Genomic DNA, 44,712 nt, shown 5'->3' on the forward strand with positions numbered 1-44,712 from the left:
CGTCATCAAACCTTTTTATCAGCAGCGCGTTGAGCAGACTATCACCGTCATTCGCCGCTATTTATCGACCGATCGCTGCCTGATACACAAACCGGAAGGGGCGATTTTCCTCTGGCTATGGTTCCCGGATCTGCCGATCACCACGGAAATGCTCTACCAGCGCTTAAAGGCGCGCGGCGTGCTGATGGTGCCCGGCCACTTCTTCTTTCCGGGCCTGGAACATGACTGGCCGCACACCCATCAATGCATGCGCATGAACTATGTGCCGGAAGCGGAAAAAATTGAGCGTGGTATCCAGATTCTGGCCGAGGAACTGGATAAAGCCTTTAGCGGCGAATAAGCACGGACAGCAGGCATTTAACGTCGGCTGCCACTTCTGGCGCCGATTGTCTGTAACACAGCGCGTTTCCCAACCTGCTGCCTCTCAGCGGGTTTTTCGTGTCGTTGGCTGGCGCAGGAGCTTAGTAAAGCGATCGGCGTGAGCATCCGTTAACCCGGATGATCGTCACTACCGCGCTCGCCCTGAATACGCGCCGCTGGCGTTTTACCGGGATTCATCGATAAAAGAATGCGGCTGGCCATCGTCCGGCGTTACGTGACGGCTTGCCATGTTGATCGTCTGTATCAGGGAGGTTTATGTCAGTCAGAGATATGCTGTTAGCGCTATGCGTGGTGGTCGCCTGGGGCGTGAACTTTGTGGTGATCAAGCTCGGTTTACAGGGCATGCCGCCTTTTTTACTCGCCGGTCTGCGCTTCACGCTGGTTGCCTTTCCCGCCATTTTCTTTGTGCGCCGACCACAGGTGCCGCTGCGCTGGTTGATGCTGTATGGCCTGACCATCAGTTTTGGTCAGTTCGCTCTGCTGTTTCTGGCCATCAAGCTCGGTATGCCGGCAGGTCTGGCGTCGCTGGTGTTGCAGGCGCAGGCGTTCTTCACCATTGGCCTGGGCGCGTTGCTGTTGGCCGAAAAGCTGCGCTGGAATCATGTGGCGGGCATGCTGATCGCGACGCTGGGCATCTTTCTGCTGGCAACCTCGGGCATGCAGGGACAAACCACCGCGGGCGTGACGCTGACCACCATGATGATGACGCTGGCGGCGGCGCTGTCATGGGGATTCGGCAATATCACCAATAAGATCATCATGCGTAATCGCTCGGTGCCGGTGCTGTCGCTGGTGACCTGGAGTGCGCTGGTGCCGATAGCGCCCTTTTTTCTCTGCTCATGGCTGTTTGAAGGCCGCGAGGCGATCACCACCAGCCTGCTGCATATCTCGCTGACCACGGTGCTGGCGCTGATCTACCTGGCGTTTGTTGCCACCATTCTTGGCTATGGCATCTGGGGAAATCTGCTCAGCCGTTATGAAACCTGGCGCGTGGCGCCGCTGTCGTTGCTGGTGCCGGTGGTAGGCATTATCAGCGCCGCAGTGGTATTGGGTGAGCGGCTGTCGTTACAGCAGATGGCAGGCGCAGCGGTAGTGATTGCAGGCCTGCTGGTGAATATTTTTGGCGGACTGCTGTTAACCGCGCGCCTAAGCCGGTCGCCATAACCCGGTGAAGAGACGATAAAAAAACGCCGCTTTTCAGCGGCGTTTTTCTTAGTTGAGGATTTCAATGCGGCGCGGTTTGCGCTCTTCCGGCACCAGACGCTCAAGGTCGATGTACAGCAGACCGTTTTCGAGGCGGGCGTCACGCACAACAACGTGCTCAGCCAGCTGGAATTTGCGCTCGAAGTTACGCTCTGCAATGCCCTGATAGAGGTATTTACGCTCGGTTTGCTCTTCAGCATGGGCACCACGCACAATCAGCAGATTGTCATGAGCGGTGATATCCAGTTCGCTCTGGGCGAAGCCAGCAACGGCGATGGTGATGCGATATTTATTCTCATCGACCAGCTCGACGTTGTAAGGAGGATAGCCACCGTTGCTCTGGTTTTGGCCAGATTCGATCAGGTTAATCAGGCGATCGAAACCAATAGCGGAGCGGTACAGTGGGGAAAGGTCAAAGTTACGCATGGAAATACTCCTGAATTCAGCAAGTGTTAGGTGTTCGCCCTCCTTTAAGGACAGGCGTGACATCCGGTCGGCGACCCTTTCGGCGTTCGCTTTTGTGACCGTAACAAGAAAATGGGGATTTCACTGCGGCTTTCAAGGGGAAAAACAGCAATTTTTTTAACCAAAAACCAGTGATTGTCATACACTCAGAGGACAATTCGCCATACAACGGCTGCAGTCACCACAGAGTGATCGGATGGTTTCCGACCCGCAGGCGATAACACTCGGGCCGTTAGCAACGGACTGTAGGGATGATGAAAATGAACATGATGAAAAAATACCGTATGGCCGGTTTACTGGCCTGCTGCACGCTGGCCAGCACCGGCTGTTCCAGCGTGATGTCGCATACCGGTGCCAGCCAGGGTTACTATCCCGGCACGCGTGCCAGTGCGGATTTGATTGCCGATGATGGCACCAGTTGGGCCATTAAGCCGCTGGCTATCGTCGATCTGCCTTTCTCTGCGGTGATGGATACGCTGCTGTTGCCGTGGGATTACTTCCGTTCGGACGACGATAAAAGCCTCGACTCACCGCGTGCTCGCGTGCTGCAAAGCGAAAAGCTGGCGCATACCCAGGAAAATCTTGCCCAGGCCGCGCCCATGCCGGTTAGTCAGTCGTCACTGTAAAAATTTGCCGATAGCCTGCCACGTCACGCATGTAGGCAATCTGGCTACCATCGGGTGAAAACACCACCGCATCGCCGCATGGCGCCGTTGTCGTCCGCGGCGTCAAACGATCAATTTTCCCGTTCGCTCTTTGCCACAGCATCACGCTGTTATCGGCAATAAACGCCACCGCCGTGCCATCGGGCCGCCAGCTAAATGCCGACTGAATGCCGCCGCTGAGCTGTGTGCGCTGATGTGGCTCGCCGCCGTTGGGCGACACCGTCCACAGCTGCGGCTGCTGCCGTTCATCGGCCAGCAAAAAGGCGATACGACTGCCGTCCGGCGTGGCACGCAACCAGTGCCTTGGCTGCTGCGCCAGCCCGTGAGTAAACGTTAATCGCCGCTGCTGTATGTCTCGCGGCGGCGCAGGCAATCTCTCTGCCGTCCCTTCCAGTGGCGCTTCGCCGGGCTGTTTACAGGCTTCTGGGTCATCGGGCAAATCGACAATAAACACCTCCGGGACTTTTTCGCCACTGGCGGAAACCGTATCGCCAATGAAGGCGATCGCCCAACGCTGCCAGCTGCCATCCGGCTTTTTATAGCCGTTATCGCCTACCCAACACTCTTCATACGCGCGATTGATCTCATCGCTACCTGGCCGTGGCGCGACCTGCGTTTGGCTGATCAGCACGCAGAAATGGCTGCCATCATGCTCACGCGGATGCGCTTTCAGCGGGCAAACCGGGCCGATGGGCAGCGCGACGCCAACGTTGCGCAGATCGTCACGCCGATCGCGCTCGTGCATCACATGATCGTTATAAGTAAAGCTCAGCCGCGATCCATCCGGGCTGAAAACGTGGACGTGCGAGCCGCCACGCAGCGCGCCCGGCGTAAACGGCGGCGTGATATCGCAGGCATCAAGGTTGGTTGCCTGGCCATTCTCCACAATCACGCCACGCCGGTGATGCAGGTCATATTGCCACTGCGCGTCAGGGTGTTCCGGCCCATGAATAAACGCATAGCGCGGCGGCAGATCGGGGCTGACGGTGACCACGCCAACGTGCGCGCCATCCTGCGCCTGATAGATTACCGCCGTCTCACCGCTGCGAACGTTGACCTGCTCAATCGTCAGGCCGGTAAAAGAGGCGCCGGAAGGCCGCACGTCAAAGGCCAGCCATTCGCTGTCGGCGGTCCAGACGTTGATGTTGGTAAGCTGATGATTACGTGCAGCAAAAGTGATTTGTTTTTCAGTCATCTGGCAACCTTAATTGAAAGCGTTGCCAGTCAACTTACGCGAAAGCGCTGAGGGGTGCCAGCGCAGGCCGCGTTATGGCGCAAGGCGCTATTTATGCCAGCACGAATTTCTCAATCGCGTGGGCGACGCCATCTTCCATATTGGTTTTGGTAACAAACTGCGCGATCGCCTTAACCGAGTCGATAGCATTACCCATCGCCACGCCCGTACCGGCATATTCCAGCATCGCCAGATCGTTCTCCTGATCGCCAATCGCCATCACTTCATCCCGCGACAGGTTGAGCTGCTCAGCCAGCACGCGCACGCCTTCGCCTTTATTAACCCGTTTGTTCAGGATTTCAAGGTAGTACGGCGCGCTTTTCAGGATGGTGTAATTGGCGGTGGCCTGCTGCGGCAGACGTTTAATCGCTGCATCCAGTACCGCAGGCGAATCGATCATCATTACCTTGGGAAAGGTTAAGCCGCGGTCCATCTCTTCCACGCTGCGGTAGCGCAGCGGGATGCCGGTCAGGCTCGCTTCATGAATGGTGTATTCACTGATGTCTTTGTTAGCGGTATACAGCGAGGCTTTATCCAGCACCTGGAAATGCACACCCAGCTCACGCGCCAGCTGCTCAAAATAGAGATAGTCATCAAAGGTGAGCGTGACTTCAGCGATGCATTCACCATCGGTGGCACGGTGCACCAGCGCGCCGTTATTGCTGATGCAGTACTGGCCTTCACGTTGCAGATCCAGCTCCATCAGATAGCGCTGAATCCCCACCAGCGGGCGGCCGGTGGTGAGGACGATGTGCACGCCCTGCTCAATCGCGCGGGCAATCGCCTCTTTTACCGCAGGAGTAATAAGATGCTGCGGATTGAGCAGCGTGCCGTCCATATCAATTGCAATAAGCTTGATCGCCATAACATCCTCGTTAACGTCGGTATTTGTCTCAATGCTAGCGCGATTCAGCTCACATTGCCTGGAGAGTTTGGGCATGCCCCTGGATTCAGACAATGCGCAAGGTGCGCGCCGCCCATAAAAAAGGCGACCACAATGGGTCGCCTTTTTACTGCATCAAGCCAATCAGATATCGATGTTAGCGGCTTTCAGTGCGTTCTCTTCGATGAAGGCACGGCGCGGTTCAACCGCATCGCCCATCAGCGTGGTAAACAGCTGATCGGCCGCGATGGCGTCTTTCACCGTGACGCGCAGCATGCGACGGCTGTCCGGATCCATCGTGGTTTCCCACAGCTGCTCAGGGTTCATCTCGCCCAGCCCTTTATAGCGCTGTACCGACAGACCGCGACGCGACTCTTTCACCAGCCACTCCAGCGCCTGCTCAAAGCTGGTCACCGGCTGACGGCGCTCACCACGCTCAATGAAGGCATCTTCTTCGATCAGGCCGCGCAGTTTCACGCCAAGGGCGCAAATCTTGCGGTATTCGCCGCCGAGGATGAATTCATTGTCCAGCACATAATCGGTATCAACACCGTGGGTGCGAACGCGCAGAACCGGCTCAAAGGTATTGTGCTCACGGTTTTCACGCATCTGCGCCATATAGGTGCTGCCGTGCGACTCTTTCTCGTTCAGGTAGTTCACCAGCGCGGTATTCCATTCGGTGACTTCCTGTTCGTTCTCCAGACTGGCCAGCGTCGGATGGTAGATCAGCGCGTTCAGCAACGCCACCGGGAAACGGCGCTCCATGCGTTTGATCATTTTCTTCGTGCTGTTGAAATCTGCAACCAGCGTTTCCAGCTGCTCGCCGTTCAATGCCGGTGCGCTGGCGTTGGTGTGCAGCGTGGCGCCGTCCATCGCGATGGCGATTTGATACTGATCCATCGCCTCATCATCTTTGATGTACTGCTCCTGCTTGCCTTTTTTCACCTTGTAGAGCGGTGGCTGCGCGATATAAACATGGCCGCGCTCAATGATTTCCGGCATCTGACGATAGAAGAAGGTCAACAGCAGCGTACGGATGTGCGAACCGTCGACGTCGGCATCGGTCATGATGATGATGCTGTGATAACGCAGCTTGTCCGGGTTGTACTCATCGCGGCCAATGCCGCAGCCCAGCGCGGTGATCAGCGTGGCAACTTCCTGCGAAGCGAGCATCTTATCGAAGCGCGCTTTCTCGACGTTGAGGATTTTACCCTTCAGCGGCAGAATCGCCTGATTCTTACGGTTACGGCCTTGCTTCGCTGAACCGCCTGCGGAGTCACCCTCCACCAGGTAGATTTCAGACATTGCCGGATCGCGCTCCTGACAGTCCGCCAGCTTGCCCGGCAGGCCAGCCAGATCCAGCGCGCCTTTACGACGGGTCATTTCACGGGCACGACGTGCTGCTTCACGCGCACGCGCCGCATCAATGATTTTACCCACTACGATTTTCGCATCGCCTGGGTTTTCCAGCAGGTATTCGGCCAGCAGTTCGTTCATCTGCTGCTCAACCGCGGATTTCACCTCGGAGGAGACCAGCTTATCTTTGGTCTGCGAGGAGAATTTTGGATCCGGCACTTTCACCGATACCACGGCAATCAAGCCTTCACGCGCATCGTCACCGGTAGCGCTGACCTTGGCTTTCTTGCTGTAGCCTTCTTTGTCCATGTAGGCGTTCAGCGTACGGGTCATCGCCGCACGGAAACCGGCCAGGTGCGTACCGCCGTCGCGCTGTGGAATGTTGTTGGTGAAGCAGTAAATATTTTCCTGAAAACCGTCGTTCCACTGCAGCGCCACTTCCACGCCAATGCCATCTTTCTCGGTAGAGAAATAGAAGGCGTTCGGGTGAATTGGGGTTTTGTTTTTGTTCAGGTATTCCACAAAGGCTTTGATACCGCCTTCGTAATGGAAATGGTCGCTCTTGCCGTCGCGCTTATCTTCCAGGCGAATAGACACGCCGGAGTTCAGGAACGACAGCTCGCGCAGGCGCTTGGCCAGAATGTCATATTCAAAATCAAGCACGTTGGTAAAGGTGTTGTGGCTGGCCCAGAAACGCACGCGCGTACCGGTGGTATCAGTTTCACCGGTGACCGCCAGCGGTGCCTGTGGCACGCCATGCACGTAAACCTGGTGATGAACCTTGCCATCACGACGAATGGTTAATTCCAGCTTCTCAGACAGGGCATTTACCACCGATACGCCCACGCCATGCAGACCACCGGAAACTTTGTAGGAGTTGTCATCAAACTTGCCGCCGGCATGCAGCACGGTCATGATCACTTCCGCCGCAGAAACACCCTCTTCTTCGTGAATACCGGTTGGAATTCCGCGACCATCATCCTGTACCGATACGGAATTATCAGCATGAATGGTGACCTGAATTTCACTACAGTGTCCGGCGAGTGCTTCGTCGATGGCGTTATCCACAACCTCGAATACCATATGGTGCAGACCGGTGCCGTCATCGGTATCACCGATGTACATGCCCGGGCGTTTGCGTACCGCATCAAGCCCTTTCAGGACTTTGATACTGGAGGAGTCATAAGAATTCGACATCAACGTTTCTCGCTCATTTCATCTTCAGGTTGAACCGCTATTTTACCCTGTTCTACGCGGAACATCTTGCCCTTTTCGTCAGTCATATCGATGACGTGTTCAGCGCCAATGGCACTGACAAAAACTTGGGCTTGAGTGGCTTTCAGACGGTCCGCTAACAGGCGGCGACGGCTGTCGTCCAGTTCCGAGGCAAAATCATCGATCAGATAGAGACAGCGCCTGCCATTCTGGCGGGTGAGAAACTCACCCTGAGCCAGACGAAGGGCGCACATCAGGAGTTTTAGCTGGCCGCGTGACAGCAGATCTTCCACCGGCGTGCCGTCGGCACGGATGCGAAAGTCCGCTTTATGCGGGCCGCTGGCGGTATAGGTCAGCGCACGATCGCGCTCAAAGTTACGCTCCAGCAGTTCGGCGTAATCGCTCTCTTTGTCCCAGCCGCGCTGGAACGAAAAGGTCAGCTGGAATTCGGGTAAAAACTGGGCGCAGGTCGCGGTGATATCGGCGGCGATAGCGTCGCTGTATTCCGCGCGCCAGCGGCTGATTTCCATCGCCAGCGGCACCAGTTCCTGATCCCACGCGCGAATCTGCTGATAGCGACTCACCTGACGCAGCGCGGCGTTGCGCTGTTTCATCAGGCGGCGCAGATTGCTCCAGGCAAGAAAGAAGCCCGGCGCATTGTGAAAACAGCCCCAGTCGATATAGGCGCGGCGATATTTTGGCCCACCATTCAGCAGGGTGAAACCTTCCGGCGTGATCAGCTGCATCGGCAGCATTTGCGCCAGCTCGGCGACTTTATGCCCGTCGCTGCCGTCGATACGCACCTTGCTGTCACCAGCACGGTTTTTCGACAGGCCCACCGACATTTCCCGCTCGTTGCCTTCAATACGGCCATGCAACACGAACGCATCCTGCTCGTGGCGAATCACCCGGCCCGCCTGCAGGCTGCGAAACGCGCGGCCATGGCCCAGCGTATAGATCGCTTCGAGCACGCTGGTTTTGCCGCTGCCATTTGCGCCAATCAGGAAGTTAAATCCCGGCGCCAGCGCCAGATCGGCATTTTCAATGTTGCGGAAGTCTTTAATAAGCAGGCGGGTTAAAGCCATGAATTAATCCAAAAAAAGCGGGACAGGAGAACTGCTTCGCCTGATAAGAATATGGGGTCGCAAGCCGCACTAAACAAGGATAAAACGCGACTTTTTCAATCGTTTCGCGCGGCGTTTATCGCCAGAAAACCGGAGCAGCAACGGCACGACAAAAAACAGTATCTGTTCCAAAATTACTCGCCGTTAACCACCTAAATCCAGGACGTTAACGGCGCAGCCAGTTTGACGACGGCCAGTGCACAGCAAGCGGCACTAAATAAAACAACGCGCCTTTCCGACAAACTATTCGCCATTAACCACCTAAATCCAGGGCGTTAGCGGCGCAGTCAGTTTGGCGACGGCCAGCGCACAGCAAGCGGAGCGTACTGAAGTACGTGAGCATTGCGCGCACTGCCCGGCGTCAAACTGGCCAGTAAGTTAGCCCGCTGTGATCACCTCAAAGTCGCATTGGCATAACGACATATGCCGCCGACTGACTCGCTGCATCTTCAATCTGCACGCTGGACACTGAATCGGTGAGCAGCAGACGCACGTTTTCGCACTTCAGCGTATTCAGCACGTCGAGCACGTAGCTGACGTTGAAGCCAATCTCCAGCTCACTGCCGCCGTAAGTCACGTCGAGAATCTCTTCCGCTTCTTCCTGCTCCGGGTTGTTTGCCGTAATACGCAGCTGATTTTCGCTGATGTAGAGGCGAACGCCGCGGAACTTCTCATTCGACAGAATCGCAGCGCGGGCAAAAGCCTGTTTCAGCAAATCGCAACCGGCATCCAGCGTTTTATCCGGATTTTTCGGCAATACGCGGCGATAATCAGGGAAGCGGCCATCAACCAGCTTGGACGTGAAGATAAAATCGCCGACGTGCGCACGAATGTTGCTGCTGCCAATCTGAACCTGCAGCGGCGTGTCGCCACCGTCAAGCAGGCGCAACAGCTCAATCACCCCTTTGCGCGGCACGATCACTGAGTGGTTCGGCAATGCCTGACCCACCGGCATTGAGCAGACCGCCAGACGATGGCCATCAGTAGCTACCGTCCGCAACTCTTCACCTTCGGTTTCAAACAGCATACCGTTGAGATAATAACGAACATCCTGATGCGCCATTGAGAACTGGGTCGCTTCGATTAACCGTTTCATCGTCGCCTGCGGCAAGGTAAATTCCACCTCGCTCTGCCAGTCGTCAAGATTCGGGAAATCGCTGGCCGGCAGCGTGGAGAGCGAGAAGCGGCTGCGGCCAGAGCGCACCAGCATCCGTTCGCCTTCCAGCACGACGCTGATCTCCGCGCCTTCCGGCAGCCCGCGACAGATGTCGAGGAACTTACGTGCGGGCACGGTGGTGGCGCCTGGCTCATGAGGCTGGCTTAACGCCACGCGCGCCACCATCTCCATTTCCAAATCGGTGCCGGTCAGCAACAGCGTGCCTTCATTAACCTGCAGCAGCAGGTTACCGAGAATAGGCAGCGTAGGACGACCGCCTAACGGGCCGCTAACTTGTTGCAATGGTTTGAGTAATTGCTCACGTTCTACAGTAAATTTCATAGCGTCAGGAAGATAGGGTTCTGATTAAATTGGAAAAATCTTCTTTGATATCGTGACTTTCTTCACGTAACTGCTCGATCTTCCGGCAGGCGTGCAGCACGGTCGTATGATCGCGGCCACCAAACGCATCGCCAATTTCTGGCAGGCTGTGGTTGGTTAACTCTTTGGCCATGGCCATGGCCATTTGACGCGGCCGCGCTACCGAGCGCGAACGGCGCTTGGACAGCAAATCGGCCACTTTAATTTTGTAATATTCCGCCACCGTCTTTTGAATGTTATCGATGGTGACCAGCTTTTCCTGCAGCGCCAGTAGATCGCGCAGCGCTTCGCGCACGAAATCGATGGTAATGGCGCGGCCGGTAAAGTTAGCGTTGGCGATCACGCGGTTCAACGCCCCTTCCAGCTCACGGACGTTGGAACGCAGGCGCTTGGCAATAAAGAACGCCACTTCGCCAGGCAGACGAATATCGTTCTCATCCGCCTTTTTCATCAGGATCGCCACGCGGGTTTCCAGCTCTGGCGGCTCAATCGCCACGGTCAGTCCCCAGCCAAAACGCGATTTCAGGCGATCTTCCACGCCGTTAATCTCTTTTGGATAGCGATCTGACGTTAGGATGATCTGCTGATTGCCTTCGAGCAGCGCATTAAAGGTGTGAAAAAACTCCTCCTGCGAGCGCTCTTTATTAGCAAAGAACTGAATATCATCGATCAGCAACGCATCAACCGAACGGTAGTAGCGTTTGAATTCTTCAATCGCGTTGTTCTGCAGCGCCTTTACCATATCCTGCACAAAACGCTCGGAGTGCATGTAAACCACTTTAGCATTTGGCTTACGCGCCATGATGCCGTTGCCTACCGCATGCAGCAGGTGGGTTTTACCGAGACCGGTGCCGCCATAAAGGAAAAGCGGGTTATAAGCGCCGCCGGGATTATCTGCCACCTGACGTGCCGCCGCGCGCGCCAGTTGGTTAGATTTACCCTCAACGAAGTTATCAAAGTTGTGTCGCGTATTAACGTTAGAGCGGTAAGAAGGCTCCGCAGGTGCCGGCACGTTGTCCCAGCTTGGACGCGCAATGGGCGACGGACGATTCGGTGCCAGCGTCGGTGCCGAGATGGTCGCGTTGGCGCTGGCCAGCGTTGGCTGAGTGAGCGTCTGCGTTACCGGCTTGCTGCCTACTTCAAAACGCAATAAAGGTGTATCCGAGCCGCAAAAGTCATTCAGCAGCCCGTTGATATTATTTAGGTATTTATCCCGAACCCAGTCGAGTACAAACCGATTTGGTGCGTACAGGGCCAGCGTATTGCCGTTGAGCTCAGCCTGCAGAGGTCTTATCCACATACTGAATTCGGTGGCAGGTAGCTCATCCTGCAAACGGGCAAGACACTGTTGCCAAAGCGTAAGTGACACGGCGGACTCCACTCGAACAAAATCGATAAGAAAAAAGGCGCTGAAACGAATTCATCATTGTTGACGCAGAGGCGAAGACACGCATGCGACCGCTATCTGCGGTGGTTCCTTTGACAATCGCTTTCAGGATCGTCAGCGGAAGCGGCGGATCATAACGCAAAGTGCCGCAGAGATCTTCACTTTCTACACAGATTTGATCCATTTTATCCACAGGCGTTCAACCGGGCTAAGTTTACGCCAGCTTGTACAAAACGCACCCAGGCGGGCACCGAAAACCGTGATTTTTTTCCCAGGATATCCACTGCTCTGACCACAGGCATAAATGAAATGATCGCCAGAAGATCCGGTACGATCCTTGCGCTTTTATGCGCAGCCCGTATAATTCTCCCCCCAGCGTAATCGCTACTCGCCCGATTGGGCCGATTCGGGACCGAGCGGTGCCGTTTTATGCGAAGTAAATTGACTCCGGACTGTACAATTATTACAATCCCGCCTCTTTATTATTGAGGCGTCGGTCGGTTTTCTGACCTGAAACGCGTCACCAAGTGAAATTTTTCAAGTTTAGGTAGAAATCGCCATGAAACGCACTTTTCAACCGTCCGTACTGAAGCGTAACCGTTCACACGGTTTCCGTGCTCGTATGGCAACCAAAAATGGTCGTCAGGTTCTGGCACGTCGTCGTGCTAAAGGCCGCTCTCGTCTGACCGTTTCTAAGTAATAAAGCTAACCCTCGTGGTTAAGCTCGCATTTCCCAGGGAGTTACGTTTGTTAACTCCCACTCATTTCACTTTCGTCTTCCAGCAGCCACAACGGGCTGGCACGCCGCAAATTACTATACTCGGCCGCCTTAATTCGCTGGGGCATCCCCGCATCGGTCTCACAGTCGCCAAAAAGCATGTCAAACGCGCGCATGAGCGTAACCGGATCAAGCGATTGACCCGCGAAAGCTTTCGCCTGCGTCAACACGAGCTTCCGGCAATGGACTTTGTGATCGTGGCGAAGAAGGGAATTGCCGACCTCGATAATAGTGCGCTAGTGGAAGCGTTGGAGAAACTATGGCGTCGTCACTGTCGCCTGGCTCGCGGCTCCTGATCGCACTGATTCGCGTCTATCAACGCGTTATCAGTCCGCTGCTTGGACCCCACTGTCGGTTCAATCCCACCTGTTCACAGTATGGGATTGAGGCATTACGCAGGTTTGGGGTTATAAAAGGCAGTTGGTTGACAATGAAACGCGTATTAAAATGCCACCCCTTAAACCCGGGTGGCGACGATCCTGTGCCGCCAAAAACCTTTGATACCAGAGAACATTAACGATGGATTCGCAACGCAATCTTTTTCTCATCGCTTTTCTGTTCGTGTCTTTCATGATCTGGCAAGCCTGGCAGACGGACCACGCTCCGCAGCCGCAGCAAACCCAGACCACGCAAAACACAACAGTAGCCGGTGATGCCGCAAGCCAGGGTGTTCCTGCCAGCGGCCAGGGCAAAACGATCACCGTTAAGACCGATGTCCTGTCCCTGCACATTAATACTCGCGGTGGCGATGTTGAGCAGGCTCAGTTGCTGACCTATCCGGATAAGCTCGGTTCAACGCAGCCATTCCAGCTGCTGGAAACCAAGCCGGGCTTCATTTATCAGGCGCAAAGTGGCCTGACCGGTCGTAACGGTCCAGACAATCCAAACAACGGTGCGCGTCCGCTGTACACCACCACGCAGGATAATTTCGAGCTGGCTGATGGCCAGAGCGAACTGCGTATTCCAATGGTGTTTACAGCAGAGAACGGCGCGGTGTTCACAAAAACCTTCGTAGTGAAACGTGGCGAATATGCCGTTAACGTTGACTACCAGGTGAATAACACCACGCAGCAGCCGCTGGAAGTCTCAATGTTCGGCCAGTTGAAGCAGACCATGACGCTGCCAAAACATCGCGACACGGGCAGCAACAACTTTGCGCTGCACACGTTCCGCGGTGCGGCTTTCTCAACCAGCGAAGAGAAGTACGAGAAATATAAGTTCGACACCATCGCTGATAACGAGAACCTGAGCACCACCACCAGCAACGGCTGGGTCGCTATGCTGCAGCAATATTTTGCTACCGCATGGGTCCCGCGCACCGCTGGCATGAACTCGCTCTATACCACCAATCTCGGCAATGATATTGCTGCGGTAGGTTATAAGTCTGCGCCGGTCACCATCGCCGCGGGCAGTCAGCAATCGCTGGCCGCCACGCTGTGGGTTGGCCCGGAAATTCAGGATCGTATGGCTGCCGTTGCGCCGCATCTCGATCTGACGGTGGATTACGGTTGGTTGTGGTTTATCTCGCAGCCGCTGTTCAAACTGCTGAAGTTCCTGCACAGCTTTATCGGTAACTGGGGCTTCTCGATTATCGTTATCACCTTTATCGTTCGTGGCATCATGTACCCGCTGACCAAAGCGCAGTACACCTCCATGGCGAAAATGCGCATGCTGCAGCCGAAGATTCAGGCGATGCGTGAGCGCATGGGTGATGATAAGCAGCGTATGAGCCAGGAAATGATGGCGATGTACAAGGCGGAGAAGGTTAACCCGCTGGGTGGCTGTCTGCCGCTGGTTATTCAGATGCCAATCTTCCTTGCCCTTTACTACATGCTGATGGGCTCGGTCGAGCTGCGCCATGCGCCGTTCGCCCTGTGGATCCATGACCTTTCTGCGCAGGACCCGTACTACATCCTGCCGATCCTGATGGGCGTGACGATGTTCTTCATTCAGAAGATGTCGCCAACCACCGTCACCGATCCTATGCAGCAGAAGATCATGACCTTTATGCCGGTGATCTTTACCGTGTTCTTCCTGTGGTTCCCGTCAGGTCTGGTGCTGTACTACATCGTCAGTAACCTGGTGACCATCATCCAGCAGCAGCTGATCTATCGCGGCCTGGAAAAACGTGGCTTACACAGCCGCGACAAGAAGAAAGCATAACGCCGTTATTCACTGAGCCGCTGCGATGGCGATAACGCCGCAGCGGCGCAAAACGGACAGGCAGGGCGGGATAATATCTCGCCCTTTTTTCATTTTGCGGGTGCCGCTATGCGCGCCCCTATCAGGAGAGTTGCCATGAGCCACAGCGATACCATTGTTGCCCAGGCCACACCGCCAGGGCGCGGCGGCGTGGGCATCCTGCGCGTATCGGGTACGAAAGCAGCCGAGGTCGCTCAGCAGCTGCTCGGCAAGCTACCGAAGCCGCGTTACGCTGATTATCTGCCCTTCCGTGATGCCGACGGCACGCCGCTCGATCAGGGCATTGCCCTCTGGTTTCCCGGTCCCCACTCTTTCACCGGTGAAGATGTGCTGGAGCTGCAGGGCCACGGCGGCCCGGTTATTCTCGATCTGCTGCTGAAACGCATCGTCGCGCTGCCCGGCATCCGCATTGCGCAACCGGGTGAGTTTTCTGAACGCGCCTTTTTGAATGACAAACTCGATCTGGCGCAGGCAGAAGCGATTGCCGATCTGATTGATGCCAGTTCAGAGCAGGCTGCGCGCTCAGCGCTTAACTCGTTACAGGGCGCTTTTTCGGCGCGCGTGAATCATCTGGTCGAAGCCCTGACCCACCTGCGCATTTTCGTTGAGGCCGCTATCGACTTTCCGGACGAAGAGATCGACTTTCTCTCCGACGGCAAAATTGAGGCGCAGCTACAGCAGGTCATCGTCGATCTGGATAACGTCCGCAGCGAAGCGCGTCAGGGCAGCCTGCTGCGTGAAGGCATGAAGGTAGTAATTGCCGGTCGTCCGAATGCCGGTAAATCGAGCCTGCTTAATGCGCTGGCCGGTCGCGAAGCGGCAATCGTCACCGACATTGCCGGTACCACGCGCGATGTACTGCGTGAGCATATTCATATCGATGGCATGCCGCTGCATATCATCGATACCGCGGGATTACGCGACGCCAGCGATGAAGTAGAGCGCATTGGTATTGAGCGTGCCTGGCAGGAGATTGAACAGGCTGACCGCGTGTTGTTTATGGTTGACGGAACGACCACCGACGCCACCGAAGCGGCGCAAATCTGGCCTGACTTTATTGCGCGTCTGCCCGACACGCTGCCGATTACCGTGGTACGCAATAAAGCGGATATGACCGGCGAAACGCTGGGCCTGACGGAGGCCAATGGCAGCGCGCTGATTCGGCTCTCTGCTCGCACCGGCGAAGGCATCGATCTGCTGCGCGATCACCTGAAACAGAGCATGGGTTTTGCTGGCAACATGGAGGGCGGCTTCCTGGCGCGCCGACGCCATTTACAAGCGCTGGAGCTGGCGGCTACCCATCTGCAACAGGGCAAAGCGCAGCTGCTCGGCGCGTGGGCCGGAGAACTGCTGGCTGAAGAGCTACGCCTGGCGCAGCAGTGTCTGAGCGAGATCACCGGCGAATTCAGTTCTGACGATCTGCTGGGACGGATTTTCTCCAGCTTTTGCATCGGCAAATAAACCCTCTTGCCTCATTGCCAAAGGCAGCCGGTGGCTGCCTTTTTTATTGCGGTAAATCAGCCAGCCGCCGCTGTCCTTAATCTGAAACTGGCCCAGTTTCGCCCTAATCTAATAGAAAATAGTCAGAAAATTCTTACAATGGATCTGATGATTATTCGACCATTATCACGGAGTGAAAGATGGCCAGTCATTTTGTGCGTGCCACACTACCGTTATCCCTGCCCTGCGCCTTACCCACGTCGCAGGCAGTGCTCGATCACGCCAGCCGTCTGCCCGCGCGCCGGCGGGAACGCTTTCTTGCCGCAAGGGCGCTGCTGGCCGAACTGATGCTTAAGGTTTATGGCCTGACGCCGCTGCCAGAATTAACTACCTGCAAGTATGGTCGCCCTTTATTCGCTAATCGTGATCTGCCCGATTTCAGCATTGCCTATGCCGGAAACGTTATCGGCGTTTTGCTGGCGGAGGAAGGCGGCCGCGTTGGGCTGGATATGGAAATGGTGCGCGCACACAGCCGTCAAACCATTGAATATCATCAGCGGTTTATCTCCTCCAGCGAACGCACCTGGATCAACGCGCAGCCGGATCCGCTGGAAGCTTCAACGCAAATCTGGACGCTGCGACAGAGCGTGGTCAAGCTGGCGGGCGAAGGGGAGCGCGAAATGGCGGCCATCTGTTTACAGCCTGGCGCCGGACGGTTACGCGCTACCCGCTTTCCTGATGTACAGGTCATTTCCGATGTCGAACCGTCGCTGGTCTGGTCATGCGCGCTGCTCACCAACACCGATCGCCTCTGCCTGTGGGATCGCGAAGCCGATGGCAGCTGGCGAGCCCTGCGGACACTCGAGCTCAATAAGCCCAGTATCGGCTCGCATACGTTGCGTCTTACCAGCCTGCCGCAGGATCGGCCGTTACAGGCATAAAAAAACCGGAGGCACGCCCCCGGTTTCTGATTGTCATCACTCGCTTACGCTTAGTGATGATCGATAAACGCAATCTTCAGCACGAACAGCAGCGAGACAATCGGCACGCACGGTCCGATTTCACGCCAGCGGCCGGTTCCCGCCTTCATGATGCAATAGGCAATAAAGCCCAGCGCAATGCCCTCGGTAATTGAGAAGCTAAACGGCATCATCACCGCGGTGACAAACGCCGGTACCGCTTCGGTTAAATCGTCCCAGCGAACGCGCGCCAGGCTTCCGGTCATCAATACGCCAACGTAAATCAGTGCGCCTGCCGCTGCGTAAGCGGGCACCATGGAAGCCAGCGGCGACAGGAAAATGACCAGCAGAAACAGTACGCCGGTGACCACCGCCATCAAGCCGGTGCGTCCGCCAATGGCCACGCCCGATGAGCTTTCGATATAGGCGGTGACGGAAGAGGTGCCGATAAACGCGCCGCTCACCGAGCTGATGCTGTCGACATACAGCGCCTGCTGCATACGGGGAAAGGTGCCCTTTTCATCGGTCAGGCCAGCTTTGTCCGTTACGCCAATCAGCGTGCCGGAGGAGTCAAACAGGTTAACCAGCATGAACGAGAAGATCACCCCGGCCATGCTGATGTTCAGCGCACCTTTCAGATCCGCCTGGCCAATCACCGAACTCACCGGCGGCGGCGCAGAGAACACGCCGTTAAAAGTGACATCGCCCAATAGCAGGCCAATCGCGGTGGTGATCACAATCGACACCAGCACCGCCGCATGCAGATTCCGTGAAGCCAGAATAGCGATGATAAAGAAGCCGAGTGCGCCAAGCAGCACGCTGTGCGACGTCAGATTACCGATGGTCAGCAGCGTATCGGGATTGGCAACGATGATGCCAGCATTTTTCAGCCCCATCATGGCGATAAACAAGCCGATGCCCGCGGTGATGCCAACGCGCAGGCTAAGCGGAATATTGGCAATCATCCAGTAGCGCACGCGTAACAGCGTCAGGATCAGCAGGCCCACCGCGCCCCAGAAGATTGCGCCCATACCAACCTGCCATGAGTAGCCCATAGCGCCAACCACCACAAAAGCGAAAAAGGCGTTCAGCCCCATTGCCGGGGCTAGCGCGACCGGCAGATTGGCCACCAGCCCCATCATGATGCTGCCAAAGGCGGCAATCAGGCAGGTGGTGACAAACACCGCCTGGGTATCCATTCCGGCGGCACCGAGAATCTGCGGGTTAACGAAGACGATATAAACCATCGTCAGGAAAGTGGTGAAACCGGCGATCACTTCCGTACGCACGGTGGTGCCGTGCTCCTGCAGCTTGAAAACCCGCTGCAACAAACCCTGTTTACTCATGTGCAATACCCAGATGAGGAATGATTTTCGACGCGTATCCTAACGGCTTTGCCGCTGTGACACACTGATTTTTAGTCCTGGCGGGTTTGCGGGTCGCATTCTCTTGCCACCAGGTTACAGTGTTTACCCTGACTGAAAAAAGAGGCGATGTGATGACGGTAGAATGTTTGCTTTTCGATTGCGATGGCACGCTGGTGGACAGCGAGATGCTCTGCACCCAGGGTTACGTGAATACCTTTGCACAGTTTGGCATCCAGCTCTCTTTGCAGGAGATGTTTGAGAAATACAAAGGCGTGAAGCTCTATGACATCATTGCCGACGTAACCGCGCAGCATCCGATTGAGGCCTCCACCGAAACGCTGGAAAGCACCTATCGGGCTGAAGTGGCGCGCCTGTTTGATCTGCATCTGCAACCGATCAGCGGCGCAGCGGATCTGCTGGCTGCCATTCGCCTGCCGATGGGCGTGGTGTCCAACGGCACAGTAAAGAAAATGGAGCATTCGCTGGGACTTACCGGCTTGCGCCACTATTTTGGCCCCCATCTCTATAGCGGTTACGACATCGCCCGCTGGAAGCCCGATCCGGCCATCATGCACCATGCCGCACAGCAGATGCAGGTGCCGATTGAGAACTGCATTCTGATCGATGATTCTGAAGCGGGAGCCAAAGCGGGCATCGCCGCCGGCATTCCGGTGTTTTATTACTGCGCCGATGCCCACAACCCGCCGCTGGATCATCCGCTGGTGACGCGCTTTGATGATATGGCGCAGCTGCCAGGATTGTGGCAAGCCCGAGGCTGGGAGATCGTATAAGCGAGGCCGCTTATTGGTTGTGCCTTGCAGGCTGGCGTTTAGGGTCAGCGTCTTTAAGGTCAGCGTCTTTAAGGTCAGCGTCTTTAAGGTCAACGTCTTTAAGGTCAAGGGCCATTTCGTTCTGCCTGAAGGCAGCCCGCTTAAAGGCCATTTCAACGGCCAGGTCAACGGCCATTTCGTTCTGCCCTTCGGGCCGCCCGAGCAGGGGCGGCATGCGCCCCGCCCCTGCACCCCGGCTATCCGGCAAACACAACCGCCCGCCGCAGGCGGGTACCTTCGTCGGTTCACATTTCTTCACGGACCACTCGCGATTCGGAGTATTCGCCTCATCCTGAGGCTCACCCCTTCGGGGCAGCGCAAGCGCTGTTCAAAAACGCTCCCGGCGTTTTTGTCTGCTCAGCGCTCCCTTGTCCCGCCATCCATGGCGGGCCATCCTAAAATGTTTACCTCCTCAGCGGTGGTGATGCCTCCTCAAGGTCAAAACCCAAGTCAAAACCCAGGTCAAAACCCAGGTCAAAACCCAGGTCAAAACCCAGGTCAAAACCCAGGTCAAAACCCAAAAGACTAAGACAGGAATTCAAAATAAAAACCCAACCCAACCCAACCCAAAATCTAAAGCCAATGCTCAATGCTCAATGCTCAATGCTCAATGATCAGTGCCTGAAGCTTAAAAGGTCGGAACAAAGGGAGGGATTAAGTTTAGGTTTAGGTTTAGGTTTAGGTTTGGGTTTTGGGTTTTGGGTTTTGGGTTTTGGGTTTTGGGTTTTGGGTTTTGGGTTTTGGGTTTTGGGTTTTGGGTTTTGATTCTATTGGTGTCTTTATCTTTTCGCTTTTGACCTGGGTTTTGACCTTTAAGAGGCATCACAAACGCCGAGGGAAAAGTGTTTTCCAGGGTGAGCCGCAGGGATGCGGCGAAAGGGCGCGCTGAGCGGGGAGCGAATCGCGTCCGGTCCGTCAGGAAAACGCTTTTGCTGAGGGCACCCACGAAGTGGGCGGTTGTGTTTGCCGGATAGCGCGGGTGCAGGGCCGGGGCGACTGCCGGCCCTGCTCGGCCGCCTGTAAGGCGGAAGAAATGGCTTTTGACCTTGCCCTGCCCGGGCTGCCTTCAGGCAGAACGAAAGGGTCTTTGACCTTAAGACATTGACCTTAAGACATTGACCTTAAGTCATTGACTTTGAAGACCTTGACCTAAAGCCGCCTGCAAGGCAAAAAGCCGCCCGCAGCCGGTCTGCTGCTCAATCTACCCAATGGCACCCAACGCATCTTCCTGTCCCTGCTTCCTGGGCAGCAAAAATAGCGTTGCGGCGATATCAAGCAGGTAAATCAATGCCAACAACGTAATGGCGGCGGTGAAGGAGAAATGCCCGGCCAGCAGGCCAATCACCAGCGGGCCAAAACCACCAACGCCGCGGCCCAGATTAAACAACACGTTTTGCGCCGTGGCGCGGGCCTTCACCGGATAGGTGTCAGAGATGAGCGCGCCGTAGCCGCCAATCATACCGTTAACGAACATGCCCATGATCGCGCCGGTAAACAGCATCACCGTGGGATCGCGCAGCTGGGCATAGATAATCACCATTGCCACCGCGCCGAACTGGTAAATCAGGAAAATCTTCCAGCGTGCAAAACGATCGGCCAGCAGGCCAAACAGCCAGATGCCAAAGGTCATGCCCACCACCGTCACCGCGGTCCATAAACCCGATTTAGTCAGAGAAAAGCCGAAATTGCTGGAGAGATAACTTGGCATCCAGATCATGAGTCCGTAATAACCAAAGTTTTGTACCGAACAGAGAATCAGGATGCCGATGCTCGCTTTGGTCGTGGCGCGATCCTTAAACAGCAATTTCAGGCGGGCACCGAACGATAACCCCTGGCCCGGTTCCACATGGCGGCTGAATGCTTCCGGCTCGCCCATGCTGCGCCGTATAAAGAAGGAGAGAATCGCCGGGGCCAGCCCGACCAGAAACATCCCGCGCCAGCCGATAATGCCAAGCAGCGCCGGCGTGATAAACGCCGCCAGCAGCACGCCCAGTTGCCAGCCCATGCCAACCCAGGCTGAGGCACGGTTACGCTTTTCAGCAGGCCAGGCTTCAGCGATCAGCGCCATGCCGATGCCGAACTCGCCACCCAGGCCAACGCCCGCCAGTGTGCGATACGCCAGCAGATCCCAGTAACCCTGCGCCAGCGCGCACAGTCCGGTAAACACGGAAAAAATCAGGATGGTGACGGTGAGAATACGAATACGGCCATAGCGATCGCTAAGATGGCCAAAAATAATGCCGCCGATGACAGCGCCTATCAGCGTCCAGGTGACCAGCGATCCTGCCTGCGAAGGATCGAGCAGCAGTGAGGCGCTGATCGCTGGCAGCATAAAGCCGAGGATCAGCAGATCAAAGCCATCCATGGCGTAGCCACTGACGGCAGCCAGCATCGCCTTGCCTGGCGTGGCCTGTTTTTTCGGTGAGGAAGCGCGCATTGTTTTGCCCGGAAAGAGAAGAGGCCGCCAGTATAAGTTTGGCGGCCTCGACATGCCAGGCGGAATCATGCGCGGTGCAACAGGGCGTTCCCCTGCCCGCTTAGCGCTTAGGCAGGATTGCTACCGCTCTCGTCGCCAGCCAGCAGTTTATCCAGCTGGTCGCCGCCAACATGGCGGAAGTCCTGGCCTTTCACAAAATAGAAAATAATTTCGCAGATGTTCTGACAGCGATCGCCGATGCGCTCAATGGCGCGCGCGCAAAACAGCGCGGTCAGCACGCTGGGAATAGTGCGCGGATCTTCCATCATGTAGGTCATCAGCTGACGCACGATGCCTTCATATTCCTGGTCGACCTTTTTGTCTTCGCGATAGATATCGATGGCCGCGCTTAAATCCATGCGCGCAAAGGCGTCCAGCACGTCATGCAGCATCTGCACGGTGTGATATCCCAACGATTCAAGGCTAACCAGCAACGACTGATGCTGCTGGCCAAATTTCTCCAGCGCGGTGCGGCTAATTTTCTCCGCCACGTCACCAATGCGTTCCAGCTCGGAAATGGTTTTGATGATCGCCATCACCAGACGTAAATCGCTGGCGGTAGGCTGGCGCTTGGCAATAATGCGCACGCACGCCTCGTCGATCTCCACTTCCATCATGTTGACCTTCTGGTCGCCATCAATGACCCGCTGCGCCAGCTCACCATCCTGATTGTGCATGGCGGTAATCGCGTCAGTGAGCTGCTGCTCCACCATACCGCCCATGATCAAAACCTGGGTGCGGATGTGCTCCAGCTCGGCGTTGAACTGGCCGGAGATATGTTTGTTCAGATTTAAGCTATCCATTTACGTCTCCGTGGATCAGCCGTAGCGGCCAGTGATGTAATCTTCAGTCTGTTTTTGATGCGGCTTGGTAAACAGGGTGTCGGTGTCGCTGAACTCAATCAGCTCGCCCAGATACATAAAGGCGGTGTGGTCAGAGCAACGCGCCGCCTGCTGCATATTATGGGTGACGATAACCACGGTGTAATCCTGCTTCAGCTCGGTGATCAGCTCTTCGATACGGCCGGTTGAGATAGGATCCAGCGCGGAGCAGGGTTCGTCGAGCAGCAGCACTTCCGGACGAATAGCGATGCCGCGTGCAATACAGAGACGCTGCTGCTGGCCGCCGGAGAGACTGTAGCCGCTCTGATGCAGCTTGTCTTTGGTTTCATTCCACAGCGCCGCCTTGGTCAGCGCCCACTGTACGCGCTCTTCCATCTCCGCGCGTGACAACTTCTCGAACAGGCGCACGCCAAAAGCGATATTGTCAAAAATCGACATCGGGAACGGCGTCGGCTTCTGAAACACCATGCCGACGCGCGCGCGCAGCAGGGCGATGTCCTGGCTGAGGGTAAGAATATTTTCGCCATCCAGCAAAATCTCGCCTTCTGCACGCTGATCGGGATAGAGCGAAAACATCTTATTAAAGGTGCGCAGCAGCGTGGATTTGCCACAGCCGGACGGACCGATAAACGCCGTTACCTGGTTTTTGGCGATATCCAGATTGATGTTTTTCAGGGCATGGAATTTCCCGTAATAGAAGTTCAAATCGCGAACCTGAATCTTATCGGGGGTCTGATTTACCATACTCATAGCTGTTCTCTCATTACTGGCGCCGCTTTCGCCGCGCGAAAAAATTAGTGTTTACCTTTGGCGAAAACCACACGCGCCAGGATGTTCAGCAGCAGGACGCACAGCGTGATAATCAACACGCCCGCCCAGGCCAGGCTTTGCCATTCGGCAAACGGGCTCATGGCGAACTTAAAGATGGTGACCGGCAGGTTAGCCAGCGGCTGCATCATGTCGGTGCTCCAGAACTGATTCGACAGCGACGTAAACAGCAGCGGAGCGGTTTCCCCGGCGATACGCGCGATAGCCAGCAGCACGCCGGTAATGATGCCCGAGACAGAAGCTTTCAGCGTGATAGCAGAAATCATCTTCCACTTCGGCGTGCCGAGCGCGTAAGCCGCTTCACGCAGGCTGTCAGGTACCAGCTTGAGCATGTTTTCGGTGGTACGAATCACGATAGGAATCTGCAGCAGCGCCAGCGCAATCACGCCCGCCCAGCCGGAGAAGTGCTGCATGCGTGCCACCACCAGCGTGTAAACAAACAGGCCGACAACGATCGACGGCGCCGAAAGCAGGATATCGTTGATAAAACGAATCACCTCCGCCAGCCAGGATTTACGACCGTATTCCGCCAGATAGATACCCGCCATAATGCCAAGCGGCGTACCAATTACCGTTGACCAGAGGATCAACAGGCCACTGCCCGCCAGTGCGTTTGCCAGACCACCGCCCGCGGTATTCGGCGGCGGCGTGCTTTCGGTAAACAGCGCCAGCGAGAAGCCATCCACGCCTTTGGTCACCGTGGTCCACAGGATCCACACCAGCCAGAACAGACCAAACGCCATGGTCAGCATCGACAGCACCAGCGCAATTTTGTTCTTGGTGCTGCGCCAGGCCTGCATTTTACGGCGTGATGCCTGTAGCTCAGCACGACTCTGTAATTCCAGGGCGGTCATGAGCGCGCTCCTTCATTTTTAGCCAGACGCATCACCATCAGTTTGGAGATCGCCAGCACGATAAAGGTAATAACAAACAGAATCAGTCCCAGTTCCATCAGTGCGGCAACATGCACGCCCGATTCCGCTTCGGCGAATTCGTTGGCCAGCGCCGAGGTAATGCTGTTGCCGGGCATGAACAGCGACGGACTGTCGAGCTGGTAGGTGTTACCGATGATAAAGGTCACCGCCATGGTTTCGCCCAGTGCGCGACCTAAGCCAAGCATGATGCCGCCGATCACGCCGTTTTTGGTAAACGGCAGCACGATGCGCCAGATCACTTCCCAGGTGGTACAGCCAATGCCGTACGCGGACTCTTTCATCATCACCGGCGTCTGTTCAAACACATCGCGCATCACCGAGGCGATGTAAGGAATGATCATAATGGCGAGGATCACCCCGGCGGCGAGAATACCGATGCCAAATGCCGGGCCGGAAAACAGCGCGCCGATAAACGGAATGCCGGAAAGTACGTCGCCCACCGGCGTCTGAAAGTATTCGGCAAACAGCGGGGCGAAGATAAACAGCCCCCACATGCCGTAAACAATACTTGGAATGGCAGCCAGCAGCTCAATCGCCGTGCCCAGCGGACGGCGCAGCCAGCCGGGAGCCAGTTCCGTCAGGAACAGCGCAATGCCGAAACTCACCGGCACAGCAATAATGAGTGCAATCAACGAGGTGACCACCGTGCCATAAATCGGCACCAGCGCGCCAAACTGCTCGTTGGGTGCATCCCAGGTTTTATTCCACAGGAAAGAGAAGCCAAACTTCTGAATGCTCGGCCAGGAGGAGATGATCAGGGAGACGATAATGCCGCCCAACAGCAATAGCACAACCAGCGCAGCCAGTTTTACCAGCGCGCCGAACAGGATATCGCCTTGCTTGCCAGGCGCTTTGAACGTCGGCTTAGTTGCAGCCATAGAAGTCTCAATAGTCAGGATGTCATGAAGCGGCACTGCGGGCGCCGGGGGGAGGGGCCGGCGAACCGGCCCTGCCAATGCTTACTGATATAACGCCTTGCCTGAGCTGTCTTTGATATTGCTTTTCCATGCAGCGCGAATTTGCTCGGTCACAGAATCGGGCAGCGTGGCGTAATCCAGGCTGGTGGCGGTTTTATCGCCGTTTTTGTACGCCCAGTCGAAGAACTTCAGCACTTCTCCGCCCTTCTCCGCATTGGCCTGATCTTTGTAAACCAAAATGAAGGTGGTTGAGGTGATTGGCCAGGCATCCGCGCCTTTCTGGAAGGTCAAGTCCTGAGCAAAGGTTTTGCTCCAGTCTGCGCCTTTCGCGGCGTTGCTGAAGCTGCTTTCGGTAGGTGCCACCGCTTTACCGTCAGCATCCATCAGTTTGGTGTAAGTCAGGTTGTTCTGCTTGGCGTAAGCGTATTCCACATAGCCAATAGAACCCGGCAGACGCTGAACAAAGGCGGCGACGCCGTCATTGCCTTTGCCGCCCAAGCCGGTTGGCCAGTTTACGGTGTTACCTTTGCCAATTTTGCTGTTCCACTCTTCGTTCACTTTTGCCAGATAGCTGGTGAACACGAAAGAGGTGCCGGAGCCGTCAGCGCGACGCACAACGTTGATGTTGGTCGACGGCAGCTTCAGGCCAGGGTTCAGCTTTTTAATCGCTTCGTCGTCCCAATTTTTGATTTTGCCCAGATAGATATCGCCGGTGGTTTTACCGTCCAGCACGATCTCACCTGATTTGATGCCCGGCAGGTTTACCGCCAGCACCACGCCGCCAATCACGGTCGGGAACTGGAACAGGCCATTTTTCTGCAGGTCTTCTTCTTTCATCGGCGCGTCGGAGGCACCAAAATCAACGGTTTTCGCGATGATCTGTTTTACGCCGCCAGAGGAACCGATGCCCTGATAGTTAACCTTGCTACCGGTTGCCTGCTGGTACTCCGCTGCCCACTTGGCATACACCGGCGCCGGAAACGTGCCGCCAGCGCCTGTAAGATCGGTGGCGGCAAACGCCGTTACCGCGCTCAGTGAAAGGGTCGCTGCGACGATTTGGGCTACGGTGCTACGCATCAGTGTCATATTCCCTCCAGGGGAGCAATGTCAGATAAATTGTCGTTTTATAAGATTGTTGATTGCTGCTGGAGGGAAAATAGGACAGTTTGGTGACAGTAAAATGTACGAAATATGACAGTTTTATGACGGGGAATTCAGCACGATCGCCCGGCGTTCAGATCGTGCTGCTGAGGGCAGAAGATTGCGGGAAAAACAGCGCCGCTGGGTTTAGCGCCCTTTCTTACGTCGGCCCGACTGGGTAAAGCGTTTACGTGAGGCGGCATTGCCGTCCGCTTTTTCACTGCTTTTCGGCGCGCTCACTGTGGGCTTTTTTACTTTCGGTTTCGCTGGCGCCTTCTTGCCAGGCTTCTCTTCCGAGGTCGAGTTTTCAATTAGCTTAAACAGTTCGATCAGCTCATCGTCGGTTAAGTCACGCCATTCACCCAGCGGCAGGCCTTTGAGATTAACATTCATGATGCGCGTGCGTTCCAGCCGCGTCACCTCAAAGCCAAAGTGCTTACACATACGGCGGATTTGTCGGTTAAGCCCCTGCACCAGCGTAATGCGGAACACCATCGGCGCTTCTTTTACCACTTTGCATTTTTTGGTCACCGTGCCGAGCATCGGTACACCCGCGCCCATGCCCTGAATAAACTCGTCGGTGATCGGTTTATTGACGGTCACCACGTACTCTTTTTCGTGGTTATTACCGGCACGGAGGATCTTATTCACCAGGTCGCCGTGATTGGTAAGAAAAATCAGTCCCTGCGAATCTTTATCCAGTCGTCCGATCGGGAAAACACGCTTGCTGTGGTTGACGAAATCGCTGATGTTGTCGCGTTCGCCCTCTTCCATGGTGGTGATAATGCCCACCGGCTTATTCAGCGCAATCAGGACCAGGTCTTCTTCATCACGCGGCTCAATCAGCTGACCATTCACTTTTACCACGTCTCCGGCAAACACCTGCGCGCCCACGGCGGCCCGTTTGCCGTTAATGAAAACGTTGCCCTGTTCGATATAGCGATCGGCGTCGCGACGCGAACAGATGCCGCTTTCGCTGATGTATTTATTGAGACGAGTGGATGAGTTAGTCAGCATGGTTCCTCCGCAAAGAAGCGGACTATACCTTACCCGCATCAGCTTGCGAAGCCTTGCGCCCTGACTGCCGTAGCGCGGTTGCCGCTGGACGATACGGCGTGGCGTCGTGACTGATTGCAACACAACAGAATCCTGCTGATAAACCAGGCAATTGTTGCCATTTTTTTGGCACAGCCCGGCATTTTAGTTACAACTATATATAATAAAGACCATTAAGAAGCACCAGGACAATTCGTTCATCCGCAGGAGGCTTCTGGCGATACCTTACAAAGACATCATCACCAGCCCACCGTGCGTAACGCTTTAATTATTCGTCATTTCTGCAGAAAATCTGCCGCCTTTGCGATCTGCATATTTCACTTCGCGCTACGTCAGATGTCTGCGCGCAATAAACCGCACGTGCTTATTGATTACGACCATAATCAAAATAAGTTGACTCTTTAGATGATGATCGTAATTATTAAGCCGGTGAGTTGACTACCGCCGCCTGTTTAAGGCGCCCCTTTTGATAACAGAGAGAACATCATATGACTACGCCTTCTGCTGTGCTGATTACTGGTGCCTCTTCCGGCATCGGTGCAACTTATGCCGAACGCTTCGCTCGTCGCGGCCACGACCTTGTGCTAGTGGCGCGAGATAAAGCGCGGCTGGATACGCTGGCGCTGCGCTTATGCCAGGAATATGGCGTTGGCGTTGATGTTATGCAGGCCGATCTGACCCGGGCCGACGACCTGCTCGCGGTAGAAGCGCGGCTGCGTGACGATACGCGCATCGACACGCTGATTAACAATGCCGGTATCGGTCAGTCCGGCGAATTTACGACGCAGACGCCAGCGACCATCGACGCGCTGATTGCGCTCAACGTCACCGCGCTGACGCGTTTGGCCAGTGCTGTCGCGCCGCGATTTGCTCAGGCAGGCAGTGGATCGATTGTGAATATCGGCTCGGTGGTCGGTCTGGCACCTGAATTTGGCATGACGGTGTATGGCGCCACCAAAGCCTTTGTGCTGTTTCTGACGCAGGGGATGCGCCATGAATTAACGGCGAAAGGCGTGTATGTGCAGGCGGTGCTGCCAGCTGGCACCTATACCGAAATCTGGGATCGCGCCGGAATTGATATCACGACGGCGGCGCAGATGATGGAAGTGGGCGAGCTGGTCGATGCGGCACTTCATGGCTTCGACCGTCGTGAAGGCATCACTATTCCGCCGCTGCATAACGCTGAACGCTGGGAAACGCTGGATATCGCCCGTCAGAGCCTGTTTATCGATCTCAAACAGCATGAAGCCGCCGAACGTTATAAAACGGTGCGCTAACTCCCTGCGCTGCTGCCGGTGATGGCCACTTCCGGCAGCGTCACCCAAGACTTAATAAAGGATATTGCGTCATGACACACACCCCAGTTGCTCTGGTCACCGGCGCCTCATCAGGCATCGGTGAAGCCTGTGCAAGGCAACTTGCCGCCGCAGGCTATCGCGTTTACGGCACCAGCCGACGTGCAGACAGTCAATCATCCGGGACCTTTACCCTGCTGTCGCTGGACGTTACCGATGAACAGTCGGTCGACGCGGTGATCAAAGAGGTCATTGCTCGTGAAGGGCGCATCGATTTGCTGATCAACAATGCCGGCTTTGGTATTGCGCCTGCCGCTGCCGAAGAGAGTTCCATCCAACAGGCATGGGCGCTTTTTGACACCAATTTCATGGGCATTGTGCGCATGACCTGCGCTGTGGTACCGCATATGCGTCGTCAGGGATCGGGGCGAATTATCAATATTGGTTCCATTCTCGGCGTGATTGCTATGCCTTATGTGGCACTGTATGCCGCCAGTAAACATGCAGTTGAAGGCTATTCAGAAGCGCTGGACCATGAGCTGCGTACGCAGGGCATCAGAGTATCGGTGATCGAGCCTGCCTATACGAAAACCGCATTTGATACCCATACCATCGCGCCCGATCGGCCACTGGCGGAATACAGCACGGTGCGTGCCAGCGTGACACAAACCATTCGCCAGGCAATGAATATTGCTGATACGCCCGATGATGTTGCGCAGGTTGTGGTGCGTGTGGCACAGACCGGGCGGCCAAAAATACGCTATACGGCAGGCAAGGCCGCTGCTCAGCTGGCCTTTTTACGCCGCTTTGCGCCATCACGCGTGCTGGATAAAGGCGTGCGCAAGAATTTGCAGCTTGATCAGGTACGGAAAAGTTGATGAGCTAATGCCCTGGTCGTTATGCAGGAGCGGAAGATGGATCGGCAACAGTTTATTGCCCATATGCAAAATCGATACGGCACGGCGCCCGACTATCCCTGGGCTAAACTGCCCGACTACGCGGTGTTTCGGCATGGTGACAGCGGAAAATGGTATGCCCTGCTGATAAAAATTGCCGCCAGCAAGCTGGGCGCAGAGAGTGATGCGCTGGTCGAGGCGATCAATATCAAGGTAGCGCCAGGCGTTGCCGGATCGCTGAGACAGCAGCCGGGCGTCTATCCGGCATGGCATATGAACAAAGAGCATTGGGTCACGTTATTGCTTGAGGGCCCAATGGATGACGACGAGCTGCTGGGCTGGGTGGATGACAGCTATCGACTGACGTGGCCGGGCAAAAAGCGGACGATGACGCTGTAGAACTATTCGCCTGCTTGCTGTTGAGCGGCAATCACGTCCATACCGATCTGCTGACCGTAAGAGAGTTCCAGCGTGTTGCCATCCGGATCGGCGAAGAAGGCCCAATAACCTACCGGTGCAGCAGATTGCTGTGCCGCCCGCCGCAGTACGCCCTCCTGCTCAGCCAGACGCACTTTTGCATCAATTTCATCGCGGCTGGCGCAGGCCACGCCAATATGTCCAAAAGGCCCCAGCGGCGTATCAACCGTGCTTTGTGATTGCACCAACACCAGCGCAAACGGGCGGGTAAGATCGGACAGCCAGGCCACTTTTTGCGCCTCGGCAATGCCTGGCTCGCGCTGATGAATCACCTGCATGCCGGCATAGCGCTGATAAAAGGCCACGCTCTTTTCCAGATCCCTTACCTGCAACGCTATATGGCTCAATCCACAATCGTTCACTGACATACATCGTCTCCTGTTCCCTGTTGAGCGTTCATCTTGCCATCCGCCTGAGGCGACATTTGATCGTCAGTGCCTGTTCCGCAAAGAGTACGCAAAAAAAATCACCGGTCCTGTAACGATACCGGTGATGATTTATAAAGCCTGTTACGGCGGACTTAGCGTAAAACGGGCCTGAGCAGGCCCGCTTGCTTACTCAACGGTAACGGATTTGGCAAGGTTACGCGGCTGATCGACGTCGGTGCCTTTGATCAGCGCGACGTGGTAGGAGAGCAGCTGTAGCGGCACGGTGTAGAAAATCGGTGCAATCACCTCTTCCACATGCGGCAGCGAAATGATCTTCATTCCTTCGCTGTCGCTGAAGCCCGCATCCTGATCGGCAAACACATAAAGCAGACCGCCACGAGCGCGTACTTCTTCAATGTTCGACTTCAGCTTTTCCAGCAGTTCGTTGTTGGGTGCCACGACGATGACCGGCATATCGGCATCAATCAGCGCCAGCGGACCATGTTTTAGCTCGCCAGCGGCATAGGCTTCCGCGTGAATGTAGGAGATCTCTTTCAGCTTCAGCGCACCTTCCATAGCGATCGGATATTGATCGCCGCGGCCAAGGAACAGCGCATGATGCTTGTCAGAGAAGCCCTCAGCCAGACTTTCGATCAGCTTATCCTGTGCCAGCATCTGTTCGATGCGGCTCGGCAGTGCCTGCAGCGCATGAACGATTTCATGCTCTTTTTCCAGACTCATGCCGTGCAGACGGCCCACTTTTGCCACCAGCATCAGCAGTACGGTCAGCTGCGTGGTAAAGGCTTTGGTCGACGCTACGCCAATCTCGGTACCCGCTTTGGTCATCAGCGCCAGATCGGATTCGCGTACCAGCGATGAGCCCGCCACGTTGCAGATTGCCAGCGAACCCAAATAGCCCAGCTCTTTTGACAAACGCAGCGCGGCCAGCGTATCGGCGGTTTCACCAGACTGCGACAGTGTGATCAGCAGACTGTTTTTCCGCACGGCAGATTTGCGATAACGAAACTCAGAGGCGATCTCGACGTCGCAGGTGACGTTGGCCAATGCTTCGAACCAGTAACGCGCCACCATACCTGAGTTATACGAGGTGCCACAGGCGATGATCTGTACATGCTCAATCTGGCCAAGCAGCGTCGCCGCTTCCGGGCCCAGCTCACTGAGATCGATTTCGCCATGGCTAAAACGCCCGTGCAGGGTGTTTTTGATCGCCATCGGCTGCTCGTAAATCTCTTTCTGCATGTAATGACGATAAAGACCTTTATCACCGGCATCATACTGCACGTTAGACTCAATTTCGGCACGCTGTACGCTTTCGCCACGCACGTTGACGATAGCCACTTCACGGCGAGTAATTTCCGCGATATCGCCTTCTTCCAGATAGATAAAGCGACGGGTTACCGGCAGCAGCGCCAGCTGATCGGAGGCGATGAAGTTTTCACCCACGCCACGGCCAATCACCAGCGGGCTGCCAGAACGGGCGGCCACCAGCACAGCGGGATCACGGCTGTCCATGATTACCATGCCGTAAGCGCCGCGCAGTTGAGGAATCGCACGCTGCACCACTTCGCGCAGCGAGCCGCCTTGTTTTTGCTCCCAGTTGACCAGATGCGCCACCACTTCGGTGTCGGTTTCAGAGACAAACTGATAGCCGCGTTCAGTCAGCAGCGCACGCAGCGGTTCATGATTCTCAATGATGCCGTTATGCACCACGGTGATCGCCCCGGAAACATGGGGATGCGCATTCACTTCTGACGGCTCGCCGTGCGTGGCCCAGCGCGTATGCGCAATGCCGGTTCCGCCAATTAACGGATGTTGCTCGGCTGCTTCAGCCAGCTTTTGAACCTTACCCAGGCGACGCAGACGCGTCATATGCCCTTGCCTGTCGACTACGGCCAGCCCGGCCGAATCGTAACCGCGATATTCCAGACGACGCAGACCTTCTAACAAAATCTCTGCGATATCACGTTGTGCTACAGCGCCAACAATTCCACACATAGTTAATTTCCTGACTCATGGCGTTTCGCGCCATTTGCATTGTCTTATGATCTGATATGCCGGTTGACCGGCGCCCCGAGCCTTGTAGAGAGTGGGGCTTATTATGCTTATCCATCTTCTGCGGATAAGTAGGATAACGCGCCTGTAGAGGCCGCTATCGATTTCGCGCCGGCATCGCTGGCCGGCGCAAGTAAATCATCACTTTTTCTTCGCTGGCCGCTGCCAGCCCGATTTTTGCAGCTGTTCTTTTCGGTTATAAACCAGATCGGCCGCGGTAACATCGTGCATCACCGTGGTTCCTGCGGCGATAGTCGCCCCTGCGGCCACGTTGACCGGCGCCACCAGCTGAGTATCAGAACCAACAAACACATCATCACCGATGGTGGTCACTGATTTATTGACGCCATCGTAGTTACAGGTGATGGTGCCAGCGCCAATGTTAACGTTAGCGCCAATGTCAGCATCGCCCAGATAGCTCAAATGCCCGGCCTTGGAGCCTTTGCCAAGGCGCGCTTTTTTCATCTCGACAAAGTTACCGACGTGCGCACCTTCTGCCAGTTCAGCGCCCGGACGCAGACGCGCAAATGGACCTACGGTACAGTCGGTCGACAGCGTGGCGTTTTCGATCACGGAATAAAGGCTGATTTCACAACCGTCGCCGATAACACTGTTTTTAATGACGCAACCGGCGCCAATCTTGACGTTATCGCCCAGCGTAACGTTGCCTTCGATCACCACATTGATATCAATCTCAACGTCGCGACCATGCTTCAGCTCGCCACGCAGATCGAATCGCTGCGGATCGCGTAGCATTACGCCAGCCAGCAGCAGTTTTTCCGCCTGTTCGCGTTGATAAACACGTTCCAGCGTTGCCAGTTGCAGACGATTGTTAACGCCGTCGGTTTCGCTGGCGCGATCCGGATGAACAGCGGTGATGGTGCGGCCTTCCTGATGCGCCAGGGCAATGATGTCAGTGATGTAGTATTCGCCCTGGGCATTGTTGTTGGTCAGCTTACTGAGCCAGCGCGTTAAATCAGCGCCGTTGGCAATCAGAATGCCAGTGTTGATCTCATTGATCAGCTGCTGCTGCGGTGAACTGTCTTTTTGCTCAACGATGCCAACAATCTCACCATGCTCGCGCACAATGCGCCCATAACCCGAAGGATCGTCCAATACCACGGTCAGCAGGCCAATGCCGCCCGCAGGTTTGGCATCGCGCAGGCGGCTCAGCGTCTGCGGCGAGATCAACGGCACGTCGCCGTAAAGCATCAGGATATCTTCGTCATCAGCAAAATGGGGCGCGGCCTGCTGCATTGCATGGCCGGTGCCGAGCTGCTCTGCCTGCATCACCCAGTTTAACGAATCATCGCCTAATGTGGATTGCAGTAGCTCTCCGCCATGACCATAAACCAGATGAATATGGCGTGCGCCAATACTTTTCGCAGCATCGATAACGTGCTGCACCATAGGTTTGCCGGCCAGCTTGTGCAGAACTTTAGGCAACGCCGAATACATGCGCGTTCCTTTGCCAGCCGCAAGGATGACCACGCTCAAAGTGCTGTTTGACATAACTATCCTGTTGGTTTTTTTCAGAGGAAAGTAAAACGGTTTCCCGGTGAGATTACTACATTTTTCTCAGTACGAAATTAGCCAGGCGACAGTGGCTAAAAATAGCTAAAAAAAATGCCAGCCCGAGGGCTGGCACTGTTTATATACCGTAAACCTGTTACATCGCTTTGTTGCGGGTCAACTCGATCACACGCAGCTTGGCAATGGCTTTCGCCAGTTCAGCCGAAGCCTGAGCATAGTCCACGTCGCCGTGGGAACTATTCATGTGCTCTTCTGCCTTGCGTTTCGCTTCAAGCGCACGCGCTTCATCAAGGTCAGAACCGCGAATAGCGGTATCAGCCAGCACCGTTGCCGATCCAGGCTGAACTTCCAGAATGCCGCCAGAGAGGTAAATATACTCCTCTTCACCGCGTTCTTTAACGATGCGAATCATACCAGGTTTGATGGCGGTCAGCAGCGGGGCGTGGCCAGGAAAAATTCCCAGTTCACCTTCGCTACCTGACACCTGGATCTTTTGCACCAGCCCGGTGAACATCTGCTGTTCCGCGCTGACGACATCCAGATGATAAGTCAAAGCCATAACTAACCTCCCGGGAAACCGTGATTACAGTTTCTTCGCTCTTTCCACAGCTTCTTCGATGGCGCCAACCATGTAGAAAGCCTGCTCTGGCAGATGGTCGAATTCGCCTTCCATGATGCCTTTAAAGCCACGGATGGTGTCTTTCAACGATACGTATTTGCCCGGAGAACCGGTAAATACTTCTGCTACGAAGAACGGCTGAGACAGGAAGCGCTGAATCTTACGCGCACGAGCCACCAGCAGTTTGTCATCTTCAGACAGTTCGTCCATACCGAGGATGGCGATGATGTCTTTCAGTTCCTGGTAACGTTGCAGAATAGACTGCACACCACGCGCGGTGTCGTAGTGTTCCTGACCAACAACCAGCGGATCGAGCTGACGGCTGGTGGAGTCCAGCGGATCAACGGCCGGGTAGATACCCAGAGACGCGATCTGACGGCTCAGCGTAACGGTTGAGTCAAGGTGGGCGAAGGTGGTCGCCGGAGAGGGGTCAGTCAAGTCATCCGCAGGAACGTAAACGGCCTGTACGGAAGTGATTGAACCCGTCTTGGTGGAGGTAATACGCTCCTGCAGCACACCCATCTCTTCTGCCAGCGTAGGCTGATAACCTACCGCAGAAGGCATACGACCCAGCAGTGCTGATACTTCAGTACCGGCCAGAGTGTAACGATAGATGTTATCGATGAACAGCAGAACGTCACGACCTTCATCACGGAATTTCTCCGCCATAGTCAGACCGGTCAGTGCAACACGCAGACGGTTACCCGGCGGCTCGTTCATCTGGCCATACACCAGCGCTACTTTATCGATAACGTTGGAGTCAGTCATTTCGTGGTAGAAGTCGTTACCCTCACGAGTACGCTCACCCACACCGGCAAATACCGAGAAACCTGAGTGCTCAGCCGCAATGTTACGGATCAGCTCCATCATGTTTACGGTTTTACCCACGCCTGCACCACCGAAGAGGCCGACTTTACCGCCTTTAGCAAACGGACAGATCAGGTCGATGACCTTGATGCCGGTTTCCAGCAGCTCTTGTGAGTTAGACTGATCTTCGTAAGAAGGAGCCGGACGGTGAATCGCCCAACGCTCTTCTTCGCCGATGTCGCCTTTCATATCGATCGGCTCACCGAGCACGTTCATGATACGACCCAAGGTCGCAGTACCTACAGGTACTTCAATCGCGTGCTGCAGATCCACGGTTTCCAGACCGCGCTTCAGGCCGTCAGACGTACCCATAGCAATGGTACGAACCACACCGCCACCCAGCTGCTGCTGTACTTCCAGCACCAGACGAGCATCACCATTTTTCACCTCGAGGGCGCTGTACACCTGCGGTACTGCATCCTGGGGGAATTCGACGTCAACAACGGCGCCGATAATCTGGACAATCTTTCCAGTTGCCATCTTGAATCCTCTACCTAATTCGTTTATACCCACCGCCGCTGTGGCGCAGGCATGAATTGCCGCAACACGATGCGTTGGGTATACCTGGTTTAAACCGCGGAGGCCCCCGAGACGATCTCGGTAAGTTCCTGGGTGATGCTGGCCTGACGAGCTTTGTTGTATACCAACTGCAGCTCTTTGATCAGCTCTCCGCCGTTGTCGGTTGCGGCTTTCATCGCCACCATACGCGCGGCCTGCTCGCTGGCCAGGTTTTCCACAACACCCTGATAAACCTGAGACTCTACATAGCGGCGCAGTAAAGTATCCAGCAGCGCTTTCGGATCGGGTTCATACAGATAATCCCAGGTTTTCTTCTCCAGTTCTTCTTCGCCTTCTGCTGGCGGTAACGGCAGCAGCTGGGTAATCGTTGGAGTCTGAGACATGGTGTTGTTAAATTTGTTGCTAACGATAAAGAGCTTATCAAGGCGACCCTCGTCGTAAGCCTGCAACATCACTTTTACCGGTCCAATCAAATCGGACAGAGAAGGTTTATCTCCCATGCCTGATGCCTGAGCCACGACGTTGCTGCCTACTGCACCGAAGAAAGCGAGACCTTTGGAACCGATAATGGCCAGATCGCTCTGTACGCCTTTATCAGACCAGGCTTTCATATCAGCCAGCAATTTTTTGAACAGGTTAATGTTCAAACCACCACAAAGCCCACGGTCAGTCGAAACGACCAGGTAGCCGACGCGCTTAACGTCACGCTCCGCAAGGTAAGGGTGCTTGTATTCCAGATTACCCAGTGCAATGTGACCAATCACTTTGCGCATGGTATCTGCATACGGACGGCTGGCCGCCATGCGTTCCTGCGTTTTACGCATTTTGGAGGCGGCGACCATTTCCATCGCTTTGGTGATCTTTTGCGTGTTTTTTACGCTGCCGATCTTACTACGTATCTCTTTTGCGCCGGCCATTAGCTTCTCCTCAAAGCCTTGCGGCCTGCCTTTTCAGACAGGCCGCCAGACATTACCAGGACTGGGTTGCTTTAAACGTTTCGAGCAGGCCTTTCAGCTTCGCTTCGATATCGTTATTAAAGTTGCCAGTTTGGTTGATTTCCTGCATCAGCTCAGCGTGTTCGCGATCTGCGTACGCCAGCAGAGCGGCTTCGAAGCTGCCAATTTTAGCCAGTTCAACGTCGTTCAGGAAGCCACGCTCAGCAGCAAACAGCACCAGACCCTGCTGCGCAACTGACATCGGCGCATACTGTTTCTGTTTCAGCAGTTCGGTCACTTTCTGACCATGGCTGAGCTGTTTACGGGTTGCGTCATCCAGATCGGAAGCGAACTGAGAGAACGCTGCCAGTTCACGATACTGTGCCAGTGCGGTACGAATACCACCGGACAGTTTCTTGATGATCTTGGTCTGAGCAGCACCGCCCACACGGGATACGGAGATACCCGGGTTAACCGCCGGACGAATACCGGAGTTAAACAGGTTAGATTCCAGGAAGATCTGACCATCGGTAATCGAAATTACGTTGGTTGGAACGAATGCTGAAACGTCACCCGCCTGGGTTTCAATGATCGGCAGAGCGGTCAGAGAGCCGGTTTTACCTTTAACTTCGCCTTTAGTGAAGTTTTCCACGTACTCAGCGTTAACGCGAGATGCGCGCTCCAGCAGACGGGAGTGGAGGTAAAATACGTCGCCAGGGAAGGCTTCACGGCCTGGTGGACGACGCAGCAGCAGAGAAATCTGACGGTAGGCGATAGCCTGTTTAGACAGGTCATCATAAACGATCAGTGCATCTTCACCGCGGTCACGGAAATATTCGCCCATTGCGCAACCTGCATAAGGAGACAGGTATTGCAGAGCAGCAGATTCAGAAGCGGAAGCAACCACGACGATGGTGTTCGAAAGGGCGTTATGCTCTTCCAGTTTACGCACCACGTTAGCGATGGTGGAGGCTTTCTGACCGATAGCAACATAAACACATTTGATGCCAGAATCGCGCTGGTTGATGATCGCATCGATCGCCATCGCGGTTTTACCGGTCTGACGGTCGCCGATGATCAGCTCACGCTGGCCACGACCGATTGGAATCATCGCATCAACGGCTTTATAACCAGTCTGAACCGGCTCATCAACGGATTGGCGATCGATTACGCCTGGCGCAATCACTTCAATTGGCGAGAAGCCGTCGTTTTCGATAGCGCCTTTGCCATCGATTGGTGCACCCAGTGTGTTAACCACACGGCCCAGCAGGCCGCGGCCAACCGGAACTTCCAGGATGCGACCCGTACACTTAACCTTCATGCCTTCAGCAAGGTCAGCGTAAGGACCCATGACCACAGCACCGACAGAGTCGCGCTCAAGGTTCAGGGCGATAGCGTAACGGCTACCCGGCAGGGCAATCATCTCACCCTGCATCACATCGGCCAGGCCGTGTACGCGGATGATACCGTCACTTACAGAAACAATAGTACCTTCGTTGTGAGCTTCGCTCACTACATTGAACTGAGCAATGCGCTGCTTGATCAGTTCGCTGATTTCAGTGGAATTCAGTTGCATATGCTCCAGTTCCCTTAAGACTGCAGGACGTCTGCCAGACGCTCAAGGCGGCCGCGAACGCTGCCATCAATGACCATATCACCCGCACGGATGATAACGCCTGCCATAACAGACTTGTCGATTTTGCAATTCAGCTTAACTTTGCGTGACAGACGTTTTTCCATCGCGGTGCTGATTTTAGCCAGCTGGTCGTTACTCAGCGTACTGGCGGAAATCACCTCAACTTCTGCGGTAGCGTCATACGCCGCGCGCAGCGCGATGAATTGTTCCAGTACTGCCGGTAGCGCCGTTAAACGCCCGTTTTCGGCCATTACCTTAATCAGGTTTTGACCCGCTTCGTCCAGTTGGTCACCGCAGATGGCGATGAAAGAGGCAGATAAAGCTTCCGGTGCTAATGCACCGGAAAGGAGATCAGCCACCTGTTCATTGCTTGCTACTTCTGCAGCAAATGACAGCATCTGCTGCCAGCGATCGACATTCTGCTTTTCAACAGCAAAGTCAAAAGCTGCTTTGGCGTAGGGGCGAGCTACAGTAATTAATTCAGACATCAGCCCCTTCCTCCTTACAGTTCAGCGACCAGTTTATCAACGATGTCGCTGTTAGCAGCTTCATCCACGGAACGTTCGATGATTTTCTCGGCGCCGGCCACAGCCAGCATCGCGACTTGCTTACGTAACTCTTCACGAGCACGTTTACGCTCAGCATCAATTTCTGCCTGCGCTTGCGTGAGGATCTTGTTACGTTCCTGCTCAGCTTCCGCTTTCACTTCGTCCAAAATCTGTGCACGACGTTTATTTGCCTGCTCGATAATGACCTGAGCTTCTTCTTTCGCTTTTTTCAGCTGGTCGGTCGCATTAGCCTGCGCGAGATCCAGATCTTTTTTGGCACGTTCGGCGGAAGCAAGGCCTTCAGCAATTTCTTTCTGGCGCTTTTCGATAGCAGCCATAATCGGCGGCCATACGTACTTCATGCAGAACGCGACAAACAGGATGAACGCGATAGCCTGGCCGAGGATTGTTGCGTTAATGTTCACAGCACAATGCCTCTTGTTAAATTAACTTACTCTGCCGCATCAAGGAGAAGCGGCAGAATCCGTTCGCCAAACATGAGATGAATGGCGAACCCTCGATCATCCAGCGACAGCGAACATCACGTAGAGACCCAGACCAACAGCGATCATCGGGATTGCATCCACCAGACCCATCACAACAAAGAACTGCGTACGCAGCAGAGGAATCAGATCCGGTTGACGCGCGGCGCCTTCCAGGAATTTACCTCCGAGGATGCCGATACCGATCGCAGCACCGATTGCCGCCAGGCCCATCATCACAGCGGCAGCCATGTACAGCAGATCCATATTCAGGTTTTCCATGACAGTCTCCAGTTTGTTTCAGTTAAAAGCAGTAGTGTTGAGAAAAAAATCAATGTTCTTCAGATGCCATCGACAGATAGACAATCGTTAAGACCATGAAAATGAAAGCCTGCAGCGAAATGATCAGGATGTGGAAAATGGCCCATGGCACATTCAGGATCCACTGTGACCACCACGGCAACAGACCTGCAATCAGGATAAAAATCAACTCACCCGCATACATGTTGCCGAACAGTCGTAAACCAAGCGAAACCGGTTTAGACAGCAGGCTCACACCTTCAAGAATCAGGTTGATCGGGATGAAGAGCGGGTGATTGAAAGGTTGCAGAGTCAGTTCTTTGGTGAAGCCACCCACACCTTTCATTTTGATGCTGTAAAACAGAATCAAAATAAAGACGCCCAATGCCATCGACAGCGTAACGTTAACGTCAGCTGAAGGCACCACGCGCAGCGCCGGAAGACCTAACCAGTGCTCACCGATATACGGCAGCAGGTCAATCGGCAGCAAATCCATAAAGTTCATCAAAAACACCCAGACGAAAATCGTCAGGGCTAACGGGGCAATCAGCTTGCTCTTGCCGTGGTACATGTCGCGAACATTGCTGTCAACGAAGCCCACAACCAGCTCGATAGCCGCCTGCATTTTTCCCGGTACGCCGCTGGTGACGTTTTTCGCCACTTTACGGAACAGGAACAGAAACAACAGTCCCAGCACAACAGAGAAAAACATGGAATCAAGATTTAACGTCCAGAACGTCGCTGGTGCGTCGTGTGCCACCAACTGGAAAGTACGCAGATCCATCTGAAGATGTGTCAGATGGTGACCTATGTATTCCTGTGGCGTAGAGAGTTCTCCTGCGGCCATGATGCCTCTTACCCTTTGTTGTTAATTACAGCCGGTGCAACGATTTGAACAATCAACACCGATAACCAGGTCAACCCGAGCGGCATAAACACCGCATCGAACACACCTAACGCCACAATAAGAAAAATGATGGTGGCAAACACCTTCAACACTTCCCCCAGAGCAAAGCTCCAGGCGACTCGACCTTTTGCGGGTGTTTGCGCCTGTAGGCGCCAGGCTAAAATCATAAACAACACGTTAGGCAGCCAGGCCGCCAAACCACCTGCGATGGCAGATGCGCCCCAAGTGACACCTTTCAACGTAAACAGCGCGCCGATTATGACAAACGTCACCAGCTGAATAAGCAGCACGGTCCGGGCAAATTTCACACTGTAAAGAGACACTGACATGACGCTGAAACTCTCCTGCCCCGTTGGGGGTATGTCGCGTGTCGTATGAGACTGTCTTTACTCATTTGAGTCAAGCAGCAAAAAACGAGCAAATTATACGGTGCATACCTGCGATTTCAATCGATAAGTAGAGAAAAGGTGAACAATTATTTAAATTTCTTTCGGAAGGGCTATTTTGTAAAACCATTCTCTCACTGCTTTCACCCTGCTATTTTCTTAAAACGCTTAAAATCCTGGCAATAAAGCGTGCTTCAGATCACAAAATTCTCAGATAATTTATCCATATCAATACGGATTATTCCTGGAATTAGAACCGCATGACTATAAAAACCCTTTAAAATCAAATAACTAATTATTCATAAAAACAAAAACAAAAATAACATCGATTAATAGCCTGAATTGACATCAGTACGATCAATTTTGCATTTAAATGCCATCACCCTGGGCCACTTATCGCTGGCATATATTTCCGCCTGTAATTATCGACAATGTAAAATGGCAGGCCAGTCGTGATCTTCCTGCTAATAACTTGTGAATATTACGTTAAATGTAACGAGAAATTGCTATCAGTTTCCTACAGGGCTTTTAACCGAACGATAACATTACCTAAAAACAACAATCGATCTCTAACAGGTTCGAATGCGTTTTTTTTGACCGATGGACAGAATCGATAGCGTTCGTTCAGCGGCTAAAGACGCAAAAAAAGCGATTATTGCGCAGTAATAATCACCAGATGACGCTCACCTTCCAGTTCGGGCACCTGCAATCGGATGATTTTTTCAACAGCAAATGGCGCGGGCAAAGCAGCAATTTCATCGTCTGGCTGCACGCCTTTTAAGGCATAAAAGCGCCCTTCCCTGCCGGGTAAATGATGACACCAGCTTACCATGTCACCAATGGAGGCAAAGGCACGGCTGATGACGCCATCAAACCCAGGCTCGGCAGGAAAATCTTCTACGCGGCTCTGTACGGGTTCAATGTTAGTAAGCCCTAACTCATGCTTAACCTGACGCAGAAATCGCACGCGTTTTCCCAGACTGTCCAACAAGGTAAAATGCGACTGCGGCCGCACGATAGCCAGTGGAACACCAGGCAATCCCGGACCGGTGCCAACATCGATGAAGCGTTCGCCCTGCAGATGCGGTTCGACCACAATGCTGTCCATGATATGCCTGATCAACATCTGCTGCGGGTCACGAACTGAGGTCAGGTTGTAAGCCTTGTTCCATTTATCCAGCAAGGCGACATAGGCAACCAGCTGCTGTTTTTGTTGATCGGACAATGAAATGTTGGCCGCTTTCAGCAGCGTATCGAGTTTAGCTATCACAACGTTACCAGGAATTCAGAGGATAAAAGGCGGGCGTACAGCAGTACGCCCGGGTGATGCAGTCAAAATCAGGCACTTTTACGCAGCAAGCCCTGCTTTTTCAGGTAAACCAGCAAAATTGAAATTGCCGCTGGCGTCACACCAGAAATACGCGAAGCCTGGCCAATTGAAACCGGTTTATGATCGTTGAGCTTGGCGATCACTTCGTTCGAAAGGCCGCTGACGTTGTGATAATCAAGTTCGACAGGCAACGCGGTGTTCTCATTGCGCTGTTGACGATTGATCTCTTCCTGCTGACGCGCGATATACCCTTCATATTTGACCTGAATTTCAACCTGCTCAGCGGCTTCTTCATCCACCAGTGCTGGAGCGAACAGGCTCAGGGTCATCAGCTGGTCATAGGTCATTTCCGGGCGACGCAGCAGATCTTCACCGCTCGCTTCTTTGGTCAGGGCAGCACTCAGCACGGTATTCACTTCTGCCACGCTTTCTGATTTAGGGTGAACCCAGATATCACGCAGACGCTGGCGTTCACGCTCGATCGATTCCAGTTTGTCGTTAAAACGTGCCCAGCGAGCGTCATCAACCAGACCTAATTCGCGGCCCGTTTCGGTCAGACGCAAATCGGCATTATCTTCACGCAGCATCAAACGGTATTCGGCGCGTGAGGTAAACATGCGGTACGGCTCTTTGGTACCCAGTGTGCACAGGTCATCAACCAGCACGCCCAGGTAGGCCTGATCGCGGCGAGGTGCCCAGCCCTCTTTGTCAGCAGACAGGCGCGCGGCGTTCAAACCAGCCAACAGACCTTGCGCGGCTGCTTCCTCATAACCGGTAGTGCCGTTGATCTGACCGGCAAAGAACAGGCCATGAATAAATTTGCTTTCCAGCGTCGGGTGCAGATCGCGCGGATCGAAAAAGTCATACTCAATGGCGTAGCCCGGACGGACGATCTTCGCGTTTTCCAGGCCCTGCATCGAACGAACGATCTGCATTTGGACATCAAACGGTAGGCTGGTAGAAATACCGTTTGGATAAATTTCATTGCTGGTCAGGCCTTCCGGTTCAAGGAAGATCTGGTGCGCGTTGCGATCGGCAAAACGCATCACTTTATCTTCGATCGACGGACAATAACGTGGGCCAATGCCTTCAATCACCCCGGCATACATCGGGCTGCGATCGAGGTTATTGCGGATCACATCATGGGTTTTTTCGTTGGTGTAGGTGATATAGCACGGCACCTGCTGGGGATGCTGTGCGGCATTGCCCATGAACGAAAAGACCGGCAACGGCGTATCACCGTGCTGTGGTGCCAGAACGCTGAAATCGATTGTGCGCGCATCAATACGCGGCGGCGTGCCGGTTTTCAGACGGCTGACGCGCAGTGGCAATGCACGCAAACGGCGTGCCAAAGGAATAGAAGGCGGATCGCCAGCACGGCCACCGCTGTAATTATCCAGTCCGATATGAATTTTGCCGTCAAGGAAAGTTCCAACGGTCAGGACCACCGATTTTGCACGAAACTTGAGACCCATCTGGGTTACGGCACCCACAACACGATCGTTTTCAACGATCAGATCGTCGACCGCCTGCTGGAAGATCATCAGGTTTGGTTGATTCTCCAGCGCGGTTCTGACGGCCTGCCGATACAGGACGCGATCGGCCTGAGCACGAGTTGCCCGCACCGCAGGGCCTTTGCTGGCGTTTAGTATCCTAAACTGGATGCCGGCATGGTCGATAGCATGTGCCATCAGGCCGCCCAGAGCGTCCACTTCCTTAACCAGATGACCTTTCCCAATGCCGCCAATCGCCGGGTTACAGGACATTTGTCCCAGCGTGTCGATATTGTGAGTTAATAACAGGGTTTGCTGACCCATCCTGGCAGCTGCCATTGCGGCTTCAGTGCCTGCATGACCGCCACCGATCACGATGACGTCAAAAGGATCGGGATAAAACATGGAAGTGCACCTCAAAGTTGGACCATCAGGATCGTGTGGTGTCCTGGGTGAAAGATTCTACTTAAATTCAGTCGAAGGGGAAAGCGCCGGGATCCGTAGGTTTTAAAAGATAGATCTTTAATTCTTTGATGATCTCTCTGTTAGATCTCTTATTAGGATCGCCATTATCTGTGGATAACCGCGAATTCATGCACAATAACAGGAGATTACAAAGGATCATATGCTGTGAATGATCGGTGATCCTGATCCGTATAAGCTGGGATCAACTTTGCTAGTTATGCACAGGCTGAAAAAGCATCAGCGGTTGTTATTTGGATAACTACCGGTTGTTACCAGCATTAAGGCCTAGTTATCCACAGATATTCCGGTGCAAAACGTGCGATCCAGGGAAAAGATCGCCAATTAAAGACGCGATCGTGAGCC

At 54.6% G+C, this 44,712-nt stretch carries 43 protein-coding genes (1 of these 43 only partly in view); 13 read left to right on the top strand and 30 right to left on the bottom strand.

Going from position 1 to position 44,712, the window contains the following annotated elements; translation table 11 throughout:
• Both EM595_RS17020 and EM595_RS17025 read left to right on the top strand, forming a co-directional pair.
• On the top strand, window positions 1-340 hold the 3' portion of the coding sequence (locus tag EM595_RS17020) for a valine--pyruvate transaminase (RefSeq protein ID WP_067434900.1). 911 nt of this gene lie to the left of the window's left edge; only the last 340 of its 1,251 coding nucleotides appear in the window; its start codon lies off the left edge, out of view; the stop codon is at window positions 338-340.
• A gap of 296 nt (window positions 341-636) precedes the next feature.
• On the top strand, window positions 637-1,545 hold the full coding sequence (locus EM595_RS17025) for an EamA family transporter (protein WP_067434903.1): 909 nt from the start codon (window positions 637-639) through the stop codon (window positions 1,543-1,545).
• Between the two features lie 48 nt (window positions 1,546-1,593).
• On the opposite strand, the gene ibpA is transcribed toward EM595_RS17025, so the two are convergent.
• Window positions 1,594-2,010 (bottom strand): small heat shock chaperone IbpA, encoded by a 417-nt coding sequence (gene ibpA / locus EM595_RS17030; RefSeq protein WP_067434906.1) that lies wholly within the window; start codon window positions 2,008-2,010, stop codon window positions 1,594-1,596.
• A gap of 299 nt (window positions 2,011-2,309) precedes the next feature.
• Between ibpA and EM595_RS17035 the strand changes: the two genes are divergently transcribed.
• Window positions 2,310-2,675 (top strand): YceK/YidQ family lipoprotein, encoded by a 366-nt coding sequence (locus EM595_RS17035; RefSeq protein ID WP_067435603.1) that lies wholly within the window; start codon window positions 2,310-2,312, stop codon window positions 2,673-2,675.
• Here EM595_RS17035 and EM595_RS17040 read toward each other — a convergent pair.
• The 6 genes from EM595_RS17040 to dnaA all read right to left on the bottom strand — a co-directional run bounded on the left by EM595_RS17040 (window position 2,656) and on the right by dnaA (window position 11,432).
• On the bottom strand, window positions 2,656-3,909 hold the full coding sequence (locus EM595_RS17040) for a YidR family protein (protein ID WP_067434908.1): 1,254 nt from the start codon (window positions 3,907-3,909) through the stop codon (window positions 2,656-2,658). The genes EM595_RS17035 and EM595_RS17040 overlap by 20 nt on opposite strands.
• A gap of 91 nt (window positions 3,910-4,000) precedes the next feature.
• The gene (yidA, locus tag EM595_RS17045) at window positions 4,001-4,813 is read right to left on the bottom strand and encodes a sugar-phosphatase (protein WP_067434911.1); all 813 of its coding nucleotides are present in this window, start codon (window positions 4,811-4,813) and stop codon (window positions 4,001-4,003) included.
• A 162-nt stretch (window positions 4,814-4,975) separates the two neighbouring features.
• Entirely contained in the window at window positions 4,976-7,384 is a 2,409-nt protein-coding gene (gyrB, locus tag EM595_RS17050) for a DNA topoisomerase (ATP-hydrolyzing) subunit B (protein WP_067434914.1), read from the bottom strand.
• Window positions 7,384-8,487, bottom strand: coding sequence for a DNA replication/repair protein RecF (gene recF / locus EM595_RS17055; protein ID WP_067434917.1), 1,104 nt, complete (start codon window positions 8,485-8,487; stop codon window positions 7,384-7,386). Before recF ends, gyrB begins: the two co-directional genes overlap by 1 nt.
• 436 nt (window positions 8,488-8,923) lie before the next feature.
• A complete protein-coding gene (dnaN, locus tag EM595_RS17060) occupies window positions 8,924-10,024 on the bottom strand; it encodes a DNA polymerase III subunit beta (RefSeq protein ID WP_067434920.1) in 1,101 nt (366 codons plus the stop codon).
• A 4-nt stretch (window positions 10,025-10,028) separates the two neighbouring features.
• Complete coding sequence (gene dnaA, locus EM595_RS17065) at window positions 10,029-11,432, bottom strand: chromosomal replication initiator protein DnaA (RefSeq protein ID WP_067434923.1); 1,404 nt, start codon at window positions 11,430-11,432, stop codon at window positions 10,029-10,031.
• A 577-nt stretch (window positions 11,433-12,009) separates the two neighbouring features.
• Between dnaA and rpmH the strand changes: the two genes are divergently transcribed.
• The 6 genes from rpmH to EM595_RS17085 all read left to right on the top strand — a co-directional run bounded on the left by rpmH (window position 12,010) and on the right by EM595_RS17085 (window position 16,811).
• Entirely contained in the window at window positions 12,010-12,150 is a 141-nt protein-coding gene (rpmH, locus tag EM595_RS20740) for a 50S ribosomal protein L34 (protein ID WP_003849659.1), read from the top strand.
• Window positions 12,151-12,164: 14 nt separating this feature from the next.
• The gene (gene rnpA, locus EM595_RS20745; RefSeq protein ID WP_071852540.1) at window positions 12,165-12,524 is read left to right on the top strand and encodes a ribonuclease P protein component; all 360 of its coding nucleotides are present in this window, start codon (window positions 12,165-12,167) and stop codon (window positions 12,522-12,524) included.
• On the top strand, window positions 12,488-12,745 hold the full coding sequence (gene yidD, locus EM595_RS20750) for a membrane protein insertion efficiency factor YidD (protein ID WP_071852541.1): 258 nt from the start codon (window positions 12,488-12,490) through the stop codon (window positions 12,743-12,745). The genes rnpA and yidD overlap by 37 nt, the downstream gene beginning before the upstream one ends.
• Before the next feature lie 2 nt (window positions 12,746-12,747).
• The gene (gene yidC / locus EM595_RS17075) at window positions 12,748-14,391 is read left to right on the top strand and encodes a membrane protein insertase YidC (protein WP_067434929.1); all 1,644 of its coding nucleotides are present in this window, start codon (window positions 12,748-12,750) and stop codon (window positions 14,389-14,391) included.
• Between the two features lie 135 nt (window positions 14,392-14,526).
• Window positions 14,527-15,891 carry a tRNA uridine-5-carboxymethylaminomethyl(34) synthesis GTPase MnmE gene (mnmE, locus tag EM595_RS17080; RefSeq protein WP_067434932.1) on the top strand — a complete coding sequence of 455 codons (1,365 nt, stop codon included), beginning with the start codon at window positions 14,527-14,529 and terminating at the stop codon, window positions 15,889-15,891.
• Between the two features lie 179 nt (window positions 15,892-16,070).
• A complete protein-coding gene (locus tag EM595_RS17085) occupies window positions 16,071-16,811 on the top strand; it encodes a 4'-phosphopantetheinyl transferase family protein (RefSeq protein ID WP_067434935.1) in 741 nt (246 codons plus the stop codon).
• A 50-nt stretch (window positions 16,812-16,861) separates the two neighbouring features.
• Here EM595_RS17085 and EM595_RS17090 read toward each other — a convergent pair whose 3' ends face one another.
• Window positions 16,862-18,175: an NCS2 family permease gene (locus EM595_RS17090; RefSeq protein ID WP_067434938.1), complete on the bottom strand. Its 1,314-nt coding sequence runs from the start codon at window positions 18,173-18,175 to the stop codon at window positions 16,862-16,864.
• A gap of 152 nt (window positions 18,176-18,327) precedes the next feature.
• Here EM595_RS17090 and yieH point away from each other — a divergent pair, with 152 nt between their 5' ends.
• Window positions 18,328-18,987, top strand: coding sequence for a 6-phosphogluconate phosphatase (gene yieH, locus EM595_RS17095; RefSeq protein ID WP_067434941.1), 660 nt, complete (start codon window positions 18,328-18,330; stop codon window positions 18,985-18,987).
• A gap of 10 nt (window positions 18,988-18,997) precedes the next feature.
• On the opposite strand, the gene EM595_RS17100 is transcribed toward yieH, so the two are convergent.
• From EM595_RS17100 to rluF, 8 genes are all read right to left on the bottom strand, one after another.
• A complete protein-coding gene (locus EM595_RS17100; RefSeq protein ID WP_067434944.1) occupies window positions 18,998-19,201 on the bottom strand; it encodes a hypothetical protein in 204 nt (67 codons plus the stop codon).
• Window positions 19,202-20,227: 1,026 nt separating this feature from the next.
• Window positions 20,228-21,463, bottom strand: coding sequence for an MFS transporter (locus EM595_RS17105; protein WP_067434947.1), 1,236 nt, complete (start codon window positions 21,461-21,463; stop codon window positions 20,228-20,230).
• Window positions 21,464-21,570: 107 nt separating this feature from the next.
• Window positions 21,571-22,305, bottom strand: coding sequence for a phosphate signaling complex protein PhoU (phoU, locus tag EM595_RS17110; protein ID WP_067434950.1), 735 nt, complete (start codon window positions 22,303-22,305; stop codon window positions 21,571-21,573).
• Between the two features lie 15 nt (window positions 22,306-22,320).
• On the bottom strand, window positions 22,321-23,094 hold the full coding sequence (gene pstB / locus EM595_RS17115; protein ID WP_067434953.1) for a phosphate ABC transporter ATP-binding protein PstB: 774 nt from the start codon (window positions 23,092-23,094) through the stop codon (window positions 22,321-22,323).
• A gap of 44 nt (window positions 23,095-23,138) precedes the next feature.
• Window positions 23,139-24,026, bottom strand: a complete 888-nt coding sequence (gene pstA / locus EM595_RS17120) for a phosphate ABC transporter permease PstA (protein ID WP_067434956.1) — start codon at window positions 24,024-24,026, stop codon at window positions 23,139-23,141.
• Window positions 24,023-24,985 carry a phosphate ABC transporter permease PstC gene (gene pstC / locus EM595_RS17125; RefSeq protein ID WP_067434959.1) on the bottom strand — a complete coding sequence of 321 codons (963 nt, stop codon included), beginning with the start codon at window positions 24,983-24,985 and terminating at the stop codon, window positions 24,023-24,025. The genes pstA and pstC overlap by 4 nt, the downstream gene beginning before the upstream one ends.
• A gap of 81 nt (window positions 24,986-25,066) precedes the next feature.
• Window positions 25,067-26,110, bottom strand: coding sequence for a phosphate ABC transporter substrate-binding protein PstS (gene pstS / locus EM595_RS17130; RefSeq protein WP_067434962.1), 1,044 nt, complete (start codon window positions 26,108-26,110; stop codon window positions 25,067-25,069).
• A 201-nt stretch (window positions 26,111-26,311) separates the two neighbouring features.
• The gene (rluF, locus tag EM595_RS17135) at window positions 26,312-27,181 is read right to left on the bottom strand and encodes a 23S rRNA pseudouridine(2604) synthase RluF (protein ID WP_067434965.1); all 870 of its coding nucleotides are present in this window, start codon (window positions 27,179-27,181) and stop codon (window positions 26,312-26,314) included.
• Window positions 27,182-27,708: 527 nt separating this feature from the next.
• On the opposite strand from rluF, the gene EM595_RS17140 reads away from it, so the two are divergent.
• From EM595_RS17140 to EM595_RS17150, 3 genes are all read left to right on the top strand, one after another.
• Complete coding sequence (locus EM595_RS17140) at window positions 27,709-28,497, top strand: SDR family NAD(P)-dependent oxidoreductase (protein ID WP_067434968.1); 789 nt, start codon at window positions 27,709-27,711, stop codon at window positions 28,495-28,497.
• 71 nt (window positions 28,498-28,568) lie between these two features.
• On the top strand, window positions 28,569-29,393 hold the full coding sequence (locus EM595_RS17145; protein ID WP_067434970.1) for an oxidoreductase: 825 nt from the start codon (window positions 28,569-28,571) through the stop codon (window positions 29,391-29,393).
• A 36-nt stretch (window positions 29,394-29,429) separates the two neighbouring features.
• The gene (locus tag EM595_RS17150) at window positions 29,430-29,810 is read left to right on the top strand and encodes an MmcQ/YjbR family DNA-binding protein (protein ID WP_067434973.1); all 381 of its coding nucleotides are present in this window, start codon (window positions 29,430-29,432) and stop codon (window positions 29,808-29,810) included.
• Between the two features lie 2 nt (window positions 29,811-29,812).
• Here EM595_RS17150 and EM595_RS17155 read toward each other — a convergent pair whose 3' ends face one another.
• The 14 genes from EM595_RS17155 to mnmG form a co-directional block, all read right to left on the bottom strand.
• Window positions 29,813-30,256 (bottom strand): VOC family protein, encoded by a 444-nt coding sequence (locus EM595_RS17155; protein WP_067434975.1) that lies wholly within the window; start codon window positions 30,254-30,256, stop codon window positions 29,813-29,815.
• A 186-nt stretch (window positions 30,257-30,442) separates the two neighbouring features.
• The gene (gene glmS / locus EM595_RS17160; RefSeq protein WP_067434977.1) at window positions 30,443-32,272 is read right to left on the bottom strand and encodes a glutamine--fructose-6-phosphate transaminase (isomerizing); all 1,830 of its coding nucleotides are present in this window, start codon (window positions 32,270-32,272) and stop codon (window positions 30,443-30,445) included.
• A 198-nt stretch (window positions 32,273-32,470) separates the two neighbouring features.
• Window positions 32,471-33,841 carry a bifunctional UDP-N-acetylglucosamine diphosphorylase/glucosamine-1-phosphate N-acetyltransferase GlmU gene (gene glmU / locus EM595_RS17165; RefSeq protein WP_067434980.1) on the bottom strand — a complete coding sequence of 457 codons (1,371 nt, stop codon included), beginning with the start codon at window positions 33,839-33,841 and terminating at the stop codon, window positions 32,471-32,473.
• A 157-nt stretch (window positions 33,842-33,998) separates the two neighbouring features.
• Window positions 33,999-34,421 (bottom strand): F0F1 ATP synthase subunit epsilon, encoded by a 423-nt coding sequence (locus EM595_RS17170; RefSeq protein ID WP_067434983.1) that lies wholly within the window; start codon window positions 34,419-34,421, stop codon window positions 33,999-34,001.
• Window positions 34,422-34,445: 24 nt separating this feature from the next.
• Window positions 34,446-35,828 (bottom strand): F0F1 ATP synthase subunit beta, encoded by a 1,383-nt coding sequence (atpD, locus tag EM595_RS17175; RefSeq protein ID WP_067434986.1) that lies wholly within the window; start codon window positions 35,826-35,828, stop codon window positions 34,446-34,448.
• A gap of 89 nt (window positions 35,829-35,917) precedes the next feature.
• Window positions 35,918-36,784: a F0F1 ATP synthase subunit gamma gene (gene atpG, locus EM595_RS17180; protein WP_067434989.1), complete on the bottom strand. Its 867-nt coding sequence runs from the start codon at window positions 36,782-36,784 to the stop codon at window positions 35,918-35,920.
• A gap of 52 nt (window positions 36,785-36,836) precedes the next feature.
• Entirely contained in the window at window positions 36,837-38,378 is a 1,542-nt protein-coding gene (gene atpA, locus EM595_RS17185) for a F0F1 ATP synthase subunit alpha (protein WP_067434992.1), read from the bottom strand.
• Window positions 38,379-38,392: 14 nt separating this feature from the next.
• Entirely contained in the window at window positions 38,393-38,926 is a 534-nt protein-coding gene (gene atpH / locus EM595_RS17190; RefSeq protein WP_067434995.1) for a F0F1 ATP synthase subunit delta, read from the bottom strand.
• A 14-nt stretch (window positions 38,927-38,940) separates the two neighbouring features.
• The gene (gene atpF, locus EM595_RS17195) at window positions 38,941-39,411 is read right to left on the bottom strand and encodes a F0F1 ATP synthase subunit B (protein WP_067434996.1); all 471 of its coding nucleotides are present in this window, start codon (window positions 39,409-39,411) and stop codon (window positions 38,941-38,943) included.
• Between the two features lie 96 nt (window positions 39,412-39,507).
• Window positions 39,508-39,750 carry a F0F1 ATP synthase subunit C gene (gene atpE, locus EM595_RS17200; protein WP_038629267.1) on the bottom strand — a complete coding sequence of 81 codons (243 nt, stop codon included), beginning with the start codon at window positions 39,748-39,750 and terminating at the stop codon, window positions 39,508-39,510.
• 49 nt (window positions 39,751-39,799) lie between these two features.
• A complete protein-coding gene (gene atpB, locus EM595_RS17205; RefSeq protein ID WP_067434999.1) occupies window positions 39,800-40,615 on the bottom strand; it encodes a F0F1 ATP synthase subunit A in 816 nt (271 codons plus the stop codon).
• 8 nt (window positions 40,616-40,623) lie between these two features.
• Window positions 40,624-41,004 (bottom strand): F0F1 ATP synthase subunit I, encoded by a 381-nt coding sequence (gene atpI, locus EM595_RS17210; RefSeq protein ID WP_067435000.1) that lies wholly within the window; start codon window positions 41,002-41,004, stop codon window positions 40,624-40,626.
• A 709-nt stretch (window positions 41,005-41,713) separates the two neighbouring features.
• Window positions 41,714-42,331, bottom strand: a complete 618-nt coding sequence (gene rsmG / locus EM595_RS17215; RefSeq protein ID WP_067435003.1) for a 16S rRNA (guanine(527)-N(7))-methyltransferase RsmG — start codon at window positions 42,329-42,331, stop codon at window positions 41,714-41,716.
• 68 nt (window positions 42,332-42,399) lie between these two features.
• On the bottom strand, window positions 42,400-44,289 hold the full coding sequence (mnmG, locus tag EM595_RS17220; RefSeq protein WP_067435006.1) for a tRNA uridine-5-carboxymethylaminomethyl(34) synthesis enzyme MnmG: 1,890 nt from the start codon (window positions 44,287-44,289) through the stop codon (window positions 42,400-42,402).
• Window positions 44,290-44,712 lie beyond the last annotated feature (423 nt).

Origin of the sequence: Duffyella gerundensis (assembly GCF_001517405.1) — a bacterium.
Classification (GTDB): Bacteria; Pseudomonadota; Gammaproteobacteria; order Enterobacterales; family Enterobacteriaceae; genus Duffyella; species Duffyella gerundensis.

Excerpts from the sequence above, each read along its gene's own strand:
- atpG (WP_067434989.1), bottom strand. The coding sequence starts at position 36,784 with ATGGCCGGCGCAAAAGAGATACGTAGTAAGATCGGCAGCGTAAAAAAC.
- rpmH (WP_003849659.1), top strand. The coding sequence starts at position 12,010 with ATGAAACGCACTTTTCAACCGTCCGTACTGAAGCGTAACCGTTCACAC.
- atpA (WP_067434992.1), bottom strand. The coding sequence starts at position 38,378 with ATGCAACTGAATTCCACTGAAATCAGCGAACTGATCAAGCAGCGCATT.
- rluF (WP_067434965.1), bottom strand. The coding sequence starts at position 27,181 with ATGCTGACTAACTCATCCACTCGTCTCAATAAATACATCAGCGAAAGC.
- EM595_RS17100 (WP_067434944.1), bottom strand. The coding sequence starts at position 19,201 with ATGCCGCCCCTGCTCGGGCGGCCCGAAGGGCAGAACGAAATGGCCGTT.
- atpD (WP_067434986.1), bottom strand. The coding sequence starts at position 35,828 with ATGGCAACTGGAAAGATTGTCCAGATTATCGGCGCCGTTGTTGACGTC.
- EM595_RS17150 (WP_067434973.1), top strand. The coding sequence starts at position 29,430 with ATGGATCGGCAACAGTTTATTGCCCATATGCAAAATCGATACGGCACG.
- pstC (WP_067434959.1), bottom strand. The coding sequence starts at position 24,985 with ATGGCTGCAACTAAGCCGACGTTCAAAGCGCCTGGCAAGCAAGGCGAT.
- glmS (WP_067434977.1), bottom strand. The coding sequence starts at position 32,272 with ATGTGTGGAATTGTTGGCGCTGTAGCACAACGTGATATCGCAGAGATT.
- pstS (WP_067434962.1), bottom strand. The coding sequence starts at position 26,110 with ATGACACTGATGCGTAGCACCGTAGCCCAAATCGTCGCAGCGACCCTT.
- EM595_RS17105 (WP_067434947.1), bottom strand. The coding sequence starts at position 21,463 with ATGCGCGCTTCCTCACCGAAAAAACAGGCCACGCCAGGCAAGGCGATG.
- EM595_RS17035 (WP_067435603.1), top strand. The coding sequence starts at position 2,310 with ATGAACATGATGAAAAAATACCGTATGGCCGGTTTACTGGCCTGCTGC.
- glmU (WP_067434980.1), bottom strand. The coding sequence starts at position 33,841 with ATGTCAAACAGCACTTTGAGCGTGGTCATCCTTGCGGCTGGCAAAGGA.
- yidC (WP_067434929.1), top strand. The coding sequence starts at position 12,748 with ATGGATTCGCAACGCAATCTTTTTCTCATCGCTTTTCTGTTCGTGTCT.
- EM595_RS17155 (WP_067434975.1), bottom strand. The coding sequence starts at position 30,256 with ATGTCAGTGAACGATTGTGGATTGAGCCATATAGCGTTGCAGGTAAGG.
- mnmG (WP_067435006.1), bottom strand. The coding sequence starts at position 44,289 with ATGTTTTATCCCGATCCTTTTGACGTCATCGTGATCGGTGGCGGTCAT.
- gyrB (WP_067434914.1), bottom strand. The coding sequence starts at position 7,384 with ATGTCGAATTCTTATGACTCCTCCAGTATCAAAGTCCTGAAAGGGCTT.
- yidD (WP_071852541.1), top strand. The coding sequence starts at position 12,488 with ATGGCGTCGTCACTGTCGCCTGGCTCGCGGCTCCTGATCGCACTGATT.
- pstB (WP_067434953.1), bottom strand. The coding sequence starts at position 23,094 with ATGAGTATGGTAAATCAGACCCCCGATAAGATTCAGGTTCGCGATTTG.
- EM595_RS17025 (WP_067434903.1), top strand. The coding sequence starts at position 637 with ATGTCAGTCAGAGATATGCTGTTAGCGCTATGCGTGGTGGTCGCCTGG.
- dnaN (WP_067434920.1), bottom strand. The coding sequence starts at position 10,024 with ATGAAATTTACTGTAGAACGTGAGCAATTACTCAAACCATTGCAACAA.
- EM595_RS17040 (WP_067434908.1), bottom strand. The coding sequence starts at position 3,909 with ATGACTGAAAAACAAATCACTTTTGCTGCACGTAATCATCAGCTTACC.
- atpI (WP_067435000.1), bottom strand. The coding sequence starts at position 41,004 with ATGTCAGTGTCTCTTTACAGTGTGAAATTTGCCCGGACCGTGCTGCTT.
- EM595_RS17085 (WP_067434935.1), top strand. The coding sequence starts at position 16,071 with ATGGCCAGTCATTTTGTGCGTGCCACACTACCGTTATCCCTGCCCTGC.
- yidA (WP_067434911.1), bottom strand. The coding sequence starts at position 4,813 with ATGGCGATCAAGCTTATTGCAATTGATATGGACGGCACGCTGCTCAAT.
- atpB (WP_067434999.1), bottom strand. The coding sequence starts at position 40,615 with ATGGCCGCAGGAGAACTCTCTACGCCACAGGAATACATAGGTCACCAT.
- EM595_RS17090 (WP_067434938.1), bottom strand. The coding sequence starts at position 18,175 with ATGAGTAAACAGGGTTTGTTGCAGCGGGTTTTCAAGCTGCAGGAGCAC.
- atpE (WP_038629267.1), bottom strand. The coding sequence starts at position 39,750 with ATGGAAAACCTGAATATGGATCTGCTGTACATGGCTGCCGCTGTGATG.
- atpH (WP_067434995.1), bottom strand. The coding sequence starts at position 38,926 with ATGTCTGAATTAATTACTGTAGCTCGCCCCTACGCCAAAGCAGCTTTT.
- EM595_RS17170 (WP_067434983.1), bottom strand. The coding sequence starts at position 34,421 with ATGGCTTTGACTTATCATCTGGATGTCGTCAGCGCGGAACAGCAGATG.
- EM595_RS17145 (WP_067434970.1), top strand. The coding sequence starts at position 28,569 with ATGACACACACCCCAGTTGCTCTGGTCACCGGCGCCTCATCAGGCATC.
- recF (WP_067434917.1), bottom strand. The coding sequence starts at position 8,487 with ATGGCTTTAACCCGCCTGCTTATTAAAGACTTCCGCAACATTGAAAAT.
- mnmE (WP_067434932.1), top strand. The coding sequence starts at position 14,527 with ATGAGCCACAGCGATACCATTGTTGCCCAGGCCACACCGCCAGGGCGC.
- EM595_RS17140 (WP_067434968.1), top strand. The coding sequence starts at position 27,709 with ATGACTACGCCTTCTGCTGTGCTGATTACTGGTGCCTCTTCCGGCATC.
- ibpA (WP_067434906.1), bottom strand. The coding sequence starts at position 2,010 with ATGCGTAACTTTGACCTTTCCCCACTGTACCGCTCCGCTATTGGTTTC.
- phoU (WP_067434950.1), bottom strand. The coding sequence starts at position 22,305 with ATGGATAGCTTAAATCTGAACAAACATATCTCCGGCCAGTTCAACGCC.
- pstA (WP_067434956.1), bottom strand. The coding sequence starts at position 24,026 with ATGACCGCCCTGGAATTACAGAGTCGTGCTGAGCTACAGGCATCACGC.
- yieH (WP_067434941.1), top strand. The coding sequence starts at position 18,328 with ATGACGGTAGAATGTTTGCTTTTCGATTGCGATGGCACGCTGGTGGAC.